This window comes from Deltaproteobacteria bacterium (assembly GCA_016218975.1).
Lineage (GTDB): Bacteria > Desulfobacterota > Deferrimicrobia > Deferrimicrobiales > Deferrimicrobiaceae > JAENIX01.
This window is the reverse complement of record JACRCO010000065.1, coordinates 1-57,671: the sequence shown is the minus strand read 5'-3', so window position 1 is coordinate 57,671 and position 57,671 is coordinate 1. Positions and strand designations below refer to the sequence as shown.

Sequence of the window (57,671 nt, the reverse complement as noted above, 5' to 3'; positions counted from 1 at the left end):
GGAGTGGGTCTGTGCAGCTACCTGCTCATCGGCTTCTGGTACAAGGACCCCGCCAACGGCGCGGCGGCCAGAAAAGCCTTCATCGTGACCAGGATCGGCGATGCCGCGATGGCCGTCGGCCTCTTCCTTGTCTTCACCGAGCTGGGAACTATGGATATCCAGGAGATGATGCGGCGGGCGGGGCTTTCGTGGACGCCGGGATCGGCGATGCCTGTCGCCGCCGCGGCGCTTCTGCTCGGCGGGGCGCTGGGAAAGTCCGCCCAGATCCCCCTCCAGACATGGCTGCCGGACGCCATGGCGGGCCCCACCCCGGTCTCCGCCCTGATCCACGCCGCCACCATGGTGACCGCGGGGGTCTACCTCGTCGCCCGCACACATGCGCTTTACACCCTGGCTCCCCCCGTCCAGCACGCCGTCGCCGTGATCGGGGCCCTGACGCTCCTCGTGGCGGGAGCAAGCGCCATGGTGCAAAGGGATATAAAGAGGGTCCTCGCCTACTCGACGATCAGCCAGATCGGTTACATGTTCCTTGCACTGGGAGTGGGGGCGTATACGGCCGCCATCTTCCACTTCATGACCCACGCGTTCTTCAAGGCGCTCCTGTTCCTTGCGGCAGGCGCCGTCATCCGGGCCCTGCACCACGAGCACGACATCTTCCGGATGGGAGGCCTGCGGAAGGAGCTTCCGCTGGCATTCTGGACCTTCCTTGCCGCCGGGGCATCGCTCTCCGGCTTCCCCCTGGTGACAGCGGGATTCTACAGCAAGGACGAGATCCTACGGCACGCATGGTCCTCGCCCTCCGGGGGGCCGTGGCTCTTTGCGGCCGGGTGGACGGGGGCCGTCATCACCGGGATCTACATCTTCCGCCTGATATTCCAGGTCTTCTTCGGGGCTCCGAAGGGGCCTGCCGACAGGAGGCCGAGCGTCCGGATCGAGCTTCCGCTGGCGGTCCTCGCGGTTCTTTCCGTCGGGGCCGGGTTCGTCGAGATCCCGGGGACCCTTGGCGGCTCCGCCCGGCTCACCGGATTCCTCGGAACCGCACTCCCGGTCCCCGCGGAACCTGAAGGAGTCGCCGGCGCATCGGTGATTCCGCAGCTCCTCGCGATCGCCGCATCGCTCCTTGGCATCGGGGTGGCGTACCTGCTGTTCCTGCGCCGCCCCGGCGTCATCGATCGATTGGCCCGGACTTCGATGGGGGAGGCGGTGCACCGGTTATGGCTCTCGGGGTGGGGATTCGACCGGCTGTACGACCGGCTCATCGTCCGCCCGGTCGTTCGGGCGGCGGCGGTCAACCGGGACGATTTCATCGACTCGTTCTACGACGGCGTGGCTCTCTTCAACAGGATGCTGCACCGCGTCCTCGTCCGGACCCAGACCGGGAACGTGCGCTGGTACGCCGCGGCGATCGCGGCGGGAGCCGCAGGCCTCGTGGCCATCGTGCTGTTTCTATGATCCTGCCGGTACTCATTCTCATCCCGCTTGCAGGGGGAGTCGTCGCCTGGCTGCTCGAGTGCGGAGACGCGCGCCGGCCCCGTTGGGTCTGCCTTGCCGCCCTGACACTCGATCTACTGCTCGTCCTCGTCCTGTGGGCCGTATCATTCCCACGGATGGACGGGTCGGCCGGCGGCTGGATCGCGGAGCTGCGGTGGAGCTGGATACCCCGTTTCGGAATCGGCCTCCGCCTGGCGATGGACGGGATCAGCCTGCTTCTTTCGGCGCTGACCGTGTTCCTGGGGATCGCCGCGGTGGCCGCTTCGTGGACCGAGATCCGGGAACAGGTCGGGTTCTTCCACTTCAACCTGATGTGGGTCCTCTCGGGGGTGCTGGGCGTCTTCCTGTCCCTGGACCTTTTCCTCTTCTATTTTTTCTGGGAGCTGATGCTCGTCCCGATGTATTTTCTCATCGCCGTCTGGGGCCACGAGAACCGCATCTACGCCGCGGTAAAGTTCTTCCTGTTCACGCAGCTCTCCGGGCTGCTCATGCTCCTCGCCATCCTGGGACTTTATTTCGTCCATCACCGCGCCACCGGCGTCTACACCTTCGACTACGAGCGGCTCCTCGGCACCCCGATGGGAGGGGCGACATCATGGTGGCTCATGCTCGGTTTCTTTGCAGCCTTCGCCGTGAAGCTGCCCGCAGTGCCGCTGCACACCTGGCTTCCGGACGCCCACACGGAGGCGCCCACCGCGGGGAGCGTGATCCTCGCCGGTCTTCTCCTCAAGACGGGCGCCTACGGCCTCCTGCGCTTCGCCGTCCCTCTCTTTCCGGAAGCGGCGCGCGCATTCGCGCCCCTGGCCATGGCGTTGGGGGCGGCCGGTATCCTTTACGGCGCCTTGCTGGCCTTCGCCCAGTCCGACCTGAAGCGGCTGGTGGCGTACACGAGCGTCAGCCACCTGGGATTCGTCATGCTGGGGATCTATTCCGGGAGCGTCCTGGCGCTCCAGGGCGCGGTCCTTCAGATGATCTGCCACGGGCTCAGCACGGGGGGCCTCTTCATCCTGGCGGGGGCGCTCCAGGAGAGGATCCACACGCGGGACATGGACATGATGGAGGGGCTGTGGGCGGTCTCCCCGCGGATGGCGGGGGCAGGCCTTTTCTTCGCCCTTGCCTCCCTGGGCCTGCCCGGCATCGGCAACTTCGTGGCGGAGTTCCTGGTGCTCCTGGGGGCTTACCGGGTCGATCCCGCCGTAACGGCCGTCGCCGTCGTCGGCCTGGTCGCCGCGACGGTCTACTCCCTGCGCCTGGTCCAGCAGACCTTTCACGGGTCGAACGTGCGTGGCTGGACCTTCCCGGACTTCACGATGCGGGAGATGGTTGTAATGGCCGCGATGATAGCCCTTCTCCTGTGGATCGGGCTGCGCCCGCAAACCTTGATCGACACGGCGGCGCCGGATCTCTACCGCATCGCCGCGTCCGTCTCCGTCGCTTCCGCGCCGGCGGGGAGGTGAGACATGCCCGCCTCCGACGTGCTCGCCCTTCTTCCGCTGATCGCGGTCGCCGCGGGGTCGGTGGCTGTGATGATCGCCGCCACTTTCCGCAGCCACGCGCTTGCGGCCGGACTGGCGGCCCTCTCCCTCGCCGCGGCCTTCGCGCTCGTTCCGGCGGTATCCCCGCTGTCCCCCCGGCAGGTCACTCCGCTCCTGTCAGTCGACCGGTACGCCCTCTTTTGCATGGGACTGATCTTCGCGTCGGGCTTCGCGGTGGTCCTCATTTCATTCGGGTATCTCCGGGACAGGCCGGACCCGAAGGAGGAATTCTACTTCTTCCTGCTTCTCGCGGTGCTGGGTTCGGCCGTCCTGGCAGGGAGCCGGCACTTTGCGTCCTTCTTCCTGGGGCTGGAGCTCCTGAGCGTCTCGCTCTACGCCATGGTCGCCTACCCGCGGGAGGGCGATATTTCCCTCGAGGCTGGACTGAAATACCTTATCCTCGCGGGTGCGTCATCAGCCTTCCTTCTCTTCGGGATGGCCCTGGTGTACGCCCGCTGCGGGACGATGGAGTTCGTGCGTCCAGGCGCGTCGCTTTCCCTTGCAGGCGGGTTCCGGGACGCCTATCTCCTTGCGGGGCTGGGGCTGATCCTCGCCGGGGCGGGGTTCAAGCTGGGAGTGGTCCCATTCCACCTGTGGACACCGGACGTCTACGAGGGAGCCCCCGCACCCGCGACGGCCTTCGTGGCCACCGTGTCGAAGGGCGCCATGGCGGCGCTTCTCCTCCGGTACGTGGTCGACGCGGGGGCCTACGATTCCCCGTCCGCGCTGGCGGCGATAAACGTCGTCGCGGTGGCTTCGATCCTGGCGGGAAACCTGTTGGCCCTCCTGCAAAGCAACGTGAAACGCATTCTCGCCTATTCCTCGATCGCTCACCTGGGTTACCTGCTGGTGGCTCTTGCGGCGGGAGGTCCCCTTGCCTGGGAAGCGGTGATGTTTTACCTGGTTGCGTATTTCATCACCACGCTGGCGGCCTTCGGAGTCGTTACCGTCATGTCCGGGCCGGACCGGGACGCGGATGCGATCGACGATTACCGGGGCCTCTTCCTGCGCCGGCCCTGGCTGGCCGGGATCTTTTCGGCGGCTCTCCTGTCCCTGGCGGGAGTTCCGTTGACCGCGGGATTTGTGGGAAAGTTCTACATCCTTGCGGCAGGCATCCGGGTGGAGGCGTGGCTCCCGGTGGTAACCCTTGTGCTCGGCAGCACCATCGGCCTCTTCTATTACCTCAGGATCATCGTTGCGGTCTATTCGCGGTTGCCGGGGGAGGGAGCCGGTACCGCTCCGTTCGCGCCTGCGGTTCCGCTTGCCGGGATTGTCACGCTGGCCGGGCTTGTCCTGCTCCTCGTCGGAATCGGCGTATACCCGGCCCCGCTCCTGCGCCTGATCCAGGCGGCGGCCGCAGGCCTGGTTCCCGGTCCGTGAGTCGTCCGGCTACCATTTGCTCGATACGCCTGTCAGGTGGTCGGTGGGACCTTGTCCGCTTCCGATGGAAAATCCGTTTCGGATGGCCTCGGTGACATAATCCTTGGCCCGTCCGACCGCCTCCGGCGGCGTCAGCCCCTTGGCCAGTCCGGCGGTGATCGCAGAGGCGAAAGTGCAGCCGCTTCCGTGGACGCAGGAGGTTTTCAATCGCGGCGACCGGAACAGGATGAGTTCCCGCCCGCCGCACAGGACGTCGATGGCCCGGGATTCGATGTCCAGATGTCCGCCCTTCAAGACCACCCATCGACAACCGATGTTTTTCAGTTCCCGCGCGGCATTCTTCATGGCGTCCAGATCTTCGATCCGGCGGCCAAGAATCGCCTCGGCCTCGAAAATATTGGGGGTGATTACGGTCGCAAGCGGAAGCAGTTCCTGGGCGAGCGCCTTGCGGGCTTCCGGCGCCAGCAGGGTAGCGCCGCTCTTGGCGACCATGACAGGGTCGACGACCAGGTTGGGAATCCGGAATTCGCGGACCGCTTCCGCCACCGCCTTGACGATTTCCGCATTGGACAGCATCCCGGTCTTGGCGGCATCGGCGCCGATGTCGGTCATGACGCTTCGAATCTGCTCCCGGACGAATTCCGGCGAAACGTCGAAAATTCCCTGCACCCCAACGGTATTCTGGGCCGTGAGAGCGGTTATTGCCGACATCCCGTAAACGCCGAAGGCCGTGAACGTCTTGAGGTCCGCCTGGATTCCGGCGCCTCCGCCGCTGTCGGAGCCGGCTATGGTCAGTGCCTTATCGATCTTGACGGTCAACGCGTCTCCTGCGTGGCCGCATTGCCGAAGGCGGCCCAAAACGGATCCACCCCGGGATGGGTCAATTCGTGAGCCGTTCCCTTTTCGAAGACTCGCAATCCATCCTTCGATTCCATGATCTCACCCACCATGCTGGAGGGAATCCCTTTGTCGCTTAACCGACGGATCACTTCCTGCGCCTTGTGCGGCCGGCAGGCGATGATCAGCGTCCCCTCGCTGATCGACGAATACGGGTCGACTCCGAACAGTTCGCACACCTTCCCCACCAGGTCCTGCACGATGATCTTGTCCTTGTCGATGGTCATGCCGACTGCCGACGCCCTGGCGACCTCGAAAAGACCGCCCCACACGCCGCACTCGGTGGCATCGTGCATCGCCGTCACGCCGGCGTCTCTCACCCCGGCTTCAGCCGCGGTGAAGGCGTCCTCAACGACCGACATCTGCCAGAAAATCTCCTCCGCATCCCGCGCGGCTTTTTCCCCGTATCGTTCCGCCACCACCCGGGGAAAGGTGACGGCGAACAGTCCGGCGGTTTCGATGGCCGCCCCTTTGGTGACGATTACGACGTCTCCCGGCCGCGCCATCATGGGGGTCACATACCGGTCCCTGGGACCTATTCCGATGACTGTGGCGCCGCCGATCATCGGATATTCGCATCCTTGATAGCGGCCGGTGTGTCCCGACAGGATTGCCATGCCTAACTTGCCGCACTCCCTGTGCACCGCCGCCCACAACGCTTCAAGGCACTCCCGGGACATGGAGAGAGGGAGATTCAGATCCATGGTGATATATTGCGGCCGGATTCCCGACGTGGCCGCATCGGAGGCCAGGATGTGGACCGCGAACCAGCCCGAACGCTCCCACCCGTAAGGGGGGACGACGAAAATCGGGTCCGTTGTCGTCACCATCACTTGACCGTTCCCCAGGTCGACGACCCCGACATCCACACCGTGATGGGGACCCACGAGGATCTCCGGGCGTTTCAGACCCAGCCGGGGAAGGATGATTTCATCGAAGATTTCGGAAGATACCTTGCCGACGCAAGGAAACTGCGGATTCACGCTGTCCTCCCGTAACAAACAATATATCACCCCCTCGGGGTTTCCCCCGTCGTCGGCAGGAAGCGCACCCGGGCAGGTCCGTTTGAATACCGGAATGGTAAAAAAATCAGGCGGCCGGGGTGACTCTTGCTGCCCGGCAGGTGGATTCCCTATATTTTCATGCCTTCCCCGCATCCGTCGCTCACGCGGGTGTGCGGCCAATAGGCTATCATTTCGTTCTTGTCCGAGACGGGTTCGGGCGCGTTCCGGCGGCATTCGCGGCTTTCTTCGGATGCCGCTTTGCACTCCGGACACGCCTTCGCCTTCACCCAATACAAGCATTGTTCGCAAACGATCATCATCACGCCCTCCGTTCCGATGGATGGTTTGGATCACCCGGCCGCCCCCGGTTGGATGCTGGGAGACGGATTCGGTTCCACCGTCATGCCGCGAGGAATCCGCGGACCTCCTGGTCGGCGACCTGGGCAAAGGTTTCGTACATCGTCCCGACCGAGCAGAACGGTTCCGGCACGGCCAGAACCACAAACTCGTCCGCTTCACGCGAGATGGATTCCGCCGTTTCGGCGGGCGCACCGGGCACGGCGACGACGATACGCACAGCTCCCAGGGAACGCGCTGCATGGACGGCCGCACGCATCGTGGCGCCGGTCGCCAGGCCGTCGTCGACGAGAACGACAGTGCGGCCACGGAGATCGGGCGGCGGCCGCTCCCCGCGGTATGCGCGCTCCCGTCTCTCCAGCTCACGCTGTTCCCTCGACTCGACGGCCGCGATTTCCTCGGGGGTGATTCCAGCGATGCGAACAACGTCGTCGTTCAACACCCGTATCCCGCCGGAGGCTATCGCCCCCATCGCCAGCTCCTCCTGGCCCGGCACGCCGAGCTTCCGGACGAGAAGCAGGTCAAGGGGTGCGCCGATCCCTCTTGCAACCTCGTAGGCCACGGCAACTCCGCCGCGGGGGAGCCCCAGGACAATCGTGTCCCTGCGGCCCGCGTATCGCTCAAGAGCCGAGGCCAATCGTTTCCCGGCATCCCTGCGGTCGGTGAAATACTTCATGATCCCCTCTGATCATTAGATGTGGTCTTCCCCTCCGTCAATCCAGGAAAAGCACCAGGCACTTTGCGGCGCCGCCGGCCTTTATGAACTCCGAGAGGTCCGTCTCCCACACCTCGTATCCCGACTTCCGAAGGCTCCGCCTGAAATCCCCGCAGCCGGCGTTCAGCACGACCTTTTTCCCCGCCACCACGGCATTGCAGGCGAACCGGAGCGCGTCCTCCCTGGAGATTTCGACCATCCGGGGCACGTAGGTCTCGATCACCTTAAGGGCATAAGGATCGAGGGCGGGACGATAGCAGGCTACGGCGTCCTCCGCGAGCGGGCAGAAGCAGGTGTCCAGGTGATAGAAGCGTGGATCCACGAGCTCGAGCGACAGGACCCGCTTTCCCACGAACTCTCCGAGGTGGACATGGGTGCGGATGTCTGAGCGGAGCCGGTAGCCGCAGAACATCTCGCCGCCGACCTCGATAGCGTCGCCCTCCCCCTCGAAGGGAAGGTCCGCGGGAAGGGGGCGGATATCGTAGCCTTCCTTTTCGAACCAACGCCGGAAGACCGGGGCTTCCGCGCGGCGCTCGGGATGCCGGAAGTTGCTCGGGATGAAGGTGTTCCCGCGGACCAGGCCGGCGTTCGCGGTGAAGACGAGGTCGGGGACCCCCTCGACCGGCGCAAGGAGCGAGACCGAAAGCCCCAGTTTATTTTCGAGCAGGTTGTAGAGGTCCTCCCACTGTTTCCGGGCACGGGCGGGATCGGCCTGGCGCGCGCGGGACATCCATGGGTTGATCTCGTACTCGATGCCGTAGTAGGCCGGTTCGCACATGAGGATGCGGCGCAAGGAAGCCCCCCCGTCAGAAATGCGGGCTATGCGTGTCATCGGGCCGATCGGCCCGTTCATTCATCCCTTGAGCTTCCCGGCGAGCTCGCGCAGAAACAGCTCGGCATCGGTTACCAGGCCCAGCGACTGATGGGTCCCCCGGTCGGCCAACTTGGTCACCATTTCGGACTGGATGTCCACGCACACCGTGCGGACCTTCGCGGGCAGCAGGTTGCCCGTGGCGATGGAGTGGAGCATGGTGGCGATCATCACGGCCATGGACACCCCCCGGCAGAGCTCCCGCATCCGCTTTTGGGCCTCGACGGCGTCGGTGATCACTTCCGGCAAGGGGCCGTCGTCGCGGATGGAGCCGGCAAGAACGTATGGGATTCCGGCCTTGACGAGGCCATGCATGATGCCGTCTGAAAGATGACCCAGCTCGATCGCCCGCGAGATCCCCCCCACGGACCGGATGAAATTGATGGCGCGGAGATGGTGCTCGTGTCCCCGCGGGAGGATCTTTCCCCCCCTGGTCGATACGCCGAGGGAAGTGCCGTACAGGGAAACTTCGATATCGTGCGCGGCGAGACCGTTCCCCGCGAAGACCGCGTCCACGTACCCGGCTTCGATGAGGGCGCTGAAACAGTCCCGGGCTCCCGTATGTACCAGGGCCGGCCCCAGAACCCAGAGAATCCGTCCCCCGCCTTCCATCTTTATCCGCCTAATCTCCCGGGCTATCTCATCGATGATAAGCACCTTCGGTTTCTCGGGTGAGACGGTGCTGGACATGAACTCGAAGAGCCCGCGGCGGGAGAGCTCCTTCCTCAGGGGCTCCACGCGGACGCCTTCTTGACCCGCCACCAGAAAGTCGCCTGCCTTGACCTGGTACATTTTGACGCAGGCCGCCCGGCCTTCCTCAGGGAGCACCCGGATACCGCTGTCCATACAGAGGTCTTCGACTTCCAGCCAGCGGCCTCCGTGCCGAACCCAGGTGGGAAGATTTGTAGTCGCATAGAAGCCGTCGGGAAAGAAGCCGTCGCCCGGAGCCGGATCCAGGCGTACTTCCTCTTCTTCGACCGCCATGGCCCCCAGGCGCCGGATGTGCCCGAGGACCTTGAGCAGGACCTCCTCCGACGGCGCAGTGATCCGGATGCGTGCGTAGCTCGGGTCCTGGCGCTTCTTTCCGACGTCGATCTCTTCCGTTTCGTACTCGGCGCCGTGGTCCAGGATCTCGTCCAGGACCTTGGGAAAGGTGAGGGAGTCTATGATGTGACCCCGCAATTCGACGACCTTTGAGAACGTGGCCATGGGTTCCCTCGCGTCGCATTCCCGTTTCTTATGGTTGGATGCTCCGCCGGGAAATTCCGGCGGAAGATTTATTTGCCGTTCGTTCGCGCAAGACCGGTATTTACGATCCCGACCTTGTTGGCTCCGCTGCATGCAATGAAGATATCCCCTGAAGGCGCCGCTGCCATGTGGCGGATCACTTTACCGCCCGAAGGGATCGCCCAGCGCGAAAACGCCTTCGTTTTCGGATCGAACATCACGATCGTGTTCGGTTCGGGTCCCGACTCGCTGTACCAGACCTCGCCAATTGTCCCGACCGCGATCCCGTACGGTTTCGACCCCTTGCCTCCGGGCGACGGCCATTCTTCCGTCTTTCCGCTGTCGGGTTCCAGGCGCCCAAGGTAACCGCGCGAGTAGTCGGTGTAATATACGAGCCCGTCAGGCGCGACGGCGAGCCTCCGCGGCCTGGCCCCTTCCGGCAGTCGGTACTCGGTGATCGTCATGGTTGCGGGGTCGATCCTGCCGATCCTGTTCGTGCCGAATTCGCAAAAAAACGGGATACCCTTCGCATCGACTACGATTCCGTAAGGACGGGCGCCGGCCGTTGGAGGGCGAATAAGGGTGATTTTGCCGGTTTCGGGATCGAGTCTCCCCACGAAGTTCCCCGACTGGACCGTAAACCAAAGAATTCCCTTGCCGTCGAACGCCGGCGTATGCGGATCGCGCGCACCCGGGTCGGGCATCGGGTACTCGGTGACCTGACCGGTCGCCGGATCCAGCTTGCCTATGTATCCCTTGTAGCTGGCGGTGAACCAGATGTTCCCGTCCTTGTCGGCCGCCAGCCCGTGCAGACCCGATTCCGGTGTTTTTATCGGATACTCGCGGATCTTTCCGGTTTTCGGATCGAGACGCCCCAGCATGTTCGATCGCATTCCCGTATACCAAAGCGATCCGTCGGGGCCGACGGCAGGATCGTGGGGAAAGGAAGCTGGCGTCGGAATATCGTACTCCTGGATCGACACAGTTGCCGACGCAGCGGATATCCACGCCGCGACCAGGAATGGAACAAGTGCGAACACTCTCCCTTTCATCGTCCGATCCTCGCTGTCCCTTCATTTTCGATTCCTCTTGCAGGTCGGGGGATCCGGGTAGCGGTCAATGAGAGGCGTCAATCGGATCGATGCAACGCGGATTATCTACCTTCGGATCGTTTACCCGGAATCCGACGGGGAACGCTTCCATTTCATCGGCGGGGAAGGGACGCAGGATAGGCAGCAGGAGTTCGCGGTCCATTACCTCCGAATTCAGCCATAGATCGTAGGATTCGGGCGGCAAGATCACGGGCATCCTGTCATGCAGCGGGGAAATCGTTTCGTTCGCTTCAGTGGTGAGCAGCGTGCAGCTTTCGATCGGCGGATCGCCCGGTCCCTGCCATTGTTCCCAAAGCCCGCCTATCCCGAACGGGCGGCGGTTCTTCAAGCGGATGTAATGGGGTTGTTTCCTGCGCTCCCCCTTCATCCACTCGTAGAATCCGCTCGCAGGGATCAGGCACCTCCGGCGCTTGAAAGCGTCACGGAAGGCCGGTTTCCCGGCGACGGTTTCGGCGCGTGCATTGATCATGCGATTGCCGATGGACGGATCTTTCGCCCATCGAGGAATCAATCCCCAGCGCAACCAGGCAAACTCCCGCTTTTCCGTTCCGGGCGATACGCGAACGGCAAGGACCTGTTGAGAAGGGGCGATATTGTATCGAGGGGTCGGGCTCGCGGATATATCCGCACCGAATTCCCTGGAAAGTATCGAATCGGCTTCGAAGAGCGTAAACCGTCCGCACATTGTCGTCGATGCCCCCTGTCCACCATAATACCGGTCGATTAAAAGTGGAAGCGCAAGCGATGCGCGCGGCATATAAATATAATGATATTAGTTAATGTAAACAGTCACTTATCAATTTGCCACCAATATGTCATCGGTTAAGTGATAAATTCTGCATTATCGGATAAAAGATATCTATGCCTTGAACGTCGAATCTCCGAATCGTGCGCTGGGGGGAGGAGCATACATGGTAATCAGGCCGGTCGCCTCGAGGCCCTCCGGATGTGGAATCGCCTCCGCAGTCCTTTGCGGAATCGCGCTTGCCGGGTTTCTTTCGAGCTGCGGACTGACGAATGTCCAAAAGGAAGGCGTAGGGTCCTTCGCGCAGGCTTCCAGTGCACTGGGTGCGGCGAGCGCGCAGCAGTTCAAGGCATTCCGAAGCGACGTCATCATGATGAAGACGACGCGCCTGGCCATCGAAGGAAAGAAGCTGCCGGCGGCCAAACCCGACGGCAAGCCCGCAGACCGGAAATTCTACACCGAGGAACTTAACCTGGACTCGGGGCTCGACCCGGACAATCTTGAAAAAAGGCTGAAGGCAGTGGACACGCTCACCGCATACGGAAACCTCCTCCAGGCGCTTTCGGAAAAGTCGCAGGAGAAGGAGCTGAACGCCGCGGCAGACGCGTTCATGGAGAGTGTAAAAAAATTCCCGGGAAACCCGCTCGACGCGGGACAGGTCGAGGGCCTGGGAAAGCTTCTGACCATGGCGGGAGGGCTTTGGATCGAAAGCGGGAAAAAGCGGGTGATACGGGAAATCGTGCCGAAAATGTCTCCTCTCGTCCGGCATCTCTGCGACAGCCTGGAAAATGATTTCAACGTCAAAGGAACCGGCTTCGCGTCCGGCGTCGACGTCGTGCAGGATCGTCTTGCAAGGGAGTCGATCAACGTGCTGAAACGGGAGCCAGGGAGCATCGCGGACAGGGCGATCCTGATCGAGGGACTCGCAATGGCGAACGACGCCAGGGAAAACCTGGACCGCGTGACGGGCAAGATGCTCAAGGCCGTCGCCTCCCTGAGGGAAGCGGACAAGACACTCGTCGAACTGGTGATGGAGCGGCAGATCACGCTGGATGCCGTCAAGGCATTCTCCAGGGACGTAAGCGAACTGGCGAAGGCCGTCAAGCCGTTCACCCAAAAGTAAAGAGGAGGAAGGGCGATGCCGGACGACAAGATTGCCCTGAAGTTGAAGGAGATTGCCGATCGGCTCGGGAATTTGCGCGATGCGACGCCTGTGGAGAGCCCGGATTACAAAACGATCGAGGAACAATACAGGCAAGCGTCCGATCTTGCCGAGCAGGCGGTCGGCGTTGCGATCGACGAGGCCGATAGCGGTTACGTGGAATTTTCGAAAGCCGCAGCTTCCGCCATGGCTTCCATTCAAAAAGCCATGGAAGGGATCGAGGAGGTTGCAAGGACGATAGAAAAGGTCGCCAGGGTCCTCGACATCGCCGGGAAGATCGTTGCAAGAGTCGTATAACGTCAACCTGCACGGCTGACGTGGGGGCGGCGCCGTTGACCGCGAAGCGGGAAGCCGCAGAGAGGAGGACGTGCTTATGATGAAAGGCGCCGCGGTTCCGGAATTCCGGCTGACGTTTTCCGCCGTCGTAGCGTCTCCCGTTCCCATGGCGAGATGGGCGTTCCTGTCTCTTGTTCTTCTTTCGATGTTTGGAATGGCGGCATGGAATCCGTGTCTGGCCGCCGAAAAAGCGTTTGAAGTGACGCCGAAATGGATCCGTCCCGGTCCGGATGCCGTCGTCAGGGTCAATCTCGGCGGCAAGCTCGACGTCATAAAGAAGAACAAATTGTTTCTGCGTCTCACTTTGCCCAATAACACGGTCAAGGACTTTGCGCTCGATCGCGAGCAGGTGCGCAGAGGCGTTGCGGAGGCCAGGATTTCCGATCACATGCGCAGAGGCACATACAAGTCGGAATTGGTCGACGAGGACGGCAAGGTGCTCGCGCGGGGCCCGGAGGATATCAGGGTGCGGGGAACCGAAAAACCTTCCATTGCGGCGGTGATGCCCGGGGTGTGCTATCCGTCGGAAGGCAGGTTCGATTTCGAACTCGTCGGGAACGATTTCGCTCAATACAAGGCGGAGGAACTTGACGTCTGGATCAACGACGCCAAGGTGCTCTTCGAGAAACGCCTGAACGACAAAAAAGGCGGAATGTCGGAAACCGCCTGCGATGGGAAATATCCCTGCCTGATCTGGAACTGGAGGACGCTGCGGATCTACGGGCTTTCGCTGGACCGGCAGTCTTTCCTCGACAACGTGTCCGTTCACCGGCCGTTTGTCGTCAGCGTGGAGGGCGACCAGGAAATCTCGGAACCGAAGCGGCTGGTGCTCTCGTGCGTGCAGTACTACTGGCCGAGATTGGGCGCTTTCGGGATATTGTCTCTGTTTATCGGGACGGTGTATTTCTTTTCCCGGGAAAGGGTAGAACATTACCGGCGGAGTCATCGGAATTCCGGCACACTGACCTTCCTGCTGATCGATAACCAGACGAATACCTACAGCTTGTCCAAGTTCCAGCTGATCCTGTGGGCGGCTGCCGCCATCGTTGCATATTCCTACCTTGCGTTGTCGCAGTCGCTCGTGCAGGGGAACTGGGCGCTGCCGAGAGTTCCTGATGGCCTGCCCACGCTGCTCGGGCTCAGCGCGACGACGACGGCGGTGGCGGTGGGCGCCACGGGGTTCCGCGGCAGCAAGGGCGCGGGGCCGATTCACCCCGGGATCGGCGATTTCCTGACGACAGGAGGGGTGTTCGCTCCCGAGCGGCTTCAGTTTTTTCTTTGGACGATCCTCGGCGTGGCCGGCTTCGTCGCGGGGACGCTTGTGCAGGATCCGGCAACGGTAACGAAAATGCCGGAGATCCCGGAGAACTTCAACCAACTGATGGGCGCAAGCTCTATAGGCTATCTCGCCGGAAAGTTTGCGCGGAAACCGGGACCGGTGATCAAGGATTTCGACTGCGAGCCGAAGCGCTTCGCCGTAGACAGACCTCCGAATGAAATCCGGATCATCGGAGAAAACCTGTCGCCGCGGGCGGAAGTCCGGATCTATGGACACCCGCTGCCTGCCGACCGGGTGAAGCCGGCTGAACGGCCGCCGGAGGGCAAGGAGTTCGTATCTGAATTGATCGTAATACCCAAGGAAGCGGAAAGGCAGGTTGCCGGCGCCGCTGTGATCAGGGTGATCAACCCCGACGGACAGAGCGCGGAGAGCAACGGCACGTAACGTCGAGCGGGGGAATGGGGGAAATCAACGCGAACGGGGCGAACGCCTTTCGGGAGGTCGCGTATGCCGGAGATCCGTTACGTTTCCCTGTCGGACATGCACCTGGGTGAGGAAGACAGCCTTCTGACAAACCTTCGGACGGAAAGCACGGAGGTAGACCCGTATCACCCCAGCCCGGTGATGGTCCGGTTGGTCGAATGCATCAAGACACTCCTGAAAGACCAGGCGACGAAGCCAACGCTGGTCTTGAACGGGGACATTCTCGAAATGGCCCTGGCGACGGACAATGTGGCGGCGATGGTATTCGAGCGGTTCATCGAGCGCGTGATGCCCGAAGGAGGACAGCTCTTCGACAAGATCGTCTACATCCCCGGCAACCACGACCACCACCTTTGGGAAAGCGCGCGGGAAACGCAGTACATCAACTACATTTCGACGATCCCCCCCGGAAACAAGTTGGATATCCCATGGCACACTACGAACCTCTTCGTGGACAAGGACCCGCCGGTACCCCTTTATTTCCCCACCCGGCTCATTCAGCGATATCCCCACTTGAAGAAGTCCATCGTGGCCGCGGCGTACCCGAACTACGGCGTTCTGGGCAGTGACGGGAAAAGGTGCGTCGTCTTCAGCCACGGCCATTTCATCGAATCGATCTACCTGCTCATGAGCAAACTCATGGGCATGATCTTTCCAAAGCAGCAAGTGCCCGAACATGTGTGGAACGTGGAAGCGTTCAATTACGCATGGATCGACTTCTTCTGGTCCACTCTGGGCCGATCCGGCGACGTGGGGAACGACGTCGAGATCATCTACGAAAAGATGCAGGACAAGAAAGCGTTCAAGAATCTGCTCCACGATCTCGCCGGGAGCCTTGCGAAAAAGTATAACCTGCCGGGATTGGGCGACAATATGGAAGCCGCGTTATTGAATGCTTTTTTCGATGTGGCCGTGGAGGCCGTTTTCGCCATGGAAAGGACGAAAGGGGCCCGGCTGCTCAGCGAGGACGCCGAAAAAGGCCTCAAGTGGTACATGAACGTCCCTCTCCGGCACCAATTGGACAATGAGTGCGGCGAAAAGGTTCTGCCGGTACCGCAGCAAGTGACCTTCGTATTCGGGCATACCCACAAGCCGTTCCAGGAAGGGAGGGACTTCGACAAGTACACGGGGAAGGTCCGGGTCTACAACACGGGAGGGTGGGTAGTGGAAACAGTGGACCCCGAGCCCATGCACGGCGGAGCGATGGTCCTGGCGGATGAAGAGCTGAACATCGTCTCGATACGCTTGTACAACGAATCCCTCGATGCGCAGGCAACCGGCGTCCAGGTGGTGGAGGCGACCGGCGGAGGGGGAGCGCCCAATCCGCTGCTCGCGCATGTCAGGGGACTGGTCGACAGTTCCGCAGATCCATGGAAAGGGTTCCCGGATGCGGCATCGGAAGCGGTTCGCATTCGCGCGGAGAACCTGCGGGCAAGGATAAATGCCAAGGCGGCGGTACGATCGGACGCCGAAAGGACCAATATCGTTCTTCCCTGAAACGGTTGCCGGGCCATGCGACGATTCGACGACGCACCGAAATGGGCTTGGGAATCATCTTAAACGCGCTATGAGAAGGACTATCGCAAACTTCGCTTTTCTCCTTGCGGTTCTTGCGGTCCCGTTTTCAGCGGGAGCCGCCGAACCGGGTGGGGGCGCCATTCCTCCCGGCGAACCGGACGCAAAGGGCACGCTGGAGCGTTCCCCACGCCATCACGAATGGGCCTACATCTCCGTTCCCGGTAAAGAAAGAAAGGTGTCCGCCTTCGTCGCCTACCCGGAGCGCAAGGACAAGGCGCCCGTCGTGATCGTCATCCATGAGATATACGGTCTGACCGATTGGGTGCGGGCCGTAGCGGACAGGCTGGCCGCGGAAGGGTTCATCGCCATAGCTCCCGATCTCCTTTCCGGCAAGGGACCGGGCGGGGGAGGGACCGAAAAGTTCGGCAGCCGGGACGATGTCGTGAAGGCCGTGCGGGACATCAAGGCGAAAGAGGTCGTCGCGATCCTGGACGCCGTGAGGCGTTACGGGAAGGGGCTGCCGGCTGCAAAGAGCAAATCCGCTACCGTGGGATTCTGCTGGGGCGGCGGGAAGAGTTTCCACTACGCCACCGCGCAGCCGGACCTTGACGCTGCCGTTGTCTACTACGGCACTTCCCCCGGGTCCGATTCCATGGGAACGATCCGGGCGCCGGTTCTCGGACTTTACGGGGGGGATGATGCCAGGGTAAACGCCACCGTCGGTCCTGCAGAGGCGAGGATGAGGGAACTTGGGAAGTCATTCATAACGCACACCTACCCGCGGGCGGGCCACGGTTTCCTCCGGGCCCAGGGCGAACGCGACGGAGCGAATTTGACCGCGGCGCAAAAAGCCTGGCCCGCCACGATCGATCACCTGAAAAAATACCTGGAGCGGTAAGTTTCGATTCTTTTTTTAAGCGGGGCGTCAATCCATGCGAGACGCGTAAAACCCTTATTGCGCCGTTCACGGGAAACGCCCCGCGGCGAACATCTAACCGGCTTTTCTCTCCGCTTTAACGTCGAATTGCTTTTCCTCGTACGCTTTCTTCAGTTCTTCGATATCGAGTTTCTTCATGCCGAGCAACGCCTGCATGACCCTGTCCGACTTGTCGGGATCGGGGCCGGATAACAACTCGCCCAATACGGAAGGCACTATCTGCCACGATAGTCCGTACTTGTCCTTGAGCCACCCGCATTCGACCTTTTCGCCGCCGTCGGACAGCTTCTCCCACAATACGTCGATTTCCTTCTGCGTATCGCAGTTCACGGCAAGCGATATCGCTTCGTTGAACGTGAACATGGGGCCGCCGTTCAGCGCCACGAATTCCCGGCCATCGATCTCGAATGCAACCGTCATCACGCTACCCTTCGGCCTCCCGGTGACTTCAGCCCCCGCTTCGCCGTAGCGAGTGGTTTTTACGATCCTCGAGTTTTTGAAAACCGAGATATAAAACTTCGCTGCCTCTTCGGCCTTGTCCTCGAACCATAGAAACGGTGTGATTTTCCCCATAGCCATTCCTTTCCATGCCTCCTGTAACGGTTCCAAAATCCGTCAAGCGATCTTTTTCGACCGTCTTCGTTCGCTTTCCGCGATAACGGCCGACATGTCCTCGACCGCGCGAATCTCGAAAGGCCCCGCCTTGACGCCCGGATGTTTCGATAACAATTCGACGGCGTGGTCCTGGTCCCTGGCTTCGAGGATGAGGATTCCCCCCAACTGTTCCCTTGTCTCGGCATACGGTCCCTTGGAAATGGTTAATTTGCCGTTCTTCCATCGTAGAGTCACCGCGTTTCCGGCGCTCTGGAGACCATCCCCGCCGGCGAAGTTGCCGTTCTTCTTCAGTTCGTCATCGTATGCGAAACACTCGTCCATCAACGCGTTCTGTTCGCTTTCGGGCAATTTCTGCCACTGCTTTTCGTCGTAGTATCCGAGGCAATAGAATTTCATGGGTCCCTCCCTTGATCGTGCGTTATGGTTCCCTGCGCTTTCATATTCGATTCCGAGTACCGGCCGGAAGATCCGCCGTGCTATAAAAGGACCGATGGGACCGAAGCGAAAAACGAATAAGGAATTCTGGGTCTACATGCTTGAATGCGCGGGAGAATGCATTTACACGGGGATCGCTGTCGATCCCGAATCTCGCTTCCTCGAACACCTGAGCGGAAAGGGTTCCAGGTTTACGCGAGCGAGGAAACCGATCCGGATCATCGGCGCGCGGCGGTACCCTGACCGCGGCACGGCACTGCGGGTCGAAAGCTCATTGAAGAAGTTGACACCGGACGCGAAACGAAAGTGGGCAGCAAGTGCCTGACTCGCCGCATCTCGGCTCCATGCCGATCCTGGCAATTCAGAATGAGTACTCGTTTTTCGTGCCCGGGGAACTGCGCGGTATTCCGCGGCAACCAGGGGGCATTGCAATTCATCATAAAAATTATCGAAATCGCGGATAGCGGGAGGCAAAACCATGGGGCCGGTGTCCGGCGCCCAGGATGCCGTAAGGGTGAAGGGGCTGGAGATCTTCCGGCTCATGGGGACGGAGACGCCGGCCGTCTTCGACAGGAAGTGGTGGGCGGGACGGATGATGGAGCGGGTTATGCGCGACCCCGCACTCAAGATCCCGCTCTTCCGGTTCATCGACGTCCTCCCGTCGCTGGCCGACAGCCGGCAGGTAGTCCGGCACGCCGGTGAATATTTTAAAGGCGGCGAGTCGCCGCTTCCCGGTTTCATCAATTTTCTCCTTTCCGCAGCCGGCTCGGGTTCAGATCGCGATCCGTCCGCCTCAAGCCCGGCTTCCGCCTCTTCAGCCGGCTTTGCCTCCGCAACCGCCGCAGCGCTCACCGCGGCCCTCGTGAAACGGGGTGTCGCCCGCTTCTCGAAGACCTTCATAGCGGGAGAATCTCCCGAGGATGCCCTGATTTCCCTGCGCCGCCTTTGGAACGAGGGGAAAACTTTTACCGTCGATATCCTGGGGGAGGCGGTAGTGTCCGAGGCGGAAGCGGACCGGTACCGGGATCTCTACCTGCTGCTGGCCGACACGTTCTCCCGGGAGATCCCCGGCTGGCCTCCGATCGACCCGAGCATGGAAGAATCCTTCCCCCGCCTCAATCTTTCCGTCAAGATCAGTTCCCTTTTTTCCCGCATCGGCCCTGCCAATCACGAGGACAGCGTCCGCGAGGTCCGAAAACGGCTCCTGCCGGTCCTTCGCAAGGTGAGGGAGGCGGGCGGGTTCGTGAACCTCGACATGGAGATTCACAGTCTGAAAAACATCACGCTGGACGTCTTCATGCAAACACTGGACGAACCGGAGTTCCGCGGATGGGAAGGGGCCGGGATCGCCCTCCAGGCCTATCTCAGATGCACGGAGCAGGACATGAAGCGGCTGATCGGCTGGGCGAAAGAGAGGAACCGGCGCGTAACGATCAGGTTGGTGAAAGGGGCCTACTGGGAATACGAGACCGTCGTGGCGCGGCAAAAGGGGTGGGAGATTCCCGTCTTCCCGCGGAAGATGCACACGGATGCGAGCTTCGAGCGGTGCGTGGAACTTGCGATGGAATATCACGAGTACGTGACGCTTGCCGTAGGATCCCACAACGTTCGTTCGATCGCCAAGGCGCTGGCGACGGCCGAAAGATTGGAGGTCCCCCGGGAACATTACGAGTTCCAGATGCTCTACGGCATGGGCGAACCGATCAAGCGCGCACTCAAGTCGATGGGGTTCGCGGTTCGCGAATACGCACCCGTTGGGGAGCTTCTCCCCGGGATGGCGTACCTGGTTCGCCGCCTGCTGGAAAACGCCTCGAACGAAGGGTTCCTCCAGAAGGCATTCATGAAGCACGTATCTCCCGAAGCGCTGCTTGCGGAGCCGGAAGGATACTCGCAGGAAACGTCGCACGGGAAAGATCCGGAAGGGATCGCGCCGTTTTCCAACGAGCCTGCGGCGGATTTCACGAGGGAAGAGACCCGCAACGCATTCCGGGACGCCCTCGCGCGGGTAGGAAGCCGAATGGGGGAGAACTATCCTGCGTTCATCGGCGGGAAGGAATACCGGGAGGGGGAGCAGATCGTCTCCGTCGATCCGGCCCGCCCTTTGGAAATCGTTGGGACCGTCTTCGGGATCACGCGGGAGCTCGCCGACAGGGCCGTGTCTGCCGCCCGTGCCGCGCAAAAAGATTGGTCGCGGCGATCCCCCGAGGAACGGGCCAAGGTGCTGTTCCGAGCCGCCGCCGAAGCCCGTCGCCGCAGGATCGAGCTTGCCGCATGGCAGGTGCGAGAGGCGGGGAAGAACTGGGCGGAGGCGGACGCCGACGTGGCCGAAGCGATCGACTACCTCGAATACTACGGCCGTGAGATGATCCGCCTGGGCAAGCCGATGCGCCTGGGCGACTGCCCCGGAGAGGAAAACCTCTACCTGTACCGCCCGCGCGGAGTGGGTCTCGTCGTAGCCCCGTGGAATTTCCCCCTGGCAATCTCGGTAGGGATGACCGGCGCGGCCCTGGTCGCCGGGAACGCCGTTCTCTATAAGCCGTCGAGTCTCTCTCCGATCAACGGGTGGCTCGCATTCTCCCTGCTGCGGGATGGCGGAGCGCCCGACGGCGCGTTGAACTTCATCCCCGGCAAGGGGGATGCCGTCGGGGATCACCTCGTAAGACACCCGGATATCGATTTCATCCTGTTCACGGGGTCCCGGACCGTGGGGCTTCGGATAGTGGAGAAGGCGGGGCAGACCGCGCCGGGGCAGAAGTCGGTAAAACGGGCCGTCGTGGAGATGGGGGGGAAGAACGCGATAATCGTCGATGCGGACGCTGACCTGGACCAGGCGGTGCCGGCGGTGATGCAGTCCGCGTTCGGCTACCAGGGACAGAAATGCTCCGCCTGCTCCCGGGCGATCGTCCACGCGGATTGCTACGACCGGTTCCTGTCCCGCTTGTGCGAGGCGGTACAGAGCTTGACGGTCGGCCCGCCGGAGGTCCCTGCCAACATGATCGGCCCACTGATCGACGCCGCCGCGAAGGAGAAGGTACTCACATTTATCGAACTTGGGAGGCGGGAGGGGAGGGTGGCCGCCGAAATCCCGGTCCCGGCGGATGGGTATTACGTCTCCCCGACGATCCTCACGGACCTTCCCCCGGATTCGAGGATACTCACGGAGGAAATTTTCGGCCCGGTTCTCGCCGTCATCCGCGCCAGGGATATCGAAGAGGCAGTGCAGATAGCGAACTCCTCGGACTATGCGTTGACCGGAGGGCTATTCTCCCGCAGCCCTGCAACCATCGCTCGCGTGCGGGAGACCTTCCAGGTCGGCAACCTGTACATCAATCGCGGGATCACGGGCGCCCTGGTGGGGCGGCAGCCCTTCGGCGGGTTCAAGATGTCCGGCGTCGGCTCCAAAGCCGGCGGCCCCGACTACCTCCTCCAGTTCATGGAGCCGAGGGCCATCACGGAAAACACGATGCGCCGGGGGTTTTCACCTGACATCCTGCTTTGACCCAATCCGGTTTCCCGGCAGAAAAAAACAGGGGGGAACCGGAGTAGCGGTTCCCCCACTTTGGTTCGTATCGACTTACGCGTCTATTTGGTGTTTTTGCTTACCAGGCCGGGCCAATTCTTCTCGGCCTTGGCGATGTTTCCCGCGGGGTTCTTGTTGAACTCCTTTGCGATCGCCGGGTTGAGGTTGAGATAGAGCTTTCCGTCCCGGATCTGCCAAGTGCTGATATCCACGGGGAACAACGCCCCCAACGCCGCGCCGTAGGCGCAAAAGCCGCCGAACTGCGGGACGAACTTCTCCGGATCCGCGTCGAACTGCGCCTTGTGCGCCTTCGAAGCGAAGAGATATTTTGCTCCGTTATAGGTTGACGTAACGCCGGGGTCTCCGTGCGTAGGTTTTCCGTCGGTGAAGAACGCCACGGGATCATAGCCGTTCAGCGCGATGCCGCTGGCGCCCGCCACGTTGACGAGGTTTGCCGCGCTCGCCGCGGATGCGAACAAGACCACAACGGCGATCATGGCGAATGTACTGATTAGACGTTTCATTCCATCGCTCCTTCCTGTTTCATGGTTGTTCCGACCCGATACGCGGCCGCGTTCGTCCGGATGCGTGGGTATTAGTCGCTGCAGGCCCGGCCGCCTTACACCCTGCGAATCATTTCCGGTTCAACTTCTCTTTGCGGGGTTGCTTTCGCCCGGCGAACCGACATCAAGGCACCGATCCTTCACATCCTCAAAAAGCATCTCTAACTTATACGTTGCACCGAAAGGAGGATCGCCATGGCAGGGACTATATCGGGCATCCATCATGTGACCGCGATCGCCGGCGATCCACAGCGGAATCTCGATTTCTATACGGGCATCCTGGGGCTGAGGCTCGTAAAGCTCACAGTCAACTACGACGACCCTTCGACATACCACTTCTACTTCGGCGACGGGGAAGGACGCCCGGGGACGATCCTCACCTTCTTCCCTTGGCCCGGGGCTCCCCGGGGGCGAAGGGGGACGGGCCAGGCGACCGCCGTCGCTTTCTCCATCCCCCGGAACGCGGCGGGCTTCTGGATCGAGCGGCTGAAAGCCAGCGGGATCGATGCTACGGCTCCGCACCGCCGTTTCGATGAGGAGGTCATCCCGTTTGCGGACCCGGACGGGCTCCAGCTTGAATTGGTGGCGCACGCCAGCGCGGAGTCACGCGATCCCTGGAGCGATGGTCCGGTATCCGCGGCTCATGCTATCCGGGGATTCTTTGGCGTTACCCTGTTGGAGGAAGGCTACGAGAGGACCGCGGAACTGCATGCGAATACGTTCGGCTTCACCCCGTCGCACGAGGAGGGGAACAGGTTCCGATACGAGTCCGGGGGCGGGGCTCCCGGCGCTGTCGTGGACCTTCTTTGTCTTCATTCCGCACCGTCCGGCCAGGTGGCGGTGGGGACGGTTCATCACGTGGCCTTCCGGACCGCCGGCCCGAAGGAACAGGCGGCGTGGCGCAGCAAGCTCGTGGACCTGGGGTATAACGTCTCTCCGGTCATCGACCGGGTCTATTTCCGCTCGATCTACTTCCGGGAGCCCGGCGGCGTCCTTTATGAGATTGCAACCGATTCCCCGGGCTTTACCGTAGACGAACCCCCGGACCACCTCGGCTCGCGCCTTCTGCTTCCCCCCGGGCTCGAACCACGCCGCTCCAGCCTGGAAGAGATCCTGCCTCCCGTACGAATTCCGGCGATTTCATGAGATCGTTCAACTGGGCCACGCTCGTTACACTCGCACCACACCCGTTTTCTTTCCGGCCTTTGTGGCTATGGATATCGCGGTATAATCCGGCGAGAACGGCCACCCCATAAAATTGAAGTCGTAAAATGCGGCATCAAGATAGATCGACGATGAGTTTCTTCCCGACAGCGTCCGCCAGCTTCGAGAGCTGTTTGAGCGTCGGATTGGCGATCTTCGGATTTTCCGGACAAACGCCCGCATAATCGCAATATTGACCTGAACTGCACGAGGACTGCTGAGGACTCCGGAAAGCATCGCAACGCCTTGCTCGGTAAATGCGTTGGGGAGGAATTTACGATGGTGTCCGCGACCGGTCTTTAAGATCACAGTTTGTGATCTTAAAGAATCGAACCCCCCCGACTATGCATTGACCGGCGGGCTCTTCTCCCGGAGTCCGGCGAAGATCGTACGTGTGAGGGATGCCTTCGCCGTCGTCAACGTGTACATCAACCGGGGAATCACGGGCGCCCTGGTGGGCCGGCAGCCCTTCGGGGGATTCAAGATGTCGGGCGTCGGCTCCAAGGCGGGCGGCCCCGATTACCTCCTCTTTCTTCGGACAAGATCGGGCGGGACGATCCGCGTTACGCCTACCTGGTCCGCAGGGGATACAACATGCGGTTCGCGGGCAGGCCCGACTTCACACGCCTATGTCGTGTTCCCGCTGATCAGCGGTTCGACGCTACCGCCTGTTCCGTGTCTACCGGCGGTGAAGGTACGATCGAGGCAAGCGATTCCGCCATCCCCGCTCGGAGCCTCCGGAAATCGGCCAACTCCCCGGCGGATGATCTCCCCGGGGGGGGAGTCGAAGAATCCTTCAGGGAGGAATACGACAAGAGGTAACTCACGACGACAATCGCTGCACTCGATATGGCAATGCCGGCGACGACCCGTTTCATTCCACCCCAAATGGTAATGGCAGTTAGAGACAGTTTGCATAATAGAAAATTTCCGTCAACCCATGAATTCGGCGGACGCCGTAAAACGATCGCACCCCTCCCGCGAAATCATATAGAGTCGGCGTCATCTTAAGGATAAGGAATAAGGAGGTGACGCGATGGATGAAAGAAACGTCTTCGCGGCAAGGGACGCAATGCGTACCGCCGTAAGGAAAAGGCCGGTGAGGATGGCGGCGATCGGCGCGATCATCGCGGCGTTCTTCCTGTTCCTGAAGCCGTGGGCGCAGATCGGGGCGGGGGAAAGAGGGGTCGTCCTCAACTTCGGGGCCGTTCAGGGCGTCGTGCTCGATGAAGGGCTGCACATCCGCATGCCGATCATGCAGAGGATCGTCCCGATGGACGTCAAGGTCCAGAAATCGCTGACGAGCGCGGCGGCGGCCTCGCTCGACCTCCAGGAAGTGACCTCGGAGGTCGCGATCAACTATCACATCGTTCCGGACAAGGCGAACGTCGTCTACCAGACGATCGGCATCCATTTCAAGGAGCGGATCATCGACCCCGCGGTGCAGGAGGTGGTTAAGGCTGTGACGGCCAAGTACACGGCGGAAGAGCTCATAACGAAGAGGCCGGCGGTGAGCGATGCCATGAAATCGAACCTTACGGAAAGGCTGATAACGAACAACATCGCCGTTGACGCATTCTCCATCGTCGGTTTCAGCTTCTCCAAGATCTTCATGGAAGCCATCGAGTCCAAGCAGACGGCGGAACAGCTCGCGCTGAAGGCGCGAAGGGACCTGGAGCGGATAAAGATCGAGGCGGAACAGAAGGTCACGGCGGCGAAGGCGGAGGCCGAGTCGCTGAGGCTGCAGAGGGCGAATATATCCCTGGACCTCATCGAGCTCAGGAAGGTGGAGGCAAATCTGAGGGCCATCGAGAAGTGGAACGGGATCCTTCCCCAGGTTACCGGGGGCGGGGCGGTGCCGTTCATCGGCGTGGGCGAAGTTCCGAAGAGATGAACCGGATCGTGAAGGTCGAGGATTTCGAGCCGTACGTCGGCGCGGAGACGGTCGAACGGATACTCGGGAAAGCGAAGCCGCTCCGGCATCTGCACATCGCCCACGTCAATTCGACGTATTACGGGGGCGGCGTCGCGGAGATCCTGTCCGCGAAAACGCTGCTCCTGAACAGCCTCGGGATCAAGACGGGTTGGAGGGTGATCCAGGGATCGCCCGATTTTTTCAGCATCACGAAGAAGATGCACAATGCCCTCCAGGGCGGCGAGATCCACCTCACGGACCGGGCGATGGGCCCCTTTGCGCCGGGCGGCGAGGTGGTCCTGAAGTCGTATTACGAGGTTCCGGAGGATATCGTCGAAGACGACGAGGAACTGGTCTCCTGGGCGAGAGTTGCCGCGGCGTTAAGAGGAAAGAGGAAGGCGCCGGTGCGCCGCACGCTGCGGCATGTCCGATAAAGGGTATTATTGCAGGACGATACCGGCTGTGTGAGAATCTCCGTTGGGCGGCGTCCGCCTCTCGCCGCATCCGGGGTGCACGATGGAATTTGCGCCGTATAAGTCCCTTCCTCGAATCTCCCGGCAGATCGGGCCATATCTACTTATCCTCCTCCTCGTGGTTCAAGCCGGATGCGGACATGTTTCGCCGACAAGAAACGGGCGCACGTCCGACGCTCCGGGAACCGTGGGCATCGTGACCGCGACCTTCCAGCCGGAAGTGAGACTGGATCTGCCCGGGAAGGGCAGGGTAGACGGAGCCGTGAGAGGGGCGGGACGCGGATTCCTCACCGGCGCGGAGGTCCCGCTTCGCATCCTCGGCGAGGGGATGCACGGTTGCAGCGGCCAGGAATGCGGGTACGTTGCGATCGGGATACTCGCGGTGGCGACCGCCACCGGCTCCGTAGGGGCGATCGTCGGAGGCGTGCACGGAGCGATCAAGGCCATGCCCGCCCGCGAGGCGAGGAAGATCGAGGAGGCGACGGAGGGTCTCGCGAACCTGTGGATCCAGGAGATCATGACGGACCGGGTCCTCGAGACGGAAACGGAGGACTGCGCGTGCCGGTATATCCTTCTTCCCGACGAGTCCTGGTCGGCGCCGGACGACGAAGCCGACTACAGCTCCCTTGCGGGAGAAGGGTTCGACTCGATCCTTGAAATCGGCGTCGTCTCCGTCGGGTTCAAGGGAACTCAATGGGGGAGCGATCCGCCCCTGTCGGTCTTTCTGGCGGTCCGCGTCCGCCGATACGACGGAAAAACCGGAAAACTGCTTGGCGTGGAGAACCTGGTCTTCGAAGGCGGCGAACGGAAGTTCGCCGAGTGGATGGCGGACGGCGCCGCCCCCGCGGAAGAGGAGTTCGAGCAGGGATACATGGAGATTGCGTATAAGATCGTCGGCACCATCCCCTGCAATTAGGGCAGGGCCTTTCGGAACACGCCGTCCCTGCTCCCAATCTGCCATCCTATCGTTGACCGGACATCCAATAATGACGAGCATGGAACGGAAAAGCGCCGGGCGGACTGCATTGGTGACGGGCGCATCCAGCGGAATCGGAGCCGTCTACGCCAGGCGTCTCGCCGCCGAAGGTTACGATCTGATACTGGTTGCCCGCAGAAAAGACCGTCTTGAGAAACTTGCCGAGGAACTGGAGGCAAACCACGGGGCTGCGGTGGAGGTCCTGGCGGCGGATCTGACCGACGACGCCGATCTCCGGAAGGTGGAGGAGCGGATCGCCCGCGCCGGGGAGCTTGAGTTCCTTGTCAACAACGCCGGCTTCGGCACCCGCGGCCTGTTTTTTCAGGCTCCCGTGGAGGAACCGGACCGGATGCACCGTCTTCATGTAATCGCCGCCGTACGGTTGTGCCACGCCGCCCTTTCAGGAATGGTCGCCCGCGGAAAAGGGACCCTGGTCAACGTTTCCTCGGTGGCCGCCTTCGGACAGAGCCACGGAAACGCCGGCTACTGCGCCACCAAGGCGTGGATGAACAGCTTCACGGAAGGGCTGCGCCTCGATCTTGACGCCGCCGGATCGCCCGTCAAGGTGCAGGCGCTCTGTCCGGGTTACACCCTCACGGAATTCCATGATGCATCGGGGATCGGGAGGGAGCACACTCCCGCGGCCTGGTGGATGTCCGCGGAGGACGTGGTGGACGCTTCCTTGCGAGGCCTTTCGCGGGGAAAACTGTTCGTCGTGCCCGGCTCTCTCATCCGCTCCCTCATGCTCCTGATCAGGGGGAAGCAGCACCGTTAGCGGGTTTCTCTCGAAAGTCCCATGTACCGCACTTAGACCGTCACCACGATCTTGCCGACTTGCTGGTTCGACTCCAGGTACCGATGCGCCTCGACGATCTGCTCGAGAGGGAACGTCTTGGCGACCACCGGCTTGAGCTTGCCCGCGGACAAACCGTCGACGATGAACTTCTTGGCTCGTTCGAGCCGCGGCGGATCTTGGGTGACCTCAAACACGAGATAGCCGCGGATGGTCAGCGACTTGGCCAACACGTCCAACAGCGGCAGCGGTGTCGGGTCGGTGCCGAGGACGCCGTACAGCAACAGGATGCCGCGCTCGGCCATCGCCGCCGTCAGCTTGGCTACGGTGGGCCCGCCCACCGGGTCGAACACGATGCGGGCTCCCTTCCCCCCGGTGAGCCTGTTCGCCTCGGCGACCAGGTCCTGCTCTTCGGTTACGATGACGTGCGCCGCACCGGCGGTAAGCAAAGCCTTGCGCTTGCCGCTGCCGCGCGTGAGCGCCACGGGCGTGGCGCCGATCATCCGTGCAATCTGGATGGCGGCAATGCCCACGCTGCTGGAAGCCGCCGGGATCAGCAGGGTGTCGCCCGCCTTCAGGCCCGCAATGTCGATCAACGCGCCGTACGCGGTGGCATATTGCATCCATACCGCCGCCGCCTCGGCCCACGACAGCGACGCAGGGTGCCTGGCCACCGCAAAGGCCGGCACGGTTGCCGTGTCGCCGTAGACGCCGTATTGGTTCTGCGAGAACGCCGGGATGGTGCTGACGGCGTCGCCGACCTTAAAGCCCTGCACGCCTTCGCCGAGCTCCGCGACGTTACCTGCCGCCTCGTAACCGAGGCGGGCGGGGAACGTGGGTGGCTCCAGGTAGTGGCCCGAACGGAACATCGCCTCGGCCCGGTTCAGGCCAAGCGCCTTCACCGCGATGCGGACTTCTCCCGGCCCCGGCGGCGGTACGTCCACGTGCTCGACCTTCAACACTTCCGGGCCACCGTTCTGGTGGAATCGGACGAGGCGTGCCATGACGGTCTCCTTTCTTCTCCCGATCTCTGGACATTGCTTATTACCGATTGGATTCGCCGAAGCGGAAGGAGGTCTCGCCCCGGCGCCAGGGTTGCCTTTCCGTGAGCGACCAGGACAACAGATCATTGAACATTCCGAAGTTGGTGCTTCCAGCGAAAAGCAGAGGCCGACCATCCGGATGTCGACCTCGCCGATCCGGAGTGGAATACCTCCGGGGTCCCCTGGCACACGCTGTACTACAAGGACAACTACCCCCGGCTGCAGCAGATCAAGACCCGCTGGGACCCCCGCAACGTCTTCCGCCACGCCCTGTCCATCCGCGCCTGACTCCGGACGCCCACCTCGCGGAAACCCTGAAGGCCGTTCTCGAACGGCGAGCCTGGGTCGAGCAGGAATCCCTGATCGACAGGCTGGCCGCGCTCCCGATGTGAACGGATTTCGAACCAGTTGAGGTCACTGATCGTGACTTCAAGCCATTTCGATGATTAATTTTTTACCGACGGCATCCGCCAACTTCGCGAGTTGTTTGAGGGTGGGATTGGCGACCTTCGGATTTTCCCATGCCTGGTAGGACTGGTATGTGATACGAAGCCGGTGCGCCACCTCTTTTTGACTCAGACCTAAATCGGTTCGAATTTTTCGAATCATCAAGGGGATACTTACATCGGGACATGGCTCCACCCAGCGAACGTTTTTCCCTTTCAGTGGCTTCGCTTCGGGAATCGAAAAATTGCGTTCAAAGCGCACCGCAAGCCACCCGGAAAGGGCGTCTTTCGCCATTTTCAGGAGTTCTTCTTCCGTGTCTCCCTCGGTAACGCAACCGGGAAGGTCGGGAAACTCCGCCCAGTATCCTCCTTCTTCGGCTTTGTGGATCATAAGTGGATATACGATCTTCATTTCAGGCCACCCAGCTTTCGGAGTGCTTCCAATGTTCCTTTCTTTAGATCCTTCTTCCCATGTACCGGTACCGATATCGTCCTGGTTCCTTTTACGAGAATATGATGGGAACCTTCTATCCGGTCCTCAACCCATCCGGCTGCCCTCAGCAATTTGACGAGCTCTTTGCCCGTCATGGATCGAGAATACAGGTTATAACCTGTATTGTCAATTTCCGACCGAAATTCATGCCAGGACCTGTTCGAGAAAGAGTCGTAACCTTGACGTCACAAATTGTTACCTCAAGTTCGCCAGGTTTTCGTCCCGCATGACCCGGTGCCCCCGAATGGTATGAATTCGTTGAGAAATGTCCTCTGTCCGAAGGGTTGGTCTTGATATCGGAATATGCGATTTCGAATCGTCGCTCATACCGAATCGATCTTCAATTTATGTGCCGCCGCCGGCCTGGAGGTCGATCGTGAGCGAGATCCTCCGCTTTCTTCTTGCTCGCGACAAAGGACGTGGCGCGCAGGGTGCGCCGGGCGGGCAGGGAGCCTGGTCCACTTACAGTATCGATCCCTTCCGGACCGTCCCGTTGCGTCGGGCCGCCCTGCTGTCCAGCAGGAAGACCTCCAGCAGCTCCGCGAGGTAGGGGATGAGGGGCATCGACGGGACGCCGATCTCGCCGCAGCACCGGACGTGCGTCTGGTAATTTCCCTGGACGAACTCGTCCGGCGCCCCTTCGTCCAGCAGTCTTCGGATGACGGTGACCGCCTGAAACGGGTACTCCTGGGCCGCAGGAGCGATCATGCGGTAGATCCCTTCGGCCCTCGCAGCCGCCCGGGGAGCGCCAACGCGGCGCCGCCGGCGCCTACGTTCGGCGCGCGCCGCCTCGCGCGCATGCGCATCCGATCGCGCTTCCGCCGTCGGCCCCGGGCCGCGAAGGAGCCGGTTGCGGACGGCGTAGTCAAGGATGGCGGCGTCCTGGCTCCTCACTTTGTCCTTCCACATGTTCGACACGGAATCCCTCATATACGCCAATGTCTCCGCGATCCGCCGACGGGCCGATCGTTCCTTCCAGAGTAAAGGAAATCCCTCCCCCTTGGGAATGCGGAATCGGATCGCTTTTCTTTCCGCCCCCGGAAGCTTGGGGCCGCCGCCCGTTCCCTCTACATCAAGGGGGCCAAGGAGGACATCGAGCGCGTAAGCGATGTCGTCCGCCGGCTCAAGGACCGGTGGGACCGCATCTGCGTAACCCTAGACACCTATCACCTGGTCGATGTCGATCACCCGATCTTCTGGATCGACCCGAAGGGGAATCCCCCGGCGCCCTTCACGATCATCACCGTGGAGGACGTCGAGAAGGGACGGTGGAGGCACAGGGACCGGTCGCTCCGGGACCGGATGCTCGATTACGTGCGGGCCCTGGACGCGGGCGGGCGGTATCCGCTCACCATCTGGCCTCCCCATTGCCTGATCGGCTCCTGGGGGCACAACGTCTTCGAGCCGCTGCGCAAGGCCCTCCTGGAGTGGGAGGAGGGGTACGCCACGGTGGACACCGATCCCGCCCCTGGAGGGGAGATGTCCCCGCCGAATAAATCAGCCTCCCTGAGCAAATCGCTCTATATTCGCGGCCTCCAGTGCCATAAATCCCTGTACCTCGACCGGCATCGGCCGGAACTGCGCAGCGAGGCGACGCCGGAGCTCGAGGCACTCTGGGCAAGCGGGCACGAGGTCGGCGTGTATGCCCACATGCTGTTCCCCGGGGGAGTCGTCGTACCCTTCGACGGGCTGACCAAGGACGAGCAGTTGGCGAAAACCCGCGAGGAGATCGACCGCGGGACGAAGGCCATCTACGAGGCTACCTTTTCCCACGACGACGTTTTCGTAAAGGCGGACATCGTCGTCCGGAATCGCGGCTGTTGGGATGGGTGCGGGATCCCCGTGAACAATGCGTACCGGGTGCACATCAACAACGGCTACGTCCGGGACGGGGACATCGTACCGGAGGAGCTGTTCGTCATCCAGGACATCACCGGGGTGGATGAGGGCACCGCATCGACTTTCACCAAATATAGGTAATTCAGCATCTGCTGAAAAGTCCTTGTTTGATGAAAACTAATCTGCTATTATCATTGTGGATGGCATTTTCAACAGACGTTGAAATAGGTGAGGGAGATGAAAATTGCATGGGAAGAACTGGAGCGGAAGGCGGCAGAGGCGTTGCGATCCTCGCTGGAGGGGGTTCCTTCCGTCAAGGTCCAGGGTATCGACAAGGATTGCGACATCGGTGGCCATCGGGCTGATTTTGTTACGACCGTCAGTACGCCGGCCGGGACCCGGTATTTCGTTGCCGAGGTCAAATCGGTGGGACAGCCCCGAGCGGCGCGCGAAGCGGTCAACCAACTCTGGCGCTTCCGGGAGAAGCGACCGGATGTCGTTCCGGTCTTCATTGCGCCTTATATCTCTCCCGCATCTGCGGAGCTCTGCAAGCAGGACGGTACGAGCTATGTGGACCTGTCCGGGAATTGCCGGCTGGTCTTCGACAATGCGTTTATCGAGCGGGAAGGAAGACCCAACCCTTTCGCGGAGAAACGTGATCTGCGTTCGCTGTACTCGCCCAAGTCTTCGCGGGTCTTGAGGGTTCTTCTGGCGAATCCCGGCAAGGTTTGGAGGGTTCAGGAGCTGGCGCGGGAATCCGAGGTCAGCCTGGGACTGGCGGACAACGTTAAGAAGCTCCTGGAGGATCGGGAATGGACCCGGAAAACGGAAGGGGGAGTGGCGATCCGAGAGCCGGAGAAGCTGCTGGCGGAATGGACGGAAAACTACTCCTTCCGGAAGAACCGGGTTCGAGATTGTTACTCGCTCGAACCGATTCCCGACCTGGAGGCCGGTCTGGCAGAGGAGTGCCGGGATCGAAAGGTGCGGTATGCCCTGACGGGCTTCTCCGCTGCGGCGCGGCTGGCGCCGATGGTGCGCTCTCCACGTGCTATGGCCTATGTCGAGAAACCGTTGGAGGAGTTGATCACCACCCTGGGGCTTAAGGAGGTTACGAGCGGGGCGAATGTGACTCTACTGGAGCCTTACGACGATGGGGTTTTTTACGGCGCCAAGGAGGTAGATGGGATCCGTGTGGCATCGCCCGTGCAAGTCTATCTCGACCTGAAAGGATTCCGGGGGCGGGGCGAGGAGGCCGCCGTGAAACTTCTCGATGAGGTGATCCGGCCGAAATGGTAACCCGAAGGGACTATACGGATAAGGCGGTCGGGGCGGCGAAGTCCGTTTTGATCGAACTTGTCCATCTGCTGGGTGAATACCGGGACGAAATTGTTCTCGTTGGCGGCGAGGGGATGCGATCTGGCGTTCACGGCTCCGACGGAATTGCGGGTGGAGGGAGGACTGCCGGGGGGCGGAAAGGATTCCGTTATCGTACGAGTCGCTTCCATCGTGCCTTTCCTCGTGATGAAGGGCATGGCACTTTCCGATCGCCTAAAGGAAAAGGACCCTTGGGATATCTATTACTGCGTGCGGCACTTTCCGGGGGCAATCGATGCACTGTCTGAGGAGTTCCACCCTTATATGCGGCATGGCCTTGTCCGGGAAGGCATGGAGAAGATTGCCGCTGCTTTCGCATCCGTGGAGCACGTAGGACCGGTATCCGTAGCCGACTTCGAGGAGGTGACCGATCCGGAAGACCGGGCGTTGCTTTGCCGGGATGCATTCGAACGGGTGAGCCTGCTGCTGGGAAAAGCCATATGAGTCTCCAGAAAGGATCTTTCCGAACTGATGCCTGGAACTATAAAATATTCCGCCCCTATGTTCCTCCCTCCCGTCAGCGCAAGCCGTCCGTTGACGATAATGATCTTGTCGTGGTCACTTGCGGCAAGCGCAATGGAGTTCAAGGTCAGGAATGTGTCTGTAAATGAGACCTTCCCGAAAGCAGGCAACTCCGACAGCCTGGATCCTTGCTTGCGGATCCGGGACCTACGTGCTAGATTGACGCCAGTTCGGAAAATCCCGAGACACAATCCTCTCCCCAAGGGACCTTTCGAAGAAGCAGGCCCGCCGCCGCCGGCGTTCAACGCTTCTCCCGAGATTTCACCATGCGGAAAGACCGGTCGGGCGAACAGCCCGCTCCAACGATTGTGCCTGGTGAAAACGACAGGAGAAGAAGAGAACGTGCAAGTACAGAGAACGTCCGAGGAAAGAAAACCGTTTGAAGCGTTCGGGCTCCGCCCCGAGCTCCTCCGTGCCGTGGCGGAGAAGAACTACACCGTACCGACACCCATCCAGGAGAAGGCGATCCCCATCGTACTCGATGGAAAGGATCTTATCGGCTGCGCCCAGACCGGCACCGGGAAGACGGCCGCCTTTGCCCTGCCGATCCTCCACCGGCTCCAGGAGGCGCCATGGATGGGGCGCGGGAAGCGGTCCATCCGCGTCCTCGTGCTGACGCCGACGCGGGAGCTGGCCTCCCAGATCGCGGAGAGCTTCGGCGCGTACGGCAGGCACACGGGCCTCAAGCACGCGATTGTGTTCGGGGGCGTCAGCCAGCACCCGCAGGTGCAGGCCCTCCAGAGAGGGATCGACATCCTCGTGGCCACGCCAGGACGGCTGCTCGACCTTATGTCGCAGGGGTTCGTCAACCTGCGGACCGTCGAAACCTTCGTCCTGGACGAGGCCGACAGGATGCTCGACATGGGATTCATACACGACATCCATCGGATCATCGACCAGTTGCCCGGGGAGCGGCAGACGCTGTTCTTCTCGGCCACGATGCCGGGGGAGATCCGGGGGCTCGCCGACAGCATACTGCGCAACCCTGTCCGGGTAGCCGTGACACCCGTCGCGACTCCGGCGGAAGCCGTGGCGCAGCAGGTCCATTACGTGGAGAAACCGGAAAAGATCGCATTGCTCAAGCACCTCCTGGACGGCCCCTCCGTCAAGAACGCGCTGGTCTTTACCCGCACCAAGCATGGCGCCGACGGGGTCACCAGGCAGCTTGCCCGCCATAACGTACAGGCCGAGGCGATCCACGGCAACAAGTCGCAACAGGCGCGCGAGAAGGCCCTGTCGCGTTTCAAGCGGGGCCAGACGAGGGTGCTCGTCGCGACCGACATCGCCGCCCGGGGGATAGACATCGTCGACCTGTCCCACGTGATCAACTTCGACCTTCCCAACGAGCCGGAGAGCTACGTCCACCGGATCGGCCGCACGGGACGGGCGGGCGCCACAGGCATCGCCCTGTCCTTCTGTTCCTTCGAGGAGCGCCCGTTCCTCGCGGGGATCGAACGGCTGATCCGCAAGCATCTGCCTGTGGCGGAGAGCCACCCATACCGCTCCGAACGCAACCCGGGGCCGCCGACGGACCTCGATCCGCGGCGCGCGAACGGCTTGCCGGCCTTGTCCATGATCCGCGCAGACGAGTTGTTCCGGCCGGGCCGTATCGACGCATTCCCGGGCCGTTCCGACGGGAGGCCGGGCCGGTCCCGCCGGGAGTCCAAGTGGGGCGCCCGCCCCGGAAACGGCAGGCAGGGCAACCGCGCGGCGGATCGCCGCCGGTAGGGGCGACAGGGATCCACAAATCAGACGATTGCAAATTGGAACGTCGCCCAGTCACTGAACATCCAATCTGCAACTTGCCGAAAATGGAGGCCTTCCCCCGATGGTCCTTGCCTCCGTGACACCCGTGATCGAAGCGTTCCATGGCGCACGCCAATGGGCAGGTACCGACGGTTTCCCCCATCGATGTCCATTCTAGGGACCCTGCGCAATTTAAGAGCTAGCCTCCTCGGAAACGGATCGGCGATAAAGTTCGCCGCCGACGAGCCGCCGCTGCGATCGGAGTTGTTCAGCAGCGACCAGATGAAGCAGCATGGCAGGATCCTGGCGGGCTCGCACAAGTTGGGTCCGAGAGAAGTGAAGGACCGGCTCCTGGCTCGGCTGGCGGAGAACGAAGACGTCCTGATCCGAGCCTGCAACCTGCTGACCTCAGCGGCCAAGGCGAACCGCCGGATTGCGCCGGCCGGGGAATGGCTTCTCGACAACTTCTACCTCATCGAAGAACAGATCCGCACGGCCAGGCGACACTTGCCGAAGGGGTACAGCCGGGAGCTGCCGCGATTGCTTTCCGGCCCATCCGCCGGGCGTCCGCGCGTGTACGACATCGCCCTTGAGACGATCATGCACGGCGACGGCAGGGTGGACCCGGAAACTCTCAGCAGCTTCGTGGCCGCCTACCAGACGGTAACTTTCCTTACGTTGGGCGAATTGTGGGCGATCCCGATCATGCTCCGCCTGGCGCTGATCGAGAATCTCCGGCGCGCCGCAGCGCGGATCGCCGCCGATATGAGGGAACGAAACCGCGCCGCCCATTGGGCGGAACAGATGATGGAGATCGCCGAGAAGGATCCGAAGAGCCTGATCCTCGTGACCGCGGACATGGCCCGGTCGAACCCGCCGATGGTGAGCTCGTTTGTTGCGGAATTTGCGCGCCGGTTGCAGGGACAGAGCCCCGCTTTGGCATTGCCGCTCACCTGGATAGAACAAAGACTTTCCGAGTCCGGCCTGACGATCGAGCAGCTGGTACGGTCGGAGAGCCAGCAACAGGCCGCCGATCAGGTGTCCATCGGCAACAGCATCGGCAGCCTCCGATTCCTGGGAGCGATGGACTGGCGCGACTTCGTCGAGAGGATGAGTGTTGTCGAGCAGGTGCTGCGTGAGGATCCCGGCGGAGTCTACGGCAGGATGGATATCGCCACCCGCGATCGCTACCGTCACGTCGTGGAGAAGATCGCGAAGATCAGCCGGCTATCCGAAGGCGAGGTGGCGCGCAAAGCCATTCGTTTATCCGGCGAGGACGCGGCCGGGAAAGGCAGGGACGATCGAGCGGCACATGTCGGGTTCTACCTGGTCGACAAGGGATTGCCGCAACTCGAACGAGCGGCGGAGGTGCGCCTGTCCCTCCTGGAGGCTATTGTGCGGAGGAGCCGCCCCTTTCCCTTGCTCCTCTATCTCGGCACGATCACGCTGCTGACGGCGATTATCACAGGGATCCTGTTAGTGAAAGCACATGCAGGTGGGACCCCGGACAGGCTGCTCGCGCTGATGGGGTTCCTTTCGCTGCTGGGCGGAAGTCAGCTGGCGGTCGCGCTGGTGAACTGGCTGGGCACGTTGCTGGTGACGCCGCATCCGCTGCCGCGAATGGATTTCTCCGAAGGGATTCCGGAGGAATCACGCACCCTGGTGGTGATCCCGACGATGCTCACGAGCGCTCCCGACATCGAGGACCTGGTCGAGGCGCTGGAAGTCCGGTTCCTGGCCAACCGGGACGACAATCTGTACTTCGGACTGCTGACGGATTTCCGGGATGCGCTCCAGGAAACGATGCCGGAGGACGAACCGCTGTTGCGGCTGGCCCGGAAGCGGATCGAGGAGCTGAACGAAAAGTACAGTGATGAAAAGAGCGACACGTTTTTCCTTTTTCATCGCCCGCGCCTGTGGAATCCCCGGGAGGGGATCTGGATGGGCTACGAGCGAAAGCGTGGGAAGCTTGCGGAGTTGAATGCCTTGCTGCGCGGCGGCCCAGGGGATCGCTTTTCCCTCGTTGTCGGCAATACCGCCGTTTTATCGAACGCGAAGTACGTGATTACCCTGGACACGGATACGCGGCTTCCGCGCGATTCGGCGCGGCAGTTCGTGGGAACCATGGCGCACCCGCTGAATCGTGCGCGGTACGACGAAGTGAAGCAGCGTGTCTCCGAAGGGTACGGAATCCTTCAGCCTCGCGTAGCCGCGAGCCTGCCGGGCACGAACAGGTCGAGGTACGCGCGACTGTTCGGGAGCGAATCGGGCATCGATCCGTATACGCGCGCCGTCTCCGACGCCTACCAGGATGTGTTCGGTGAAGGCTCCTTCATCGGCAAGGGGATCTATGACGTGGATGCGTTCGAGCGGGCGCTCCGTGGGCGTTTTCCCGAGAACCGGATCTTAAGCCACGATCTTCTGGAAGGGTGCTATGCGCGGGCGGGGCTGTTGAGCGATGTGCAGTTGTACGAGGATTATCCATCACGCTACAGCGCGGACATGAGTCGCCGGCACCGCTGGATTCGCGGGGATTGGCAGATTGCGTCGTGGTTGGTGTCGCGCGTTCCCGGACCCGGCGAGCTCCGCAAGAGGAATCCTCTCTCGAACCTGTCCCAATGGAAGGTCTTCGACAATCTTCGTCGCAGTCTCGTGCCTTCGGCGTTGACGCTGATGTTGCTGCTGGGCTGGATGTTCCTGTCGCCGCTCTGGCTATGGACCTTGGCGGTGATCGGAATTCTCCTGGTTCCACCGTTGGCGGCATCGGTACTGGAACTGTTCCGGAAGCCGAACGACGTGCTGCCGGGGCAGCACTTCGCCGCCGCAATGCGTTTGGCCGGCCGGCACTTCACCCAGGCGGCATTTACGTTAGTGTGCCTGCCCTACGAGGCGTTTTTAAGCCTGGATGCGATGTTGCGCACGGTCTGGCGATTGTTGATCGCGAATAAACGGCTTCTGGAATGGAGCCCGTCGGGCGATCCGGACCGCAATCGCGACGCGGATCTCGTCGCCTCTTACCGGTCAATGTGGATCGCTCCCGCGATCGCCGCTGCCGCGGTGGTATACCTGGCGCTTTCGAGGCCGGTCGCGCTGGCCGTGGCCGGGCCCATACTGGCCCTCTGGCTTGCCTCCCCCGCGGTTGCCTGGTGGATCAGCCTGCCGTTTCCCCCCCGATCCCCCCGGCTTTCGGCCGACCAGGCCATCTTTCTCCGTAAACTTTCCCGAAAGACCTGGGCGTTCTTCGAAACCTTCGTCGGCCCGGAAGATAACTGGTTGCCTCCCGACAGCTATCAGGAGTATCGCGTCGCCGCGGTTGAGCACCGCACATCGCCGACCAACATGGGGCTCGCGCTGCTCGCGAATCTGTCCGCGTACGACTTCGGTTACCTCCCGGCCGGACAACTCATCGAGCGCACGGCGAACGCATTCCGCACGATGGAATCCCTGGAACGGCACCGGGGCCACTTCTACAACTGGTACGACACGCAGTCCCTGACACCTCTCAACCCTCTCTACGTTTCGACGGTGGACAGCGGGAACCTCGCCGGCCATCTGCTGACGTTGCAGCCGGGTTTGCTCGCACTTCCCGACCAGAAAATCCTGGGATCGCGATGGGTGGAGGGCTTAAGCGACACGCTCGGGATTCTCGTGGACGCAGCGGGGGGAGCAGCGAAGGCACAGCTTGCCCAACTTCAAAATGACCTTGCGGCAGCATCGGAATCCCGGCCTTCGACGCTCCCGGCCGCCCGGCAGTGCCTGGACCGGCTGGCGGCGTCCGCCGATGAGGTTATCCGCGCTCTTGAAGCCGACTCCGAGGGTCAGCCGGCGTGGTGGGCACATGCCTTCGCCCGGCAATGCAGGGACCTCATCGAGGAATTGACGTATCTCGATCCCGGCAACGATGGGATCCCGACCCTGCGCGAGTTGGCAGGCGTGGGGAACGGTCGTGCCAGGGCAAGGATTGCGTCAATCGATCTCCTTGCACGGCAAGCCGGCGATCTCGCCCGCATGGAGGTCGATTTCCTGTTCGACAAGACACGTCGTCTGCTGGCCATCGGGTACAACGTGGGTGAGCGCAGGCGTGATTCGAGTTTCTACGATCTGCTGGCTTCGGAAGCGAGATTGTGCACTTTCGTGGGGATTGCGCAGGGACAACTGCCGCAGGAGAGCTGGTTCGCCCTGGGGCGCCTGCTCACTACCGCCGGAGGAGAGCCGATCCTCCTTTCGTGGAGCGGTTCGATGTTCGAGTACCTAATGCCGCTCCTGGTGATGCCGACGTACGAAAACACGCTGCTCGACCGGACCTACAGGGCGGCCGTGGAGAGACAGATCCGGTATGGGGCGCAGCGCGGCGTACCATGGGGCATGTCGGAATCCTGCTACAACCTGGTCGACGCACGTTTCAATTACCAATACCGCGCATTCGGAGTGCCCGGGCTGGGGCTCAAACGCGGGCTCGCCGAGGACCTGGTCGTCGCGCCGTATGCGTCCGCACTGGCGCTGATGGTGACGGCCGAGGAGGCATGTCTGAATCTGCAGCGACTTGCCGCGGAAGGGGTGGAAGGAAAATTCGGCCTGTATGAAGCCGTCGACTACACGCCTTCCCGTCAACGACGCGGACAATCGAGTACCGTGGTCCGGGCCTTCCTGGCGCATCACCAGGGCATGAGCCTCCTTTCCCTGGCTTATCTGCTCCTGGACCGACCGATGCAGAAGCGATTCGATTCGGATCCGCGGTTCCAGGCAACCACGCTGTTGCTCCAGGAGCGGGTTCCAAAGGCCACGGCGTACTATTCGCTTGCCGCCGAGCTCTCCGATTTGCGTACGACTCCCGATGGCATGAAAACCCCGGTGCGCACATTCAACAGCCCGGACACGCCGGTGTCGGAAGTGCATTTGTTGTCGAACGGCAGATACCACGTGATGGTCACCAACGCCGGCGGCGGTTACAGCCGCTGGAAGGACATCTCGATCACCCGCTGGCGCGAAGACGGTACCCGCGACGGCTGGGGCACGTTCTGTTACTTGCGCGACGTGGCCGGCGGGGAGTTCTGGTCGACCGCCTATCAGCCGACGCTCAAGCGGCCGGAGAAGTACGAGGTGATTTTCTCGGAAGCGCGAGCGGAATTCCGCCGACGCGACCACGACTTCGACACTCATACGGAGATCGTCGTTTCCCCGGAGGATGACATCGAGCTGCGCCGAATCCGCGTCGTCAATCGCTCACGGAGGCGCAGAGCGCTCGACGTGACGAGTTACGCGGAAGTCGTTCTTGCATCGCCTGCTGCGGACGCACTGCATCCGGCGTTCAGCAACCTTTTTGTCCAGACCGAGATCCTCCCCCGGCGCCAGGCGATCCTCTGCACCCGCCGGCCCCGGTCCCTCGATGAGCCGGTTCCCTGGATGTTTCACGTGATGGCCGTGCACGGGGCGGAAACCGGAGAAGTTTCCTATGAGACGGACCGCATGCGGTTCATCGGCCGCGGAAACACGGCCGCCGATCCGCAAGCGATGAGAGAATCCGCGGCGCTCTCGGGCACCCAGGGCTCCGTGCTCGACCCGATTGTCGCGATCCGCCGCCGGATCACCTTCGATCCGGGAGAATCGGCGACGATCGATATCGTTTCCGGCGCATGCGAAACCCGCGCCGCCGCTTTAAGCCTTGTCGGGAAATACCAGGATCGGCGCCTCGCGGATCGCGCTTTCGACCTGGCGTGGACACACGGGCAGGTGGTCCTGCAACAGCTCAATGCCACGGAAGCCGACGCACAACTTTTTGGACATCTTGCCGGCTCCGTCATCCATGCCGATTCTTCTCTGCGCGCCGACGCGAGCGTTCTGATCAAGAACCGCCGCGGACAATCCGGCCTATGGGGATATTCCATTTCCGGCGATTTTCCGATCGTGCTGGTGCAGATCGGAGACCCGGAGAACATCAACCTGGTCCGCCAACTCGTGCAGGCCCACGCATACTGGCGCTTGAAAGGGCTGGCGGTGGACCTGGTGATCTGGAACGAAGATCGCGCAGGTTACCGGCAAGTGCTCCAGGATCAAATCATGGGGTTGATTGCTTCAGGCATCGAAGCCTACGCGACCGATCGGCCGGGCGGCATCTTTGTGCGGCTCGCGGAGCAGATATCGGAAGAGGACCGCATCCTGCTGCAAACGGTCGCCCGCGCCATCCTCATAGACAGCCGGGGGACGCTGTGGGACCAGATCCACCGCCGCCGGCCGGCGGAAGTGGCGGTCCCGCGCCTCACGCCGTCCCGTAGCCATCCCGCCGAAGCTCCCGCGGCAGCCGAGCCGCCCCGCCGCGACCTGGTTTTCTTTAACGGACTGGGAGGTTTCACGCCGGATGGACGCGAATACGTAATTACGACTGCGCAGGGGGAAGTGACGCCGGCGCCGTGGGTGAATGTGCTGGCGAATCCGAACTTCGGAACGGTTCTCTCCGAGAGCGGCCATGCCTTTACGTGGAGCGAGAATGCCCACGAGTTTCGTCTTACTCCGTGGGCAAACGACCCGGTGACCGACTCGAGCGGAGAATCCTTTTACATCCGTGATGAAGAGAGCGGCCGCTTCTGGTCCCCCACGCCGCTGCCCGCCCGGGGGGCGACGCCTTACGTCATCAGGCACGGATTCGGCTACAGCGTCTTCGAGCACACGGAGAGCGGCATCCGGTCCGAGATGTGGGTTTATGTGGCTCTGGACGCACCGGTCAAGTTCACGGTGTTGAAAGTCCGAAACGAATCCGGCCGATCGCGCAGGCTCTCCGCCACGGGATATGTGGAATGGGTGCTGGGAGATCTGCGGCCGAAAACGGCCATGCACGTGGTCACTGAAGTCAACCACGACAGCGGCGCGCTCTTCGCGCGGAACGCGTACAACACGGAGTTCGCCGGACGGGTCGCCTTTTTCGACGTACACGATGCGATTCGGACCGCAAGCGGCGACAGGATGGAGTTCCTCGGGCGCAACGGCACGCTGCGAAGTCCTGCCGCCATGTCCCGGGCGTGCCTCTCGGGCAAGGTAGGGGCCGCCCTGGATCCCTGCGCCGCGATCCAGGTTCCCTTCGATCTGGCCGACGGGGAAGAGCGTGAGGTCATCTTCACGCTCGGCGCAGGGCGAAACGCGAATGATGCAGTCAACCTGGTGCATCGATTCCGTGGGTCTTCCGCGGCGCGTGGGGTACTCGAAGCAGTGTGGGAGTACTGGAAGCGCACTCTCGGCGCAGTCCATGTGGAAACCCCCGACCCTTCCATCAACATCCTGACCAACGGCTGGCTCCTGTACCAGACCCTGGCATGCCGTCTTTGGGCGCGGAGCGGATACTATCAATCGGGAGGCGCGTTCGGTTTTCGCGACCAGCTGCAGGACGTAATGGCGCTCCTCCACGCCGAGCCGCTCCTTGCGCGAGAGCATTTGCTCCGTTGCGCGGCCCGCCAGTTCCGGGAAGGAGATGTCCAACATTGGTGGCATCCCCCCTTGGGCCGGGGAGTGCGCACGCACTGTTCGGACGATTTCCTCTGGCTGCCGCTGGCGACTTGTCATTACGTTTTGAACACGGGGGATACCGGAGTATTGGACGAACCCATCCGCTTTATCGAAGGCCGCCCGGTAACTTTGGAGGAAGACTCCTATTACGACCTGCCCGGACGGTCCGAAGAGTCGGCCACCTTGTACGACCACTGTGTGCGGGCCATCCTGAAAGGCCTCGGGACCGGAGAGCACGGTCTTCCGCTCATCGGCTCCGGCGACTGGAACGACGGCATGAACCTGGTGGGCGAAAACGGCAAAGGCGAAAGCGTCTGGCTGGGGTTTTTCCTCTATGAGGTGCTCCTGCGGTTCGCCGAGGTTGCACGCGATCGCGGCGACCTGTCCTTCGCCGAACGTTGCCGCAGAGAGGCGGATCAACTGCGCCTGAAGATCGATGAGAACGGCTGGGACGGCGAGTGGTACCGCCGCGCCTACTTCGACGACGGCTCGCCGCTTGGATCGGAGAGCAACCCCGAATGCCGGATCGATTCGATCGCGCAAAGCTGGTCGGTTCTATCCGGGGCAGGAAACACCGAGCGCTCGCGCATGGCGATGGAAGCGGTGGATCGGCGCCTCGTTCGACGGGAGCATGCGCTGATCCAGCTCCTGGACCCGCCGTTCGACAAGTCGGATTTGAACCCCGGCTATATAAAGGGGTACGTCCCGGGCGTGAGGGAAAACGGCGGGCAGTACACGCATGCTGCGATCTGGGCGGCGATGGCGTTCGCCGCGTTGGGCGACAGCCGGCGCGCATGGGAACTGTTGGCGATGATCAACCCGGTGAACCATGCGAGATCTCCGGAGGAGGTTGCGGCCTATAAAGTGGAACCGTACGTCGTCGCGGCGGACGTCTATGCGCTCTCGCCCCACACGGGCCGCGGCGGATGGACATGGTACACCGGCTCGGCCGGCTGGATGTACCGGCTGATCGTGGAATCCCTCCTGGGCTTGCGGCTGGAAGTGGACAAGCTGCGTGTTGCTCCATGCCTCCCCACGGATTGGAAGGGGTTCAAGGTGTACTACCGGTATCGCGAGACGGTCTACGACATCGCAGTCCTGCAACAGCCTGCCGATGTCGGCGGAACGACGGTGACTGTCGATGGGATTGATCAACCCGACAAGTCGATCCCCCTTGTCGATGACCGCCGAAATCATTCGGTCGAGGTGGTGATTCTCCAAACGCTTGTTTAATGACGCCCTGCATGTGGTATGTCAAAAATCCTCTTGACCCCATGAGATTCGGTTCCTCGTTTTTGCGGCCTTCTATATTTTAAAAGGAGGTTCAGATGAAAGTACGGAAAGTGTTGCCCGCGATCCTGTTGACCGCCGCAGTTTTCTTCGCCGTGCCCTCGAACGCTTTCAACCTGCCGCCGATGAACCTCGGATTAACGGACATCCTGGATGGAGCGCTCCCGGGACCAGGCACCTATTTCACGCAATACATCCAGGGATTCCAGAGTGACGAGTTCAAGCTCCACCAGACGGTGATCGGGCTCGAGGCGAAGAAGCAGATGGAAATAGCGGGAGACTACCCCGACGTGGTGATCGGCTGCCACGGAGGCGGAAGCAACTTCGGCGGGATCGCCCTGCCGTTCCTCCCGGACAAGATGGCCGGCGGGAAGAAAAATCCCCGGCTGGTCGCCGCCGAGCCGGCGTCATGCCCGACACTCACGAAGGGTGTCTACGCGTTCGATTTCGGAGACACGGGGAAGCTGACCCCGATAGTCAAGATGTACACGCTGGGGCGCGACTTCGTCCCGGAGGGGATCCACGCGGGTGGACTTCGCTACCACGGGGCCTCTCCGCTGGTGAGCCAACTGTTGAGCGAAGGGCTCCTGGAGGCGCAGGCCTACCCGCAGCTCGCGGTGTTCTCATCGTCGATCGCGTTCGCACGCGCGGAAGGGCTGCTCCCGGCGCCGGAGTCCGCGCACGCGGTCCACGCGGCGATCCAGGAAGCGAAAAAGGCCGACGAGGAAGGCAAGGAGAAGACGATCCTGTTCAATCTCTCCGGGCACGGCTTCTTCGATATGGTGGCCTACGACGACTTCCTTACCGGAAAGCTGGCGGACCACGAGCACAGCGAGAAGAAGGTTCGCGAAGCGCTGCGCAATCTACCGAAGGTCACGGTGTAACCGATACACGAGTTCCCGGGCCGTCAACCTTACGGTGGACGGCCCGGCCAACCTTTCTTTGCACCCTTCATCACCAAGGAATTTTCCCGTATCCGGCACCCCGGCATCCCGCCATTCATCTTATTTGCATCAATTTGGTGGCAAGGGGGATGCGATGGGAAAAGAAGATATCGTTGAAAGATTCAAGTCGGCATTGCGGGGTGAACTTCTACGGCCCGGTGACCCGGGGTACGAGGAGGCCCGCAAGGTACACAACGGCATGATCGACCGGCGGCCGGCCTTGATCGCCCGCTGCAAGAGAGTGGAAGATGTGGTCGCCTCCGTTCGTTTCGCGGCGGAAACGGGCATGCTCACGGCTGTCCGGGGCGGTGGACACAATGCAGGGGGCCTGGGAGTATGCGACGACGGTCTCGTCATAGATCTTGGTGCGATAAACAACGTCCAGGTCGATCCCGGCGCGAAAACCGCCCGGGTCGACGGCGGTTGCCTGCTGAAAGACGTGGACCACGCCACCCATCCCTATGGGCTGGCCGTCCCGGCAGGCGGATTTCTTCGATGTCCTGAGCGACGATGCGATCCGGCTGCATTCGAAGCATGGTGCGGACCTTCCGTCTCCTCTTTCAATGATGCACCTGTACCCGATCAACGGCGCAGTGCACCGGGTGGACGGGAAAGACACCGCCTGGAGCTACCGCGACACTACCTGGGCCGAAATCATCCTCGGAGCCGATCCGGATCCGGCCAACAATCCCCGGCTGAAAACATGGGCGAATGCGTACTGGGAGGCGCTCCACCCCCACTCGGCGGGCGGAGCCTACGTGAATTTCATGATGCAGGACGATGGGCAGGACCGCATCAAGGCTACATACAGGGACAATTACCAACGACTTGCAAAGGTCAAGGCCGAGTATGACCCGAAAAATTTCTTTCGCGTGAACCTGAACATCCGGCCCTCGGGAAAACGGAAATTGCGGTCCGCGGCGTGACCGCGATTTCAAGTCCTGGACCCGGCCCGAGCGCTTAATGCGCTGGTGGGGTCCGAGCTGACAAGGAGAGACTCATGAAATCGCTTCGTCCATCGAAAACAGTTGTGTCGTTGGTAGTCCTCACACTGCTTGCGGCGGGTGTATTTTTATTCCAGTCGGTCGGCGATAGTGCCTACGCTCAACCGCAGGCTCCCGACTTGGTAAAGGCGGACGTGGGCAAGGTACTGATCGATCCTGCGGATACCGTTATCCTCTTGCTCGACCACCAGAGCGGCTTGTTCCAGACCGTCAAGGATATCAGTGTGGCGGAATTACGGACCAATACCATAATCCTGGCGAAGGTGGCCAAGCTGATGAAGATCCCCGTCATCACGACCGCATCCGTACCGACCGGCCCGAATGGCCCTTTGATGCCTGAGATCCACCAGAATGCACCCGATGCGATATACGTTCCGCGCACAGGTGAAATCAGCGCCTGGGACAACAAGGAGTTCGTGGAGACCGTACGCAAGACCGGCAGAAAGACATTAATCATCGCCGGCGTGTGGACAAGCGTTTGCGTCGCTTTCCCGGCGCTCCAGGCGAAGGCGGACGGCTACAAGGTTTACGCGGTGATGGATGCTTCAGGCGACCCGAGCGAGATGGCATCGAGAACGACGCTCGCACGCCTCACGCAGGCCGGGGTCGTCCCGATGAGCACCAATGCGGTGTTTTGCGAGCTGCAACGCACCTGGAATCGGCCGGATGCAGCGGATTTTGCCGCCCTGTATGCGGCCTATGCTCCGAACTATCAAGCCGTGATGGAGAGCTACCGGAAAGCGCAGGAAGCCCTCAAGGGGGAGAAGAAGTAAGAGCGTCTTAAAAAGTCATGCCGCCGTCGACGATGATCTCGGCGCCGACGATGTACGAGGATGCGTCGGAGCACAGGAAAAGCACGGCCTCGGCGATCTCTTCCGGCTTAGCGAAGCGCTTGACCGGGACCTGGTTTCGGATCCAGTCAATGGTCTGCTTCAACTGATCATCCGACATCCCGGTGCGGCCGAGAAGCGCCGTTTCCACCCGTCACAACAGCCACCTTGCCTTCAAAGCGTCTCATGGGATCGTCACCTCGCGGCTTATCGGACTTCTTGTAATACGGATGCGGCGGATTTCCGGACGGTTTCGACTGGTTGACGGATCCATTAGCTTCGCGATTCCCGGATACTTGATTTCTTTCCATGCGTTTTCGCCGGATGGCGCATCTAAAAGAAAACCATGATATGTGGTATCCGCTCTGAATGGAGGTGGCTGTTATGCTGGATTTCAATTCCATCCTGGTGTTTTCGGGGAATCCCAAGAAACTCGCGGATTTCTATAAGAAGGTTTTCCAGAAGGACCCCGATTGGTCGGAGGGCGGCTACTACGGATTCATGGCCGGCAAGGGATTCATCACCTTCGGCCCGCATGACAAAGTCCATGGGAAGAACGCGAACCCCGAACGGGTAATGTTCAATTTCGAGACCAAGGATGTAAAGAGTGAATTCGAAAGAATCAAGAAGCTCGGGACTTCGGTCGTCGCGGAGCCGTACAATCCGTCGGAAGATCCGAAAATGATGATCGCAACCTTCGCCGACCCGGACAACAATTATTTCCAGCTCATTACGCCCTGGGAGGGTTAATGAAGAAAGTGGACTCCTCATGAACGGGAAACGAGCTTACATATGGCTGCTCCTGGCGGTTTTATCAGCCCCGTTGCCCAGTATCGCCGCAGGGCCAGGGTCCGGCGCCGCCCCGATTCCCCCGGGCGAGGCCGGGGCCAAGGCCGCCCTGGAACAATCGCCGCGACATCACGAGTGGGCAAGCATCGCCGTTCCCGGCAAGGAAGGGAAAGTATCCGCCTTCATCGCCTACCCTGAGCGCAAGGACAAGGCTCCCGTCGTGATCGTCATCATGGAGATCTACGGCCTCACCGACCGGACTCGGAAGCGCTTCGGAACATCCGCGCCCCCGTGCTCGGCCTCTACGGCGGAGACGATGCCAGGGTGAACGCGACGGTCGGCCCGGCGGCGGCAATGATGAAGGAACTTGGGAAGACGTTTGTCGCGCACACCTACCCGGGCGCGGGGCACGGGTTCCTTCGTGCCCAGGACCAACGCGACGGCGCGAACCTGGCTGCCTCGGAGAAGGCCTGGCCCGATACGATCGGGTTCCTAAAAAAGTCCCTGGAGTAGCCTTGCCAGGGATAATTCCCGCTCCCTCATGGTCCTGATCAGGGGGAAGCAGCACAGGTAGCGGGTTTATCCTGCTGTTCGTTTCACTCGGCCCGGACGATCCCGACCTTGTTGACGCCGCTGCAGGCGATATAGACGTCCCCTTGGGGCGTCGCCGCCATATGCCGGATCACTCCGCCACCTGACGGGACGGACCAGCGCGAAAATTTGCCTGTCTTCGGATCGAACCGCACGATCGTGTTCGGCTCGACTCCCGATTCGCTGTACCAGATAGACCCGTCGTGGGTCGCAGCGATGCCGTAGGGCTTCGACTTCCCGCCGCCGGGCGATGGCCACTCTTCGACTTTGCCGCTGTCCGGATCCAGGCGTCCCAGGTATCCGCGGGCGTAGTCCGTGTAATAGATCAGGCCGTTGGAGGTGACGGCGAGTCTGCGCGGCCTGGCCCCCTTGGGCAATCCGAATTCGGAAATGGACATCGTGACCGGGTCGATCCTGCCGATCTTATTGGTCCCGAGCTCGCAGAAGAAGGGGATTCCCTTCGGGCTCACGACGATTCCGTAGGGGCGGGAATCGGCCGTGGGCGGGCGCGCCAGCGTGATCTTGCCCGTGCGGGGCTCCAACTTCCCCACGAAATTACCCACCTGGACGGTGAACCAGAGGACCTGGCTGCCGTCGAAGACCAGGGTGTGCGGATCGCGTGCGGCCGGGTCCGGCATCGGGTACTCGGTTACCTCGCCGGTCTGCGCATCCAACCTGCCGATGTATCCCTTGCGATTGGCGGTGAACCATATGTTCCCCTTCAGGTCGGCCACCAGCCCATGCGGACCCGATCCCGGGGTTTTCAATGGATACTCATGGATCTTTCCGGATTTCGGGTCGAGCCTTCCGAGAGTGTTGGTGCCCATTCCCGTGTACCAGAGCGATCCGTCGGGCCCGACGGCAGGATCGTGGGGGAAGGAGCCGGGCGTCGGGAGCCCCCATTCCTGGATCCGCACATCGGCGGCCGCCAAAGACGCGCATGCCGCGATCAGGAAAGTTATCAGAATAATGATTGTCCGTCTCATCGTCCAATACCCCCTCACTTCCGCTTCGCCCGGGAGGCCTCTTTCTCGAATCCGGGGAGGATCGTCTTGAAGAATGCGTTCTGGATAAGCTTGCCGACGATCTGCCAGTTGCTGACCCGGGGATTTTCCACCGTGCCCGAGACGTCGGCCTGGGCCGCCACCTCGTGCCGGTGGCGGCTTTCGAGCAGCCGGGCGACCCCGCCGACCGCCATCTCGTACATCCGGCGAAAGCCCGTCTTCTCCCGGTCGGTGCGCTTGTCGTACACTTTCATGTCCTTGAAGAACGGCTTGATATAGCCGGAGATCGCATCGTTGCGGATCTTCAGCTCCGAATAGAAGGAAAACAGCCCTTCCGACACGTCGAACTTTCCGTAGGCGCGGAAGAGGTCGTTCATATCCGCCATCTGCGTATTATCGATGCTGATGCGCAGATCGAGGTCCGGCCCCGCTTTCTCCGGGCGGAATTGCGCGCTCACCACGGTGGGGCCGCTCCCCATGAATTTCCCCGCCAGCTCCATGTCCGCGGGCCCTTCCGAAAACTTGTTGGACAGGTTCGTGAGAAGGAGATCGGCGTCGGTCAGGTAGACACGATAGGGGGGATCGGCGTTCTCGTTTTGCATTCCGACGGAGCACCGCGTCAGCCTCACCCGGTCGACCCGGAGCAGCATTTCAGCCTTCGGCGCCTCCTTGACCGCCTTCCCGACCGCCTCGGCGCGCCTCTTTTCGGCCTCCGCCGTCCGCGCGGAATGGACGTAATCGATTTCCATCCCCTGGACCGACAGGTCTTCGAGATGCGCGACCTTGACGTTGGGGGCGTATTCGATGCTGCCGGCTCCGGAGAACGTCCCGCTCTTGACGGAAAGATTCGTGCGGGCGACCACCGGCTTGAAATATTCCAGCGGCACGTTTTCGAGCTTCATGCGGGCGTTGATCCCGAGATACGGCTCCGCGAGGAAATTGGCGTTGCCGTCGACGATGCCGCGCCCGGTCCCGAAGATCGCCGTTTCCATGTGGAAGGAGGAGGGGTACACCTTATCCGGCAGGCGGACGGAATACCCTTTGAGGGGAGCGTTGATCCTCCGCTCCATCGATTCCCGCAGCGGCTCGTCCAGGAAATAGGAAACGACGAAAAGGACAAGGAGCAGGGCGGCGAGGATCCAGGCGCCCCACAGCGCCTTTCGGAACAGGGGGCCGCGTGCGCCCCCCGGCGGATTCACGGACTTTCCGGCGGTATCGGTATCTTCGGCGCTCATGCAAGCCATTCCACCATCCCAAATAGATGCCGGGGGATGCGGGCGGTTCCCGTTCTCCGGAGGATCAGTGGCCGGGTTCCCGTGGAATTCCCCCGGGAGGCGGCTGCTCTCTACGGCGATCTCCGGGGTCAGCGGGAGGAGCGACGTGCCCGGCGCTTCAAGCCGCAAGCGGCATCCGGCTCTATCCGCAATTCACAGATTTCGATAGATATCTTTTCGATGACCGATGCGCACGACCAATACAACCAGGATCTTTTCCCGGATCGTATAGACGATCCTGTAATCGCCCACCCGCACCCTGGAAAAGCCCTCGTTTCCTTTCAGGAGCTTGGCATCCGCGGGACGCGGTTCATTCGCAAGTTCGTCGAGTTTTCTGCCGATCCGCTTCCGGACCTCCCTGGGGAGTTTTCGAAGGTCCCGGACAGCCGTCGGTTGGATGAGGATCTCGTAGGACATGGGAAATCAGAGGCCCAGCTCTTTCTTTAACTGCTTCCAGGAGATTCCTCCTTTTTCCTTAAGAGCCTTTTTCGCCGCTTCGATGTCGATGCGGTCCTCGATTTCCTCCAGGAGCTCCAGGTCTTCCACCGGAACAAGGACCGCAACATCCTTTCCCCGGCGCCGCAGGACGATTCGCTCTCCCTTGTAGGCGACGCGATTCAGGGCGTCGGAGAACTCGTCACGAACCTTGCTCGCGCTCATTCGGGTCATGCGCGTGCCTCCTTCCTATATGTACGTATCGTACGAATTGGAAGTATACGACAACGGAAGAAAGGGGTCAAACGGCTCTCCTCCCGACCGGATATCGAACCTGGTCCATCCGCAACGGGTCAGAATCCGATCCGCCGCCGTGGTGTCTTGGGCGGCTCCATCAATGCCCGGATCGCGTCGAAGACCCCGCGGAATTGGGAGTCATACTTCCTTTCTAGCGCTTCAACCTTTCGGGCAAGTTCCTCGCGAGATACGAGCAACCTGCGAATCCGGACAAAGACACGCATGATAGTAATGTTGACTTGGATGGCCCGGTCGCTATTCAAGACAGAGGACAGCATCGCCACGCCCTGCTCAGTGAAGGCATAGGGAAGCTTCCGCCGGCCGCCTCTCCCTGGCTTTGATATCGCAATTTGCGATATCAAAGAAGTGTATTCTTCGGTAGTCAACTGGAACATGAAGTCCTCGGGAAAGCGTGCGGAATTTCTTTTGACGGCTTCGTTCAGCCTGAATGTTGGGACCCCGTACAGTTCCGCCAGGTCCGCGTCCATCATGACGCGGCGCCCCCGAATTATATGAATATGCTGGGAAATATCCTCTGCACGAAGGTGCGGTTTTGATATCACAGTTTGTGATTTCAAGTCTTCACTCATGCAGAATTGTTCTTCAATTTACGTGCCTGGGGAACCGGTCGCAAATTGCGACCGGTTCCAAACCCCCTTCCGTCCAAAGCTTTGATATCGCAATTTGCGACCTTAAGATTTTGAAAAACACTTGTAATTGCAGGTATATGCAAACTTGAAGTCACAAATTGTGACTTCAAGTTAGTCATCGAGGCCGATTTCTAAGGTCGCAATTTGCGACCTTAGAGAATCGGCGACTGGGACGCGGCAACCAGGGGTCCTTGCAATACATCATAAAAATTAGCGAAATCGCGGATAGCGGGAGGCAAAACCATGGGGCCGGAGTCCGTCGCCCAGGATGCCGTGAGGGCGAAGGGGCTGGAGATCTTCCGGCTCATGGGGACGGAAACGCCGGCCGTCTTCGACCGGAAGTGGTGGGCGGGCAGGATGATGGAGCGGGTGATGCGAGACCCCGCGCTCAAGGTCCCGCTCTTCCGCTTCGTGGACGTCCTCCCCGCGTTGGCCGACAGCCGGCAGATCGCCCGGCACGCCAGGGAATACTTCGCGACCGACGGATCGCCGCTCCCCGGGATCGTGAATTCCCTCCTTTCCGCCGCCGCGTCCGGATCCTGCTCAACGTCCGCATCCGGCGCATCATCCGGCTCCAGCTTCGCATCCGCGCCCGCCGCGGCGCTCACCGCGTATCTCGTGAAACGGGGCGTCGCCCGCTTCTCCAGAACCTTCATCGCGGGGGAGACTCCCGAAGCGGCCCTTTCCTCCCTCCGGCGCCTTCGGAACGACGGGAGGAGCTTCACCGTCGACATCCTGGGGGAAGCGGTCGTCTCCGAAGCGGAGGCGGATCGGTACCGGGACGCCTACCTGCGGCTGGCGGACACGCTATCCCGGGAGATTGCCGATTGGCCCCCGTTCGACCCCCGCCGCGAACGATTGTTTCCCCGCCTCAACCTTTCCGTCAAGCTCAGCTCCCTCTATTCCCGCATCGGGCCGGTCAATCACGAGGACAGCGTCCGGGGGGTCCGGCAACGGCTGCTGCCGATCCTGCGCAAGGTGCGGGAAGCGGGCGGGTTCGTGAACCTCGACATGGAGATGTACGCCCTCAAAAACATCACGCTGGACGTCTTCACGCGGACCCTGGACGAACCGGAGTTCCACGGATGGGAAGGCCGCCGGGATCGCCCTCCAGGCCTATCTCAAATGCGCGGAGCAGGACCTGCTGCGGCTGATCGGCACAATTCCAGATGCTGTACGGCATGGCCGAGCCGATCAAGCGCGCGCTGAAAGCCATGGGGTTCACCGTCCGCGAATACGCCCCGATCGGGGAACTGCTGCCCGGGATGGCCTACCTGGTGCAAGCCGATACCGAACGAGCCGGTGGCGGATTTTACGAGGGAAGAAACGCGCCAGGCCTTCCGCAACGCCATCGCGCAAGTCGGGAGCCGGATGGGGGAGAGTTATCCCGCGGTCATCGGCGGGAAGGAATACCGGGAGGGGGACCCGATCGTCTCCGTCAATCCGGCACGCCCGCAGGAGGTCGTGGGAACCGTCCACGGCATCACGCGGGAGCTCGCCGATCGCGCTGTATCGGTCGCACGCGATGCGCTTCAAAGTTGGTCGCAGCGCCCTCCGGAGGAACGGGCAAAGGTACTGTTCCGCGCCGCCGACGCAGCCCGCCGCCGCAAGTACGAGCTTGCGGCATGTCAGGTGCCCTCCTCTATAAGCCGTCGAGCCTCTCCCCGGTCAACGGCTGGCTCGCGTTCTCCCTGCTGAGGGAGGGCGGAGCCCCCGACGGCGCGCTGAATTTCATCCCGGGCAAGGGGGATGCCGTGGGGGACCACCTCGTCAGCCACCCGGAGGTCGATTTCGTCCTGTTCACTGGGTCCCGGGCCGTGGGCCTGCGGATCGTGGAGAGGGCGGGGCAGACCGCGCCGGGGCAGAAGTCGGTCAAGCGGGCCGTCGTGGAGATGGGGGGGAAGAACGCGATCCTGATCGATGCGGACGCCGACCTGGACCAGGCGGTGCCGGCGGTGATGCAGTCCGCGTTCGGGTACCAGGGACAGAAATGTTCCGCCTGCTCCCGGGCGATCGTCCACGCGGATTGCTACGACCGCTTCCTGGCCCGTATGTGCGAGGCGGTCCAGGGCATGACGGTCGGCCCGCCGGAGGACCCCGCCAACATGATCGGGCCCCTGATCGACGGCGCCGCGAAGGAGAGGGTGCGGGCAGCCATCGAGCTCGGTAGAAGGGAAGGGAAGGTGGCCGCCGAGATCCCGGTCCCGGAGGAAGGGTATTACGTCTCCCCGACGATCCTCACGGACCTCCCCCCGGATTCGAAGCTCTTGCGGGAGGAAATATTCGGGCCGGTGCTCGCCGTCATACGCGCCCGGGAAATCGAGGAGGCTGTAAAGATAGCGAACTCCTCCGACTATGCATTGACCGGCGGGCTCTTCTCCCGGAGCCCGGCGACATCGAGCGCGTGAGGGAGACGTTCGCCGTCGGCAACCTGTACATCAACCGGGGAATCACGGGCGCCCTGGTAGGCCGGCAGCCTTTCGGTGGGTTTCGGATGTCGGGCGTCGGCTCCAAGGCGGGCGGCCCCGATTACCTCCTCCAGTTCATGGAGCCGCGGGTCATCACGGAAAACACGATGCGCAGAGGGTTTTCGCCCGATGTCTTGTTGTAACCGAACCGTATTTCGAACCAGATCTTACTCTGGGCAAGACGTTACGCACTCGCCCGGTTCAGCAGTTCGATATCCGAAGGATCCAGCTTGAGCTCCAGCGCTTTCATGAGCTCGTTCAACTGGTCCACGCTCGTTGCGCTCGCGATCGGAGCGGTGATGCCGGGGCGGGCGATCAGCCACGCGAGAGCCACGGCGGCCGGCGTCGCATGATAACGCGGGGCCACCCGGTCCAGTGCATCCAGTATCCGAAACCCCCGGTCGTCCAGGTATTTCCTGACGATTTCCGCCCGGGCGCGGCCCGCCAGGTCCTTTTCCGACCGGTACTTGCCCGTTAGGAACCCGCTTGCCAGCGGGAAGTAGGGGATTACGCCCAACCCGTTTTCCCGGCAGACGGGCTCGAGCTTCGATTCATACTCGGCGCGATCGTACAGGTTGTACAGGGGCTGAAGGCTTTGGTATGCGGGATACCCGCGCGGCCCGCTGACCTGCAATGCCTGCAGGAGCCGTTCCGAGTCGTAATTCGACGCGCCGATCAATCTTACCTTTCCTTCCTTGATCAATTGCGCAAAGGCTTCGAGCGTTTCCTCCAGCGGCGTATCCGGATCGTCGGCATGGGCCTGGTACAGATCGATGCGGTCAGTCTGCAGACGCCGCAGGGAATCCTCCGCCGCGCGCAGGATATACGGTTTCGCCAGCCCTTTCCTGTCCGGACCCATCTCCTTACCGACCTTCGTGGCGACGAGGACCTTCTTCCGGTTGCCTCTGCGCTTGAGCCATTTGCCGAGCACGGTCTCGGATTCACCGCCCTTGTGATCGGAGACCCAAATGGAGTAGACATCCGCCGTGTCGATCAAATCGCCGCCGGCAGCCGCAAATGCGTCCAACAGCCGGAAAGATGTTTTCTCATCCGCGGTCCATCCGAAGACGTTGCCCCCCAACGCCAGCGGAGCGACCTTGATCCCGGAATTCCCAAGTTTGCGCTTCTTACCCGCAATCATGATACTTCGATGCATCCCAGACGCGAATCGCATCTAACCAGGAAGAAAGGAGAGGAGCCATGGCCGGAATCGAAAGCGGTGCCGCAAGGCAACCGGAAGAGGATGTACTCTTTATCACGCGAGATTTCGCCGCCCCTCGCGAGCTGGTTTTCAAGGCATGGACCGAGCCCGAGCGCGTCATGCGATGGTGGGGCCCGAAAGGATTCACGGCGCCCGTCTGCAAGATCGATCTGCGCCCGGGAGGCGTCAGTTTCAGCTGTATGCGCGCACCCGACGGCAAGGAATATTGGGGGCAGGGCGTATATCTGGAGATCGTGGAGCCGGAGCGGATCGTCTGCACCGATACCTTCGCGGATGAGAAAGGCAACCCGGTCTCGCCTCGGCAATACGGAATGAGCCCCGACTGGCCGGAGGAAGCGGTGATCGAGGTGACCTTCGAAGAGCATGACGGCAAGACGAAGTTCACGCTGCATCATTATCCGATAAAGCCGGGCCCGGATCGCGACATGTGCCGGCAGGGCTGGAACGAATCACTGGATAAACTGGCCGACTACCTGCGGTCATGCGCGCAGTGAAGAAGGAGGATTCCTATCGGGACTTCGTGCTGGACCAGCTTCGCTCCCTGGAGGGGGTAACCTGCCGGGCAATGTTCGGCGGGTACGGCCTTTATCTTGGTGCGGATTTCTTCGGCATCGTCTACGACGGTCGGCTTTACTTCAAGACCGACGAAACGACGCGGCTGGAGTACCGTGACCGGGGAATGGGCCCCTTTGCGCCGGGCGGCGAGGTGGTCCTGAAGTCGTATTACGAGGTTCCGGAGGATATCGTCGAAGACGACGAGGAACTGGTCTCATGGGCGAGGGAGGCCGCTGCACGAAAAGGGAAGATGAAGGGTAGGGCGCCGGCACGAATGAAAAGATGAGCGTACCGGGTTTCTACCGTGATCCGTCCAGCAGGATATCGCAATTTGCGACAACCGCTGTCACCCCGTTATATGGCATAGTAAGTCTATAAATAATAGACATACTATGTAGAAATGCGTACACTAATGCCATGGCATCTCTGTCTCTACGCAACCGGATCCCGCATGAGGAATTCGATTATCAGACGCTCCTCGACGCCCTCCCCGGGTATTCACGGCCGAGGGCGAAGATCACGGCGTTATTGCGCGACGGCGTTATTGTCCGGGTCAAGAAGGGGCTTTATGTCTTCGGCGAGCAGGAGCGTCGCAAGCCTCTCTGCCGGGAACTCCTGGCAAATCTGATCTACGGACCTTCCTGCGTCTCCCTTGAATACGCCCTTGCCTCGCACGGCCTGATACCCGAAAGGGTGGAGACGGTCACGTCGGTGACGAGCGGCCGTTCGCGGGCGTTCGACACGCCGGTCGGCCGGTTCACATACCGGATGATTTCCATGGAGGCGTTTCCGGTCGGGGTGGACCGAGTGGAAACGGGCGACGGTCGGGCCTTCCTCATCGCAATTCCCGAGAAGGCGCTGGCCGATGCGCTGGTGGCGGACCGCCGGGGAGCGTTCGGTTCGCGTCGGGAACTTGCGTCGTACCTTGACGAAGCGTTGCGGATCGATATGGGACGGTTGAAGGGGCTGGACCGGGGCATCCTCGATGAGTTGGCGAAGAGTTACCGCTCCCGGAAGGTGCGGCTTCTCGCCTCTCTCGTCGGGAGCTTGAAGAAGCGGGGGACGGGGTGAACGAAGCCGTTGCGAAGATGCTGGAGCGATACCGGAGAGAGACGGTGAACGACCATCTCCAGGCCCTTCGGGAGATCCTCCAGGAGGTGGCCCTGCTCGGGCTCTGGCGCGCGAAGTTCTTCGAGCGGGCGGCGTTTTACGGCGGGACGGCACTGCGTATTCTCTACGGCCTGGACCGTTTCTCGGAGGACCTCGATTTCTCGCTGATGGCGCCGGACCCGGCTTTCCGAATCGACCGGTATATGTCGCAGTTGGAGGAAGAGATCGCCGCATTCGGCTTCCGGGTGCATGCAGAGAGAATCGACAAATCGGCGACCACCGACATCGAATCGGCGTTCCTGAAGGTCGACACGATCCGGGAGCTGCTGATCATCGAGGCGGGGCGCGAGATCGTGCGCGAGATTCCGAAGGGGAGGGTGCTAAAGATCAAGCTGGAGGTGGACACCGACCCGCCTGCGGGGTTCGCCACGCAGACCCGTTACCTTCTCCAGCCGATTCCGTTCGCCGTGCGTGTGTACGTCCTGCCGGACCTGTTCGCCGGCAAGATGCATGCGCTCCTGTGCAGGCGCTGGAAGAACCGGGTGAAGGGGCGCGACTGGTACGACCTGGTGTGGTATGCCGCGAATCACCCGGAGCTGAACCTGTCCCATCTCGAGATCCGCATGCGGCAGAGCGGGCACTGGAAGGGAAATGCCCCCCTTTCGACCGATGCGTTCCAATCGGCGCTTGGCGAAGCCATCGACGCACT

Annotated in this window: 51 protein-coding genes and 5 pseudogenes (1 of these 56 running past the window's edge); 35 read left to right on the top strand and 21 right to left on the bottom strand. The window is 61.7% G+C overall.

Going from position 1 to position 57,671, the window contains the following annotated elements:
- The 3 genes in view from nuoL to HY896_08960 are tightly spaced (at most 3 nt apart) and all read left to right on the top strand, a layout consistent with a single transcriptional unit that may run on beyond the window.
- Positions 1-1,452: the 3' portion of an NADH-quinone oxidoreductase subunit L gene (gene nuoL / locus HY896_08970; protein MBI5576477.1), read on the top strand. The gene continues 441 nt to the left of window position 1, outside the view; 1,452 of the gene's 1,893 nt are visible here — the last part of the coding sequence; its start codon lies beyond the left edge, outside the window; it ends in the stop codon at positions 1,450-1,452.
- Complete coding sequence (nuoM, locus tag HY896_08965; protein ID MBI5576476.1) at positions 1,449-2,948, top strand: NADH-quinone oxidoreductase subunit M; 1,500 nt, start codon at positions 1,449-1,451, stop codon at positions 2,946-2,948. The genes nuoL and nuoM overlap by 4 nt, the downstream gene beginning before the upstream one ends.
- A gap of 3 nt (positions 2,949-2,951) precedes the next feature.
- Entirely contained in the window at positions 2,952-4,406 is a 1,455-nt protein-coding gene (locus HY896_08960; protein MBI5576475.1) for an NADH-quinone oxidoreductase subunit N, read from the top strand.
- 9 nt (positions 4,407-4,415) lie between these two features.
- On the opposite strand, the gene thiD is transcribed toward HY896_08960, so the two are convergent.
- The 7 genes from thiD to HY896_08925 form a co-directional block, all read right to left on the bottom strand.
- Entirely contained in the window at positions 4,416-5,213 is a 798-nt protein-coding gene (thiD, locus tag HY896_08955; protein ID MBI5576474.1) for a bifunctional hydroxymethylpyrimidine kinase/phosphomethylpyrimidine kinase, read from the bottom strand.
- Positions 5,214-5,221: 8 nt separating this feature from the next.
- Positions 5,222-6,460, bottom strand: a complete 1,239-nt coding sequence (locus HY896_08950; protein MBI5576473.1) for an AIR synthase — start codon at positions 6,458-6,460, stop codon at positions 5,222-5,224.
- Between the two features lie 247 nt (positions 6,461-6,707).
- Complete coding sequence (locus tag HY896_08945) at positions 6,708-7,340, bottom strand: phosphoribosyltransferase (GenBank protein ID MBI5576472.1); 633 nt, start codon at positions 7,338-7,340, stop codon at positions 6,708-6,710.
- 37 nt (positions 7,341-7,377) lie between these two features.
- Positions 7,378-8,211, bottom strand: coding sequence for an amidinotransferase (locus HY896_08940; protein MBI5576471.1), 834 nt, complete (start codon positions 8,209-8,211; stop codon positions 7,378-7,380).
- A gap of 21 nt (positions 8,212-8,232) precedes the next feature.
- Positions 8,233-9,459 (bottom strand): TIGR00300 family protein, encoded by a 1,227-nt coding sequence (locus tag HY896_08935; GenBank protein MBI5576470.1) that lies wholly within the window; start codon positions 9,457-9,459, stop codon positions 8,233-8,235.
- 68 nt (positions 9,460-9,527) lie between these two features.
- On the bottom strand, positions 9,528-10,529 hold the full coding sequence (locus HY896_08930) for a lyase (GenBank protein MBI5576469.1): 1,002 nt from the start codon (positions 10,527-10,529) through the stop codon (positions 9,528-9,530).
- A 64-nt stretch (positions 10,530-10,593) separates the two neighbouring features.
- Positions 10,594-11,274 (bottom strand): SOS response-associated peptidase, encoded by a 681-nt coding sequence (locus tag HY896_08925; GenBank protein MBI5576468.1) that lies wholly within the window; start codon positions 11,272-11,274, stop codon positions 10,594-10,596.
- 226 nt (positions 11,275-11,500) lie between these two features.
- Here HY896_08925 and HY896_08920 point away from each other — a divergent pair, with 226 nt between their 5' ends.
- The 5 genes from HY896_08920 (at position 11,501) to HY896_08900 (ending at position 17,010) form a co-directional block, all read left to right on the top strand.
- Entirely contained in the window at positions 11,501-12,457 is a 957-nt protein-coding gene (locus tag HY896_08920) for a hypothetical protein (protein ID MBI5576467.1), read from the top strand.
- A 15-nt stretch (positions 12,458-12,472) separates the two neighbouring features.
- Positions 12,473-12,793, top strand: a complete 321-nt coding sequence (locus HY896_08915) for a hypothetical protein (protein MBI5576466.1) — start codon at positions 12,473-12,475, stop codon at positions 12,791-12,793.
- Between the two features lie 76 nt (positions 12,794-12,869).
- A complete protein-coding gene (locus HY896_08910) occupies positions 12,870-14,555 on the top strand; it encodes a hypothetical protein (protein ID MBI5576465.1) in 1,686 nt (561 codons plus the stop codon).
- A 63-nt stretch (positions 14,556-14,618) separates the two neighbouring features.
- Entirely contained in the window at positions 14,619-16,091 is a 1,473-nt protein-coding gene (locus HY896_08905) for a hypothetical protein (GenBank protein MBI5576464.1), read from the top strand.
- Positions 16,092-16,161: 70 nt separating this feature from the next.
- Positions 16,162-17,010, top strand: a complete 849-nt coding sequence (locus tag HY896_08900) for a dienelactone hydrolase family protein (protein ID MBI5576463.1) — start codon at positions 16,162-16,164, stop codon at positions 17,008-17,010.
- 93 nt (positions 17,011-17,103) lie between these two features.
- On the opposite strand, the gene HY896_08895 is transcribed toward HY896_08900, so the two are convergent.
- Positions 17,104-17,622, bottom strand: coding sequence for a VOC family protein (locus HY896_08895; protein MBI5576462.1), 519 nt, complete (start codon positions 17,620-17,622; stop codon positions 17,104-17,106).
- 42 nt (positions 17,623-17,664) lie between these two features.
- Positions 17,665-18,060, bottom strand: a complete 396-nt coding sequence (locus tag HY896_08890) for a YciI family protein (GenBank protein MBI5576461.1) — start codon at positions 18,058-18,060, stop codon at positions 17,665-17,667.
- A 94-nt stretch (positions 18,061-18,154) separates the two neighbouring features.
- Here HY896_08890 and HY896_08885 point away from each other — a divergent pair, with 94 nt between their 5' ends.
- Together HY896_08885 and pruA are read left to right on the top strand one after the other, a co-directional pair.
- Entirely contained in the window at positions 18,155-18,424 is a 270-nt protein-coding gene (locus tag HY896_08885; GenBank protein ID MBI5576460.1) for a GIY-YIG nuclease family protein, read from the top strand.
- Between the two features lie 153 nt (positions 18,425-18,577).
- Positions 18,578-21,598: an L-glutamate gamma-semialdehyde dehydrogenase gene (pruA, locus tag HY896_08880; GenBank protein ID MBI5576459.1), complete on the top strand. Its 3,021-nt coding sequence runs from the start codon at positions 18,578-18,580 to the stop codon at positions 21,596-21,598.
- An 83-nt stretch (positions 21,599-21,681) separates the two neighbouring features.
- Here the strand turns inward: pruA and HY896_08875 are convergent, their stop codons facing one another.
- Positions 21,682-22,143 (bottom strand): YHS domain-containing protein, encoded by a 462-nt coding sequence (locus tag HY896_08875; GenBank protein MBI5576458.1) that lies wholly within the window; start codon positions 22,141-22,143, stop codon positions 21,682-21,684.
- Positions 22,144-22,377: 234 nt separating this feature from the next.
- Here HY896_08875 and HY896_08870 point away from each other — a divergent pair, with 234 nt between their 5' ends.
- The 6 genes and pseudogenes from HY896_08870 (at position 22,378) to HY896_08845 (ending at position 27,524) form a co-directional block, all read left to right on the top strand.
- Positions 22,378-23,328 carry a ring-cleaving dioxygenase gene (locus HY896_08870; GenBank protein MBI5576457.1) on the top strand — a complete coding sequence of 317 codons (951 nt, stop codon included), beginning with the start codon at positions 22,378-22,380 and terminating at the stop codon, positions 23,326-23,328.
- A 271-nt stretch (positions 23,329-23,599) separates the two neighbouring features.
- The gene (locus tag HY896_08865; GenBank protein MBI5576456.1) at positions 23,600-24,280 is read left to right on the top strand and encodes an aldehyde dehydrogenase family protein; all 681 of its coding nucleotides are present in this window, start codon (positions 23,600-23,602) and stop codon (positions 24,278-24,280) included.
- 141 nt (positions 24,281-24,421) lie between these two features.
- The gene (locus HY896_08860; GenBank protein MBI5576455.1) at positions 24,422-25,279 is read left to right on the top strand and encodes a prohibitin family protein; all 858 of its coding nucleotides are present in this window, start codon (positions 24,422-24,424) and stop codon (positions 25,277-25,279) included.
- Positions 25,276-25,563: pseudogene (locus HY896_08855) on the top strand (glycosyl transferase family 1). The gene HY896_08860 and the pseudogene HY896_08855 overlap by 4 nt, the downstream one beginning before the upstream one ends.
- Positions 25,564-25,969: 406 nt before the next feature.
- Positions 25,970-26,689 (top strand): hypothetical protein, encoded by a 720-nt coding sequence (locus tag HY896_08850; protein ID MBI5576454.1) that lies wholly within the window; start codon positions 25,970-25,972, stop codon positions 26,687-26,689.
- 79 nt (positions 26,690-26,768) lie between these two features.
- Positions 26,769-27,524 carry an SDR family oxidoreductase gene (locus tag HY896_08845; protein ID MBI5576453.1) on the top strand — a complete coding sequence of 252 codons (756 nt, stop codon included), beginning with the start codon at positions 26,769-26,771 and terminating at the stop codon, positions 27,522-27,524.
- A gap of 32 nt (positions 27,525-27,556) precedes the next feature.
- Here HY896_08845 and HY896_08840 read toward each other — a convergent pair whose 3' ends face one another.
- Positions 27,557-28,546, bottom strand: coding sequence for a zinc-dependent alcohol dehydrogenase family protein (locus tag HY896_08840; GenBank protein ID MBI5576452.1), 990 nt, complete (start codon positions 28,544-28,546; stop codon positions 27,557-27,559).
- 168 nt (positions 28,547-28,714) lie between these two features.
- Here HY896_08840 and HY896_08835 point away from each other — a divergent pair.
- Positions 28,715-28,873, top strand: a pseudogene (locus HY896_08835) (BBE domain-containing protein).
- A 141-nt stretch (positions 28,874-29,014) separates the two neighbouring features.
- Here the strand turns inward: HY896_08835 and HY896_08830 are convergent.
- From HY896_08830 to HY896_08820, 3 genes are all read right to left on the bottom strand, one after another.
- Entirely contained in the window at positions 29,015-29,443 is a 429-nt protein-coding gene (locus tag HY896_08830) for a type II toxin-antitoxin system HicB family antitoxin (GenBank protein ID MBI5576451.1), read from the bottom strand.
- On the bottom strand, positions 29,440-29,619 hold the full coding sequence (locus tag HY896_08825) for a type II toxin-antitoxin system HicA family toxin (protein ID MBI5576450.1): 180 nt from the start codon (positions 29,617-29,619) through the stop codon (positions 29,440-29,442). Before HY896_08825 ends, HY896_08830 begins: the two co-directional genes overlap by 4 nt.
- Positions 29,620-29,986: 367 nt before the next feature.
- Positions 29,987-30,454 carry a hypothetical protein gene (locus HY896_08820; GenBank protein ID MBI5576449.1) on the bottom strand — a complete coding sequence of 156 codons (468 nt, stop codon included), beginning with the start codon at positions 30,452-30,454 and terminating at the stop codon, positions 29,987-29,989.
- A gap of 315 nt (positions 30,455-30,769) precedes the next feature.
- Here HY896_08820 and HY896_08815 point away from each other — a divergent pair, with 315 nt between their 5' ends.
- The 8 genes and pseudogenes from HY896_08815 to HY896_08780 all read left to right on the top strand — a co-directional run bounded on the left by HY896_08815 (position 30,770) and on the right by HY896_08780 (position 46,510).
- Entirely contained in the window at positions 30,770-31,504 is a 735-nt protein-coding gene (locus HY896_08815) for a hypothetical protein (protein MBI5576448.1), read from the top strand.
- Between the two features lie 96 nt (positions 31,505-31,600).
- Positions 31,601-32,659: a hypothetical protein gene (locus HY896_08810; GenBank protein ID MBI5576447.1), complete on the top strand. Its 1,059-nt coding sequence runs from the start codon at positions 31,601-31,603 to the stop codon at positions 32,657-32,659.
- A 99-nt stretch (positions 32,660-32,758) separates the two neighbouring features.
- Complete coding sequence (locus HY896_08805) at positions 32,759-33,181, top strand: hypothetical protein (protein MBI5576446.1); 423 nt, start codon at positions 32,759-32,761, stop codon at positions 33,179-33,181.
- Between the two features lie 132 nt (positions 33,182-33,313).
- On the top strand, positions 33,314-34,987 hold the full coding sequence (locus tag HY896_08800; GenBank protein ID MBI5576445.1) for a DEAD/DEAH box helicase: 1,674 nt from the start codon (positions 33,314-33,316) through the stop codon (positions 34,985-34,987).
- A gap of 183 nt (positions 34,988-35,170) precedes the next feature.
- On the top strand, positions 35,171-43,732 hold the full coding sequence (locus HY896_08795) for a cyclic beta 1-2 glucan synthetase (GenBank protein ID MBI5576444.1): 8,562 nt from the start codon (positions 35,171-35,173) through the stop codon (positions 43,730-43,732).
- Between the two features lie 95 nt (positions 43,733-43,827).
- Complete coding sequence (locus HY896_08790; protein MBI5576443.1) at positions 43,828-44,673, top strand: pyridoxal-phosphate dependent enzyme; 846 nt, start codon at positions 43,828-43,830, stop codon at positions 44,671-44,673.
- 154 nt (positions 44,674-44,827) lie between these two features.
- A pseudogene (locus HY896_08785) lies at positions 44,828-45,659 on the top strand (FAD-binding protein).
- A 74-nt stretch (positions 45,660-45,733) separates the two neighbouring features.
- The gene (locus tag HY896_08780) at positions 45,734-46,510 is read left to right on the top strand and encodes a hydrolase (protein ID MBI5576442.1); all 777 of its coding nucleotides are present in this window, start codon (positions 45,734-45,736) and stop codon (positions 46,508-46,510) included.
- Positions 46,511-46,517: 7 nt separating this feature from the next.
- On the opposite strand, the gene HY896_08775 is transcribed toward HY896_08780, so the two are convergent.
- Entirely contained in the window at positions 46,518-46,688 is a 171-nt protein-coding gene (locus HY896_08775; GenBank protein ID MBI5576441.1) for an SDR family oxidoreductase, read from the bottom strand.
- 263 nt (positions 46,689-46,951) lie between these two features.
- Here HY896_08775 and HY896_08770 point away from each other — a divergent pair, with 263 nt between their 5' ends.
- Genes HY896_08770 through HY896_08760 form a run of 3 tightly spaced genes read left to right on the top strand, consistent with a single transcriptional unit; the run spans position 46,952 to position 47,869 of the window.
- Positions 46,952-47,317, top strand: a complete 366-nt coding sequence (locus tag HY896_08770; protein MBI5576440.1) for a VOC family protein — start codon at positions 46,952-46,954, stop codon at positions 47,315-47,317.
- A gap of 19 nt (positions 47,318-47,336) precedes the next feature.
- Positions 47,337-47,684, top strand: coding sequence for a hypothetical protein (locus HY896_08765; protein ID MBI5576439.1), 348 nt, complete (start codon positions 47,337-47,339; stop codon positions 47,682-47,684).
- On the top strand, positions 47,648-47,869 hold the full coding sequence (locus tag HY896_08760) for a dienelactone hydrolase family protein (GenBank protein ID MBI5576438.1): 222 nt from the start codon (positions 47,648-47,650) through the stop codon (positions 47,867-47,869). Before HY896_08765 ends, HY896_08760 begins: the two co-directional genes overlap by 37 nt.
- Positions 47,870-47,952: 83 nt before the next feature.
- On the opposite strand, the gene HY896_08755 is transcribed toward HY896_08760, so the two are convergent.
- From HY896_08755 to HY896_08735, 5 genes are all read right to left on the bottom strand, one after another.
- A complete protein-coding gene (locus HY896_08755) occupies positions 47,953-48,933 on the bottom strand; it encodes a lyase (GenBank protein MBI5576437.1) in 981 nt (326 codons plus the stop codon).
- A 14-nt stretch (positions 48,934-48,947) separates the two neighbouring features.
- On the bottom strand, positions 48,948-50,186 hold the full coding sequence (locus tag HY896_08750) for a DUF748 domain-containing protein (GenBank protein ID MBI5576436.1): 1,239 nt from the start codon (positions 50,184-50,186) through the stop codon (positions 48,948-48,950).
- 192 nt (positions 50,187-50,378) lie between these two features.
- Positions 50,379-50,642: a type II toxin-antitoxin system RelE/ParE family toxin gene (locus HY896_08745; GenBank protein MBI5576435.1), complete on the bottom strand. Its 264-nt coding sequence runs from the start codon at positions 50,640-50,642 to the stop codon at positions 50,379-50,381.
- Positions 50,643-50,648: 6 nt separating this feature from the next.
- The gene (locus HY896_08740) at positions 50,649-50,894 is read right to left on the bottom strand and encodes a type II toxin-antitoxin system prevent-host-death family antitoxin (GenBank protein MBI5576434.1); all 246 of its coding nucleotides are present in this window, start codon (positions 50,892-50,894) and stop codon (positions 50,649-50,651) included.
- A gap of 119 nt (positions 50,895-51,013) precedes the next feature.
- Positions 51,014-51,547 (bottom strand): ORF6N domain-containing protein, encoded by a 534-nt coding sequence (locus HY896_08735; GenBank protein ID MBI5576433.1) that lies wholly within the window; start codon positions 51,545-51,547, stop codon positions 51,014-51,016.
- A 303-nt stretch (positions 51,548-51,850) separates the two neighbouring features.
- On the opposite strand from HY896_08735, the gene HY896_08730 reads away from it, so the two are divergent.
- The 3 genes and pseudogenes from HY896_08730 (at position 51,851) to HY896_08720 (ending at position 54,218) form a co-directional block, all read left to right on the top strand.
- Positions 51,851-52,816, top strand: a complete 966-nt coding sequence (locus HY896_08730; GenBank protein MBI5576432.1) for a proline dehydrogenase family protein — start codon at positions 51,851-51,853, stop codon at positions 52,814-52,816.
- Positions 52,777-52,887, top strand: a pseudogene (locus tag HY896_08725) (proline dehydrogenase family protein). The gene HY896_08730 and the pseudogene HY896_08725 overlap by 40 nt, the downstream one beginning before the upstream one ends.
- Before the next feature lie 91 nt (positions 52,888-52,978).
- Positions 52,979-54,218, top strand: a pseudogene (locus tag HY896_08720) (aldehyde dehydrogenase family protein).
- 41 nt (positions 54,219-54,259) lie between these two features.
- Here the strand turns inward: HY896_08720 and HY896_08715 are convergent.
- Positions 54,260-55,216 carry an aldo/keto reductase gene (locus HY896_08715; GenBank protein ID MBI5576431.1) on the bottom strand — a complete coding sequence of 319 codons (957 nt, stop codon included), beginning with the start codon at positions 55,214-55,216 and terminating at the stop codon, positions 54,260-54,262.
- Positions 55,217-55,275: 59 nt separating this feature from the next.
- Here HY896_08715 and HY896_08710 point away from each other — a divergent pair, with 59 nt between their 5' ends.
- From HY896_08710 to HY896_08695, 4 genes are all read left to right on the top strand, one after another.
- Positions 55,276-55,791, top strand: coding sequence for an SRPBCC domain-containing protein (locus tag HY896_08710; protein MBI5576430.1), 516 nt, complete (start codon positions 55,276-55,278; stop codon positions 55,789-55,791).
- The gene (locus HY896_08705) at positions 55,788-56,138 is read left to right on the top strand and encodes a TfoX/Sxy family protein (GenBank protein ID MBI5576429.1); all 351 of its coding nucleotides are present in this window, start codon (positions 55,788-55,790) and stop codon (positions 56,136-56,138) included. Before HY896_08710 ends, HY896_08705 begins: the two co-directional genes overlap by 4 nt.
- A gap of 131 nt (positions 56,139-56,269) precedes the next feature.
- Entirely contained in the window at positions 56,270-56,923 is a 654-nt protein-coding gene (locus tag HY896_08700; GenBank protein MBI5576428.1) for a hypothetical protein, read from the top strand.
- Positions 56,920-57,671 (top strand): nucleotidyl transferase AbiEii/AbiGii toxin family protein (locus HY896_08695; GenBank protein ID MBI5576427.1); only part of this gene is annotated, 752 nt, incomplete at its 3' end. The genes HY896_08700 and HY896_08695, both read left to right, overlap by 4 nt.

What these genes read in the sequence shown, in the direction of transcription:
- nuoM (MBI5576476.1), top strand. Translation starts at nt 1,449, where the DNA reads ATGATCCTGCCGGTACTCATTCTCATCCCGCTTGCAGGGGGAGTCGTC.
- HY896_08960 (MBI5576475.1), top strand. Translation starts at nt 2,952, where the DNA reads ATGCCCGCCTCCGACGTGCTCGCCCTTCTTCCGCTGATCGCGGTCGCC.
- HY896_08950 (MBI5576473.1), bottom strand. Translation starts at nt 6,460, where the DNA reads ATGCGGGGAAGGCATGAAAATATAGGGAATCCACCTGCCGGGCAGCAA.
- HY896_08945 (MBI5576472.1), bottom strand. Translation starts at nt 7,340, where the DNA reads ATGAAGTATTTCACCGACCGCAGGGATGCCGGGAAACGATTGGCCTCG.
- HY896_08940 (MBI5576471.1), bottom strand. Translation starts at nt 8,211, where the DNA reads ATGACACGCATAGCCCGCATTTCTGACGGGGGGGCTTCCTTGCGCCGC.
- HY896_08935 (MBI5576470.1), bottom strand. Translation starts at nt 9,459, where the DNA reads ATGGCCACGTTCTCAAAGGTCGTCGAATTGCGGGGTCACATCATAGAC.
- HY896_08930 (MBI5576469.1), bottom strand. Translation starts at nt 10,529, where the DNA reads ATGAAAGGGAGAGTGTTCGCACTTGTTCCATTCCTGGTCGCGGCGTGG.
- HY896_08925 (MBI5576468.1), bottom strand. Translation starts at nt 11,274, where the DNA reads ATGTGCGGACGGTTTACGCTCTTCGAAGCCGATTCGATACTTTCCAGG.
- HY896_08920 (MBI5576467.1), top strand. Translation starts at nt 11,501, where the DNA reads ATGGTAATCAGGCCGGTCGCCTCGAGGCCCTCCGGATGTGGAATCGCC.
- HY896_08915 (MBI5576466.1), top strand. Translation starts at nt 12,473, where the DNA reads ATGCCGGACGACAAGATTGCCCTGAAGTTGAAGGAGATTGCCGATCGG.
- HY896_08910 (MBI5576465.1), top strand. Translation starts at nt 12,870, where the DNA reads ATGATGAAAGGCGCCGCGGTTCCGGAATTCCGGCTGACGTTTTCCGCC.
- HY896_08905 (MBI5576464.1), top strand. Translation starts at nt 14,619, where the DNA reads ATGCCGGAGATCCGTTACGTTTCCCTGTCGGACATGCACCTGGGTGAG.
- HY896_08900 (MBI5576463.1), top strand. Translation starts at nt 16,162, where the DNA reads ATGAGAAGGACTATCGCAAACTTCGCTTTTCTCCTTGCGGTTCTTGCG.
- HY896_08895 (MBI5576462.1), bottom strand. Translation starts at nt 17,622, where the DNA reads ATGGGGAAAATCACACCGTTTCTATGGTTCGAGGACAAGGCCGAAGAG.
- HY896_08890 (MBI5576461.1), bottom strand. Translation starts at nt 18,060, where the DNA reads ATGAAATTCTATTGCCTCGGATACTACGACGAAAAGCAGTGGCAGAAA.
- HY896_08885 (MBI5576460.1), top strand. Translation starts at nt 18,155, where the DNA reads ATGGGACCGAAGCGAAAAACGAATAAGGAATTCTGGGTCTACATGCTT.
- pruA (MBI5576459.1), top strand. Translation starts at nt 18,578, where the DNA reads ATGGGGCCGGTGTCCGGCGCCCAGGATGCCGTAAGGGTGAAGGGGCTG.
- HY896_08875 (MBI5576458.1), bottom strand. Translation starts at nt 22,143, where the DNA reads ATGAAACGTCTAATCAGTACATTCGCCATGATCGCCGTTGTGGTCTTG.
- HY896_08870 (MBI5576457.1), top strand. Translation starts at nt 22,378, where the DNA reads ATGGCAGGGACTATATCGGGCATCCATCATGTGACCGCGATCGCCGGC.
- HY896_08860 (MBI5576455.1), top strand. Translation starts at nt 24,422, where the DNA reads ATGGATGAAAGAAACGTCTTCGCGGCAAGGGACGCAATGCGTACCGCC.
- HY896_08845 (MBI5576453.1), top strand. Translation starts at nt 26,769, where the DNA reads ATGGAACGGAAAAGCGCCGGGCGGACTGCATTGGTGACGGGCGCATCC.
- HY896_08840 (MBI5576452.1), bottom strand. Translation starts at nt 28,546, where the DNA reads ATGGCACGCCTCGTCCGATTCCACCAGAACGGTGGCCCGGAAGTGTTG.
- HY896_08830 (MBI5576451.1), bottom strand. Translation starts at nt 29,443, where the DNA reads ATGAAGATCGTATATCCACTTATGATCCACAAAGCCGAAGAAGGAGGA.
- HY896_08825 (MBI5576450.1), bottom strand. Translation starts at nt 29,619, where the DNA reads ATGACGGGCAAAGAGCTCGTCAAATTGCTGAGGGCAGCCGGATGGGTT.
- HY896_08820 (MBI5576449.1), bottom strand. Translation starts at nt 30,454, where the DNA reads ATGAGGGATTCCGTGTCGAACATGTGGAAGGACAAAGTGAGGAGCCAG.
- HY896_08810 (MBI5576447.1), top strand. Translation starts at nt 31,601, where the DNA reads ATGAAAATTGCATGGGAAGAACTGGAGCGGAAGGCGGCAGAGGCGTTG.
- HY896_08800 (MBI5576445.1), top strand. Translation starts at nt 33,314, where the DNA reads ATGGAGTTCAAGGTCAGGAATGTGTCTGTAAATGAGACCTTCCCGAAA.
- HY896_08795 (MBI5576444.1), top strand. Translation starts at nt 35,171, where the DNA reads ATGTCCATTCTAGGGACCCTGCGCAATTTAAGAGCTAGCCTCCTCGGA.
- HY896_08790 (MBI5576443.1), top strand. Translation starts at nt 43,828, where the DNA reads ATGAAAGTACGGAAAGTGTTGCCCGCGATCCTGTTGACCGCCGCAGTT.
- HY896_08780 (MBI5576442.1), top strand. Translation starts at nt 45,734, where the DNA reads ATGAAATCGCTTCGTCCATCGAAAACAGTTGTGTCGTTGGTAGTCCTC.
- HY896_08775 (MBI5576441.1), bottom strand. Translation starts at nt 46,688, where the DNA reads ATGTCGGATGATCAGTTGAAGCAGACCATTGACTGGATCCGAAACCAG.
- HY896_08770 (MBI5576440.1), top strand. Translation starts at nt 46,952, where the DNA reads ATGCTGGATTTCAATTCCATCCTGGTGTTTTCGGGGAATCCCAAGAAA.
- HY896_08765 (MBI5576439.1), top strand. Translation starts at nt 47,337, where the DNA reads ATGAACGGGAAACGAGCTTACATATGGCTGCTCCTGGCGGTTTTATCA.
- HY896_08755 (MBI5576437.1), bottom strand. Translation starts at nt 48,933, where the DNA reads ATGAGACGGACAATCATTATTCTGATAACTTTCCTGATCGCGGCATGC.
- HY896_08750 (MBI5576436.1), bottom strand. Translation starts at nt 50,186, where the DNA reads ATGAGCGCCGAAGATACCGATACCGCCGGAAAGTCCGTGAATCCGCCG.
- HY896_08745 (MBI5576435.1), bottom strand. Translation starts at nt 50,642, where the DNA reads ATGTCCTACGAGATCCTCATCCAACCGACGGCTGTCCGGGACCTTCGA.
- HY896_08740 (MBI5576434.1), bottom strand. Translation starts at nt 50,894, where the DNA reads ATGACCCGAATGAGCGCGAGCAAGGTTCGTGACGAGTTCTCCGACGCC.
- HY896_08735 (MBI5576433.1), bottom strand. Translation starts at nt 51,547, where the DNA reads ATGAGTGAAGACTTGAAATCACAAACTGTGATATCAAAACCGCACCTT.
- HY896_08730 (MBI5576432.1), top strand. Translation starts at nt 51,851, where the DNA reads ATGGGGCCGGAGTCCGTCGCCCAGGATGCCGTGAGGGCGAAGGGGCTG.
- HY896_08715 (MBI5576431.1), bottom strand. Translation starts at nt 55,216, where the DNA reads ATGATTGCGGGTAAGAAGCGCAAACTTGGGAATTCCGGGATCAAGGTC.
- HY896_08710 (MBI5576430.1), top strand. Translation starts at nt 55,276, where the DNA reads ATGGCCGGAATCGAAAGCGGTGCCGCAAGGCAACCGGAAGAGGATGTA.
- HY896_08700 (MBI5576428.1), top strand. Translation starts at nt 56,270, where the DNA reads ATGGCATCTCTGTCTCTACGCAACCGGATCCCGCATGAGGAATTCGAT.